Annotated in this window: 55 protein-coding genes (2 of these 55 cut by a window edge); 25 read left to right on the top strand and 30 right to left on the bottom strand. The window is 35.3% G+C overall.

Annotated features, from left to right (window positions below):
• From H7U22_RS14480 to H7U22_RS14470, 3 genes are all read right to left on the bottom strand, one after another.
• Positions 1-111 carry the start of an MFS transporter gene (locus H7U22_RS14480; RefSeq protein ID WP_248284760.1) on the bottom strand. Its footprint begins 1,071 nt before the window's first position, so only the first 111 of its 1,182 coding nucleotides appear in the window; it begins with the start codon at positions 109-111; the stop codon falls past the left edge of the window.
• A gap of 108 nt (positions 112-219) precedes the next feature.
• Complete coding sequence (locus H7U22_RS14475) at positions 220-1,761, bottom strand: acyl-CoA carboxylase subunit beta (protein ID WP_187072065.1); 1,542 nt, start codon at positions 1,759-1,761, stop codon at positions 220-222.
• A gap of 31 nt (positions 1,762-1,792) precedes the next feature.
• Positions 1,793-3,028 (bottom strand): porin, encoded by a 1,236-nt coding sequence (locus H7U22_RS14470; protein ID WP_187072064.1) that lies wholly within the window; start codon positions 3,026-3,028, stop codon positions 1,793-1,795.
• Between the two features lie 145 nt (positions 3,029-3,173).
• Here H7U22_RS14470 and H7U22_RS14465 point away from each other — a divergent pair, with 145 nt between their 5' ends.
• The 3 genes from H7U22_RS14465 to H7U22_RS14455 all read left to right on the top strand — a co-directional run bounded on the left by H7U22_RS14465 (position 3,174) and on the right by H7U22_RS14455 (position 5,943).
• Complete coding sequence (locus H7U22_RS14465) at positions 3,174-3,518, top strand: hypothetical protein (RefSeq protein ID WP_109929284.1); 345 nt, start codon at positions 3,174-3,176, stop codon at positions 3,516-3,518.
• A 156-nt stretch (positions 3,519-3,674) separates the two neighbouring features.
• Complete coding sequence (locus tag H7U22_RS14460) at positions 3,675-5,279, top strand: SulP family inorganic anion transporter (RefSeq protein ID WP_187072063.1); 1,605 nt, start codon at positions 3,675-3,677, stop codon at positions 5,277-5,279.
• Between the two features lie 4 nt (positions 5,280-5,283).
• The gene (locus H7U22_RS14455) at positions 5,284-5,943 is read left to right on the top strand and encodes a carbonic anhydrase (protein WP_187072062.1); all 660 of its coding nucleotides are present in this window, start codon (positions 5,284-5,286) and stop codon (positions 5,941-5,943) included.
• A 60-nt stretch (positions 5,944-6,003) separates the two neighbouring features.
• Here the strand turns inward: H7U22_RS14455 and H7U22_RS14450 are convergent, their stop codons facing one another.
• The 9 genes from H7U22_RS14450 to H7U22_RS14410 form a co-directional block, all read right to left on the bottom strand.
• Positions 6,004-6,267, bottom strand: a complete 264-nt coding sequence (locus H7U22_RS14450; RefSeq protein ID WP_187072061.1) for a hypothetical protein — start codon at positions 6,265-6,267, stop codon at positions 6,004-6,006.
• Positions 6,268-6,846: 579 nt separating this feature from the next.
• Positions 6,847-8,481 (bottom strand): L-glutamate gamma-semialdehyde dehydrogenase, encoded by a 1,635-nt coding sequence (gene pruA / locus H7U22_RS14445; protein ID WP_187072060.1) that lies wholly within the window; start codon positions 8,479-8,481, stop codon positions 6,847-6,849.
• A 123-nt stretch (positions 8,482-8,604) separates the two neighbouring features.
• On the bottom strand, positions 8,605-9,150 hold the full coding sequence (locus tag H7U22_RS14440) for a 4'-phosphopantetheinyl transferase family protein (protein WP_187072059.1): 546 nt from the start codon (positions 9,148-9,150) through the stop codon (positions 8,605-8,607).
• Positions 9,140-9,394, bottom strand: a complete 255-nt coding sequence (locus H7U22_RS14435; RefSeq protein ID WP_187072058.1) for an acyl carrier protein — start codon at positions 9,392-9,394, stop codon at positions 9,140-9,142. Before H7U22_RS14435 ends, H7U22_RS14440 begins: the two co-directional genes overlap by 11 nt.
• Entirely contained in the window at positions 9,387-10,667 is a 1,281-nt protein-coding gene (locus H7U22_RS14430) for a beta-ketoacyl-[acyl-carrier-protein] synthase family protein (protein WP_187072057.1), read from the bottom strand. Before H7U22_RS14430 ends, H7U22_RS14435 begins: the two co-directional genes overlap by 8 nt.
• Positions 10,660-11,112, bottom strand: a complete 453-nt coding sequence (locus tag H7U22_RS14425; RefSeq protein WP_187072056.1) for a 3-hydroxyacyl-ACP dehydratase FabZ family protein — start codon at positions 11,110-11,112, stop codon at positions 10,660-10,662. Before H7U22_RS14425 ends, H7U22_RS14430 begins: the two co-directional genes overlap by 8 nt.
• Positions 11,106-12,158, bottom strand: a complete 1,053-nt coding sequence (locus H7U22_RS14420; RefSeq protein WP_187072055.1) for a type III polyketide synthase — start codon at positions 12,156-12,158, stop codon at positions 11,106-11,108. The genes H7U22_RS14425 and H7U22_RS14420 overlap by 7 nt, the downstream gene beginning before the upstream one ends.
• Complete coding sequence (locus H7U22_RS14415; protein WP_187072054.1) at positions 12,155-12,868, bottom strand: methyltransferase domain-containing protein; 714 nt, start codon at positions 12,866-12,868, stop codon at positions 12,155-12,157. The genes H7U22_RS14420 and H7U22_RS14415 overlap by 4 nt, the downstream gene beginning before the upstream one ends.
• Entirely contained in the window at positions 12,865-14,004 is a 1,140-nt protein-coding gene (locus H7U22_RS14410) for an NAD(P)/FAD-dependent oxidoreductase (RefSeq protein WP_187072053.1), read from the bottom strand. The genes H7U22_RS14415 and H7U22_RS14410 overlap by 4 nt, the downstream gene beginning before the upstream one ends.
• Positions 14,005-14,298: 294 nt before the next feature.
• Here H7U22_RS14410 and H7U22_RS14405 point away from each other — a divergent pair, with 294 nt between their 5' ends.
• Positions 14,299-15,459, top strand: a complete 1,161-nt coding sequence (locus H7U22_RS14405) for a carboxypeptidase-like regulatory domain-containing protein (protein ID WP_187072052.1) — start codon at positions 14,299-14,301, stop codon at positions 15,457-15,459.
• A gap of 1 nt (position 15,460) precedes the next feature.
• On the opposite strand, the gene H7U22_RS14400 is transcribed toward H7U22_RS14405, so the two are convergent.
• Positions 15,461-16,600 (bottom strand): sterol desaturase family protein, encoded by a 1,140-nt coding sequence (locus H7U22_RS14400; protein WP_187072051.1) that lies wholly within the window; start codon positions 16,598-16,600, stop codon positions 15,461-15,463.
• Between the two features lie 276 nt (positions 16,601-16,876).
• Here H7U22_RS14400 and lpxK point away from each other — a divergent pair, with 276 nt between their 5' ends.
• The 3 genes from lpxK to H7U22_RS14385 are packed head-to-tail and all read left to right on the top strand — an operon-like array spanning position 16,877 to position 20,718.
• Complete coding sequence (gene lpxK / locus H7U22_RS14395) at positions 16,877-17,938, top strand: tetraacyldisaccharide 4'-kinase (RefSeq protein WP_187072050.1); 1,062 nt, start codon at positions 16,877-16,879, stop codon at positions 17,936-17,938.
• Positions 17,910-18,725, top strand: a complete 816-nt coding sequence (locus H7U22_RS14390; RefSeq protein WP_187072049.1) for a purine-nucleoside phosphorylase — start codon at positions 17,910-17,912, stop codon at positions 18,723-18,725. Before lpxK ends, H7U22_RS14390 begins: the two co-directional genes overlap by 29 nt.
• A gap of 1 nt (position 18,726) precedes the next feature.
• A complete protein-coding gene (locus tag H7U22_RS14385; protein ID WP_187072048.1) occupies positions 18,727-20,718 on the top strand; it encodes a putative porin in 1,992 nt (663 codons plus the stop codon).
• A 62-nt stretch (positions 20,719-20,780) separates the two neighbouring features.
• Here the strand turns inward: H7U22_RS14385 and H7U22_RS14380 are convergent, their stop codons facing one another.
• Positions 20,781-21,521: an outer membrane beta-barrel protein gene (locus H7U22_RS14380; protein ID WP_187072047.1), complete on the bottom strand. Its 741-nt coding sequence runs from the start codon at positions 21,519-21,521 to the stop codon at positions 20,781-20,783.
• A gap of 683 nt (positions 21,522-22,204) precedes the next feature.
• Here H7U22_RS14380 and H7U22_RS14375 point away from each other — a divergent pair.
• From H7U22_RS14375 to H7U22_RS14345, 7 genes are all read left to right on the top strand, one after another.
• Positions 22,205-22,714: a hypothetical protein gene (locus H7U22_RS14375; protein WP_187072046.1), complete on the top strand. Its 510-nt coding sequence runs from the start codon at positions 22,205-22,207 to the stop codon at positions 22,712-22,714.
• Positions 22,715-23,054: 340 nt separating this feature from the next.
• The gene (locus H7U22_RS14370) at positions 23,055-24,386 is read left to right on the top strand and encodes a hypothetical protein (RefSeq protein ID WP_187072045.1); all 1,332 of its coding nucleotides are present in this window, start codon (positions 23,055-23,057) and stop codon (positions 24,384-24,386) included.
• A gap of 726 nt (positions 24,387-25,112) precedes the next feature.
• Positions 25,113-25,571, top strand: a complete 459-nt coding sequence (locus H7U22_RS14365; protein WP_187072044.1) for a hypothetical protein — start codon at positions 25,113-25,115, stop codon at positions 25,569-25,571.
• The gene (locus H7U22_RS14360; RefSeq protein WP_187072043.1) at positions 25,568-26,086 is read left to right on the top strand and encodes a hypothetical protein; all 519 of its coding nucleotides are present in this window, start codon (positions 25,568-25,570) and stop codon (positions 26,084-26,086) included. Before H7U22_RS14365 ends, H7U22_RS14360 begins: the two co-directional genes overlap by 4 nt.
• Before the next feature lie 22 nt (positions 26,087-26,108).
• On the top strand, positions 26,109-26,420 hold the full coding sequence (locus tag H7U22_RS14355; RefSeq protein WP_187072042.1) for a hypothetical protein: 312 nt from the start codon (positions 26,109-26,111) through the stop codon (positions 26,418-26,420).
• A 4-nt stretch (positions 26,421-26,424) separates the two neighbouring features.
• A complete protein-coding gene (locus tag H7U22_RS14350) occupies positions 26,425-28,047 on the top strand; it encodes a hypothetical protein (protein ID WP_187072041.1) in 1,623 nt (540 codons plus the stop codon).
• Between the two features lie 140 nt (positions 28,048-28,187).
• Positions 28,188-29,750, top strand: coding sequence for an O-antigen ligase family protein (locus tag H7U22_RS14345; protein WP_187072040.1), 1,563 nt, complete (start codon positions 28,188-28,190; stop codon positions 29,748-29,750).
• Here H7U22_RS14345 and H7U22_RS14340 read toward each other — a convergent pair whose 3' ends face one another.
• Positions 29,751-30,932 carry an asparagine synthetase B gene (locus tag H7U22_RS14340; RefSeq protein ID WP_187072039.1) on the bottom strand — a complete coding sequence of 394 codons (1,182 nt, stop codon included), beginning with the start codon at positions 30,930-30,932 and terminating at the stop codon, positions 29,751-29,753.
• A gap of 235 nt (positions 30,933-31,167) precedes the next feature.
• Between H7U22_RS14340 and H7U22_RS14335 the strand changes: the two genes are divergently transcribed.
• Together H7U22_RS14335 and H7U22_RS14330 are read left to right on the top strand one after the other, a co-directional pair.
• Positions 31,168-31,629, top strand: a complete 462-nt coding sequence (locus H7U22_RS14335) for a peptidylprolyl isomerase (RefSeq protein WP_187072038.1) — start codon at positions 31,168-31,170, stop codon at positions 31,627-31,629.
• Positions 31,630-31,707: 78 nt separating this feature from the next.
• A complete protein-coding gene (locus H7U22_RS14330; protein WP_187072037.1) occupies positions 31,708-32,250 on the top strand; it encodes a DUF5606 family protein in 543 nt (180 codons plus the stop codon).
• 59 nt (positions 32,251-32,309) lie between these two features.
• On the opposite strand, the gene H7U22_RS23300 is transcribed toward H7U22_RS14330, so the two are convergent.
• Both H7U22_RS23300 and rlmH read right to left on the bottom strand, forming a co-directional pair.
• Entirely contained in the window at positions 32,310-32,438 is a 129-nt protein-coding gene (locus tag H7U22_RS23300; protein ID WP_262890365.1) for a hypothetical protein, read from the bottom strand.
• A 53-nt stretch (positions 32,439-32,491) separates the two neighbouring features.
• Positions 32,492-32,965, bottom strand: coding sequence for a 23S rRNA (pseudouridine(1915)-N(3))-methyltransferase RlmH (rlmH, locus tag H7U22_RS14325; RefSeq protein WP_187072036.1), 474 nt, complete (start codon positions 32,963-32,965; stop codon positions 32,492-32,494).
• 42 nt (positions 32,966-33,007) lie between these two features.
• Here rlmH and H7U22_RS14320 point away from each other — a divergent pair, with 42 nt between their 5' ends.
• Positions 33,008-34,822: a MutS-related protein gene (locus H7U22_RS14320; protein ID WP_187072035.1), complete on the top strand. Its 1,815-nt coding sequence runs from the start codon at positions 33,008-33,010 to the stop codon at positions 34,820-34,822.
• Position 34,823: 1 nt separating this feature from the next.
• Here the strand turns inward: H7U22_RS14320 and H7U22_RS14315 are convergent, their stop codons facing one another.
• Positions 34,824-37,364, bottom strand: a complete 2,541-nt coding sequence (locus H7U22_RS14315; protein ID WP_187072034.1) for a PKD domain-containing protein — start codon at positions 37,362-37,364, stop codon at positions 34,824-34,826.
• Positions 37,365-37,457: 93 nt separating this feature from the next.
• On the opposite strand from H7U22_RS14315, the gene H7U22_RS14310 reads away from it, so the two are divergent.
• The 3 genes from H7U22_RS14310 to H7U22_RS22865 are packed head-to-tail and all read left to right on the top strand — an operon-like array spanning position 37,458 to position 39,468.
• Complete coding sequence (locus H7U22_RS14310) at positions 37,458-38,795, top strand: GH1 family beta-glucosidase (RefSeq protein WP_187072033.1); 1,338 nt, start codon at positions 37,458-37,460, stop codon at positions 38,793-38,795.
• A gap of 36 nt (positions 38,796-38,831) precedes the next feature.
• Complete coding sequence (locus tag H7U22_RS14305; RefSeq protein WP_187072032.1) at positions 38,832-39,260, top strand: putative signal transducing protein; 429 nt, start codon at positions 38,832-38,834, stop codon at positions 39,258-39,260.
• Positions 39,261-39,279: 19 nt separating this feature from the next.
• Complete coding sequence (locus H7U22_RS22865; protein ID WP_222621871.1) at positions 39,280-39,468, top strand: hypothetical protein; 189 nt, start codon at positions 39,280-39,282, stop codon at positions 39,466-39,468.
• Between the two features lie 159 nt (positions 39,469-39,627).
• On the opposite strand, the gene H7U22_RS14300 is transcribed toward H7U22_RS22865, so the two are convergent.
• On the bottom strand, positions 39,628-41,907 hold the full coding sequence (locus tag H7U22_RS14300; RefSeq protein WP_187072031.1) for an aconitate hydratase: 2,280 nt from the start codon (positions 41,905-41,907) through the stop codon (positions 39,628-39,630).
• 962 nt (positions 41,908-42,869) lie between these two features.
• Positions 42,870-43,487, bottom strand: coding sequence for a polysaccharide deacetylase family protein (locus H7U22_RS14295; protein WP_187072142.1), 618 nt, complete (start codon positions 43,485-43,487; stop codon positions 42,870-42,872).
• Between the two features lie 79 nt (positions 43,488-43,566).
• On the opposite strand from H7U22_RS14295, the gene H7U22_RS14290 reads away from it, so the two are divergent.
• The 4 genes from H7U22_RS14290 to H7U22_RS14275 all read left to right on the top strand — a co-directional run bounded on the left by H7U22_RS14290 (position 43,567) and on the right by H7U22_RS14275 (position 47,941).
• On the top strand, positions 43,567-44,919 hold the full coding sequence (locus H7U22_RS14290; RefSeq protein ID WP_248284759.1) for a TolC family protein: 1,353 nt from the start codon (positions 43,567-43,569) through the stop codon (positions 44,917-44,919).
• Positions 44,920-45,041: 122 nt separating this feature from the next.
• Complete coding sequence (locus tag H7U22_RS14285; RefSeq protein WP_187072030.1) at positions 45,042-46,385, top strand: efflux RND transporter periplasmic adaptor subunit; 1,344 nt, start codon at positions 45,042-45,044, stop codon at positions 46,383-46,385.
• Between the two features lie 121 nt (positions 46,386-46,506).
• The gene (locus H7U22_RS14280; RefSeq protein WP_248284758.1) at positions 46,507-47,505 is read left to right on the top strand and encodes an NAD(P)H-dependent glycerol-3-phosphate dehydrogenase; all 999 of its coding nucleotides are present in this window, start codon (positions 46,507-46,509) and stop codon (positions 47,503-47,505) included.
• Between the two features lie 91 nt (positions 47,506-47,596).
• The gene (locus H7U22_RS14275) at positions 47,597-47,941 is read left to right on the top strand and encodes a hypothetical protein (RefSeq protein WP_109926278.1); all 345 of its coding nucleotides are present in this window, start codon (positions 47,597-47,599) and stop codon (positions 47,939-47,941) included.
• 79 nt (positions 47,942-48,020) lie between these two features.
• Here the strand turns inward: H7U22_RS14275 and H7U22_RS14270 are convergent, their stop codons facing one another.
• From H7U22_RS14270 to rpmB, 8 genes are all read right to left on the bottom strand, one after another.
• Positions 48,021-49,088, bottom strand: coding sequence for an acyltransferase family protein (locus H7U22_RS14270; RefSeq protein ID WP_187072029.1), 1,068 nt, complete (start codon positions 49,086-49,088; stop codon positions 48,021-48,023).
• 156 nt (positions 49,089-49,244) lie between these two features.
• Positions 49,245-50,582, bottom strand: coding sequence for a 30S ribosomal protein S12 methylthiotransferase RimO (gene rimO / locus H7U22_RS14265; RefSeq protein ID WP_187072028.1), 1,338 nt, complete (start codon positions 50,580-50,582; stop codon positions 49,245-49,247).
• Between the two features lie 135 nt (positions 50,583-50,717).
• Positions 50,718-51,680 carry a signal recognition particle-docking protein FtsY gene (gene ftsY / locus H7U22_RS14260; RefSeq protein WP_187072027.1) on the bottom strand — a complete coding sequence of 321 codons (963 nt, stop codon included), beginning with the start codon at positions 51,678-51,680 and terminating at the stop codon, positions 50,718-50,720.
• 2 nt (positions 51,681-51,682) lie between these two features.
• Positions 51,683-52,093, bottom strand: a complete 411-nt coding sequence (locus H7U22_RS14255) for a type II toxin-antitoxin system VapC family toxin (protein ID WP_187072026.1) — start codon at positions 52,091-52,093, stop codon at positions 51,683-51,685.
• On the bottom strand, positions 52,090-52,320 hold the full coding sequence (locus H7U22_RS14250) for a hypothetical protein (RefSeq protein ID WP_187072025.1): 231 nt from the start codon (positions 52,318-52,320) through the stop codon (positions 52,090-52,092). The genes H7U22_RS14255 and H7U22_RS14250 overlap by 4 nt, the downstream gene beginning before the upstream one ends.
• Positions 52,321-52,444: 124 nt before the next feature.
• Positions 52,445-52,600 carry a DUF4295 domain-containing protein gene (locus H7U22_RS14245; RefSeq protein WP_010599808.1) on the bottom strand — a complete coding sequence of 52 codons (156 nt, stop codon included), beginning with the start codon at positions 52,598-52,600 and terminating at the stop codon, positions 52,445-52,447.
• 86 nt (positions 52,601-52,686) lie between these two features.
• The gene (rpmG, locus tag H7U22_RS14240) at positions 52,687-52,869 is read right to left on the bottom strand and encodes a 50S ribosomal protein L33 (RefSeq protein ID WP_010599807.1); all 183 of its coding nucleotides are present in this window, start codon (positions 52,867-52,869) and stop codon (positions 52,687-52,689) included.
• 44 nt (positions 52,870-52,913) lie between these two features.
• Positions 52,914-53,147, bottom strand: a complete 234-nt coding sequence (gene rpmB, locus H7U22_RS14235) for a 50S ribosomal protein L28 (protein ID WP_187072024.1) — start codon at positions 53,145-53,147, stop codon at positions 52,914-52,916.
• 204 nt (positions 53,148-53,351) lie between these two features.
• On the opposite strand from rpmB, the gene acs reads away from it, so the two are divergent.
• Positions 53,352-55,259, top strand: coding sequence for an acetate--CoA ligase (gene acs, locus H7U22_RS14230; protein WP_317172985.1), 1,908 nt, complete (start codon positions 53,352-53,354; stop codon positions 55,257-55,259).
• 84 nt (positions 55,260-55,343) lie between these two features.
• Here the strand turns inward: acs and H7U22_RS14225 are convergent, their stop codons facing one another.
• Both H7U22_RS14225 and H7U22_RS14220 read right to left on the bottom strand, forming a co-directional pair.
• A complete protein-coding gene (locus tag H7U22_RS14225) occupies positions 55,344-56,711 on the bottom strand; it encodes a RagB/SusD family nutrient uptake outer membrane protein (RefSeq protein WP_222621870.1) in 1,368 nt (455 codons plus the stop codon).
• 18 nt (positions 56,712-56,729) lie between these two features.
• A protein-coding gene (locus tag H7U22_RS14220) for a SusC/RagA family TonB-linked outer membrane protein (RefSeq protein ID WP_187072022.1) crosses the window boundary here: on the bottom strand, positions 56,730-57,671 show its final stretch. It continues 2,151 nt past the right edge of the window; the window shows 942 of its 3,093 coding nt (coding positions 2,152-3,093); its start codon lies beyond the right edge, outside the window; the stop codon is at positions 56,730-56,732.

Raw genomic sequence — 57,671 nt, 5'->3', positions numbered from 1 at the left:
GGCTACCAAAATAACTAGAGGCTGGCAATAGTAAATATTTGCAACGATTAAGCCTGTGCAAAAGGCCATAAGTAGAATATCGGTACGGGATAATTGTGAAGGTGACTGCATAAATTGATTTACTGGATAATATTAGGTAAAATGTATGGATGTAAAATGTATAACGGGATTACATTGGCCATTATCCGTTTTACATCTTAAATCACACATCTTCCGTTTCTACAAAGGTATGTTTCCATGTTTCTTCCGTGGATTATTCACAACTTTATTTTCCAACATCTTAAATGCTTTTATCAACTTAACCCGCGTTTGCGAAGGTTCTATTACTTCATCTACAAAACCACGTTCGGCAGCTCGGTATGGATTTGCGAAAATATCTGAATACAGTTTTTCTTTCTCTAACCATTTATCCTGAGGGTTTTCTGCGGAACTAATTTCTCTTTTAAATATAATTTCTGCTGCACCTTTTGCGCCCATAACTGCAATTTCAGCACTGGGCCAAGCGTAATTCATGTCGGCCCCAATGTGTTTACTGTTCATTACATCATAAGCACCGCCATAAGCTTTTCTGGTAATCACGGTAATTCGCGGAACAGTTGCCTCGCTAAATGCATATAGTAATTTTGCACCATTGGTGATGATTCCATTCCACTCTTGATCTGTCCCGGGCAAGAAGCCTGGAACATCTTCAAAAACAAGTAGGGGAATATTAAAGCAATCGCAGAAACGAACAAAGCGAGCGGCCTTTGTTGATGAATTACTATCTAAAACCCCAGCCAAATAAGCGGGTTGGTTGGCTACAATTCCTATACTTCTGCCCGCTAAATGAGCAAAACCTACCACAATGTTTTCGGCAAAATCTTTATGAACTTCCAGAAAACTATCTGCATCAGCAACAGCTGAAATAATTTCACGGATATCATAAGGCTGAGAAGAATTTTGAGGCATGAAGGTGTTTAATGCAGGTCGGCTTTCGTCGCTTTGCTCATAAGGTAAAACTTCAGCCAGTTCCTCGCAGTTTTGAGGCATATAGCTCAGCAACTTTTTAACGTGATTAATGGCTTCAATTTCATTGGCGCAGGCAAAATGCGTTACGCCAGATTTTGTTGCGTGTGTTGTTGCACCACCCAATTCTTCTGAAGTTACTTCTTCATGCGTAACGGTTTTAACTACATTTGGGCCGGTAACAAACATATAAGATGTGTTTTCTACCATTAAAACGAAATCTGTTATGGCTGGAGAATAAACTGCTCCACCAGCACACGGGCCCATAATTGCAGAAAGTTGAGGAATAACCCCCGATGCTTGAACATTGCGGTAAAATATATCAGCATAACCACCTAAAGAAACCACACCTTCTTGAATTCTGGCGCCACCGCTATCGTTTAAACCAATTAATGGAGCGCCATTTTTCATCGCCATTTCCATTAACTTACAGATTTTTTCTGCGTGAGTTTCTGATAATGATCCTCCAAAAACAGTAAAATCCTGAGAAAAAACATAGGTCAGTCTTCCGTTAATGGTTCCATAACCTGTAATAACGCCATCGCCTAAATACTTTTCGTTTTCCATGCCAAAATCGGTGCTGCGGTGTGTTACCATCATCCCAATTTCTTCGAAACTTCCTTCATCCATTAAAAAGTGAATTCGTTCGCGGGCGGTTAGTTTACCTTTTTTGTGCTGACTATCAATTCTTGCTTGTCCACCACCAAGGTTTGCTTGGTTTATTTTATCTTGAAGTAAAGCTATTTTCTTATCCATGCCGATGTCTATCAGAATTTAAATTTAAAAATTACCAGCGGTATTGCAAGCGCGTTGTAAGCACATCATCCTTTATATCGTTAGGGATATCGCTAAGGCTGGTGCTTTCATTGGTAACATGCTCATTATAAAGTGTAAGTTTTAAACGGTTGCTCAGTTGATAGGTTAAACCATAACCCAAGGTATTGTATTTAACATCGCCAGAAGTTGTAAAAGTGTTTGGCTTGCCAATTTCTTCTCCTTTAATATCGGTATTTGGATCATAAACATCGTAGCCAACTATTGCTGCTAATTTGGTTTTGCCAACCTGTTGCGTTAACCAGATGTAATAGCCATTAAAATTACGAGCATACAAATTTGTGGCAGGTTGCAATGCAAAACTCTGACTTGCGTAAGGGCCTTTTAAATCTGCAGAACTCGCAACTCCAGGTTGTTTCCCTGCAATGTATTCTGTTTTTATTGCGGTTTTGCCAAAGCTGTTATCGTATTGAAGTTGAATGTTGGCGCCATAATAATTCCGATCTAAATATTTGCTCACAACATCATCGCCTGTATTCGCCTTAAATCCTCCGTTTGTAGGATTATAAAAAGTTTTAGTGCCACTTCGAACGTAGCCCCTGTAAATAGAACCTCCAAAACCAACATGGAATTTTTTGTTCGCGAGGCTATCAAACTTAAAGGCGATGTTGCCAATAATGTCTTTCTTCGAATCGTAATCTCTTGCCGTTAAACCGCTTCCGTTTACTACAGCAAACTCTAAAGTTAAAAACTTAAGGATAGTGTGTGGGCGATACCCAACCAAAGCGCCAATATCTCGCTCTCTCGGCATAAGAAGTTGGAATACTCGAGGGCGTTCTGGGAAATCTCGATAGCCTGATGAATAAACAATGCTATAACCAAAAGGCCTATTGAATAAACCGGCTGTAAAACTAAATTCTTTTAGCTTGGGTTCTCTCAATTGTATAAAGGCATCCATTAACTGCACGCCATTTTGGGTGGCATCTAATTGGAAAACAATACTTGTGTATTTATCTACCCGATCTATTTTCAATCGCCCGCGTCTGATAATAAAGCGGTTATCCGAATTGGTAGAGAAGTCTCCTCCAGAAAAGGAAGTAATCCCTGCAGACTCTGCTTTTTGAAATTGAGTTTGAAGATAGCCGGTTATTGCAATCTCATGCGGATCATAAGTTGAGGGTGCATTGTTGTTTTGTGCAAAAATTATTAACGGGCTAGACAACAAAGCCAAAAGCAAAAATTTCTTCATATTACGCGAAATTAAAACATTAAATTCAAATAATATCTGTGGCTGTACTACTTAAATTACAAATATTTTACAGCTTTATGTATTGAAAAACCAATTATGCTCTTATTTTTGTGGTTATAGAATTAAAATAAGATTAGAAGAATCGATGTTTTTAAGAAAATACAAGTATTTAATCGTAACCGCCTTTATGTTCATCTTCATGGCGAAGATGGGTATTTCTGGTGCACCGGTTTTTTGTACGAGTATTGATAAGGATATTATGAACGCCGTAATCATGCAAATTGAGTTAGAGCATGATGGCGGAAAGGATACCGCCAAAGACACGGCAAAATTTACCGATTTTAAATTAGTAGAACTTAATCATCCTATTTTTTCTTACGAGTTCTCTTCAAGTCATTTCGTTCTTAAAAGCAGTTTTGTAGAACATTTTAAAAGATATGTAGATCCATATCATCCTACAGTACCAACCCCTCCGCCTAACGTTATCTAGTTTTTTGGTGCTTTAAGCATTCATCATCACCATTTATTATTATGAATACTGGTTTCCGTGTTGAATAACATCAATGCTGTTCATGATTATGTAATGTATTGATCTGCTTAAACATCACGATTTATTCGTTAAAATTTACTAGATAATTATATCGTTATGCAAAAGTTTAAGCCGGCCTTTTCAGGTTCGGATGTAAGGAAATATATTCTTAAAAAGAATCTAAAGAAAGATTTACCTTCAAGTATTGTTGTTTTTTTGGTGGCTTTGCCGCTCTGTTTAGGTATTGCCCTTGCTTCGGGTGCGCCATTATTCGCTGGTTTAATTACAGGAATAATTGGTGGTATTGTTGTAGCCTCTTTTAGTGGTTCACAACTAAGCGTTAGTGGCCCTGCTGCTGGTTTAACCGTAATAGTATTGGGTGCAATTACCTCATTAGGGAACTATCAAACCTTTTTGCTTGCAGTGGTTTTGGCAGGCGTTTTCCAATTGATTTTAGGCATGGTAAAAGCCGGCACCATTGGAAATTATTTCCCATCTAGCGTAATAGAGGGAATGTTGGCTGCCATCGGGTTAATCTTAATTTTAAAACAACTGCCACATGCTTTGGGGGTTGATACCGATTTTACTGGCGATGAGGGCTTCTTTCAACAAGATCATGAGAATACTTTTTCTGCCATCACTGCTGCACTAAGTCATTTTAGTTTAGGGGCGGTTGTAATCAGTTTGCTTTCGATTGCCATTTTAATTATCTGGCCGAAATTTCCAAAATTGGCTGTTGTACCTGCACCGTTGTTAGTAGTAACATTGGGTGTTTTGGGTACCATCTTATTTGCAGGTACAGATCATCCGCTTCGTGCAGATCAAATGGTGAAAATTCCTGTAGTGAGTGGTTTTGGAGAATTTATGGGGCTTTTTACCATGCCCGATTTTTCTCAGCTGGGTAATAAAAACGTATATATTGTTGCTTTAACAATTGCAGTTGTAGCCAGTTTAGAAACACTTTTAAGTCTTGAGGCTGTAGATAAAATAGATCCGATTAAGCGTGTTTCTCCAACAAACAGAGAATTAATTGCACAGGGTATTGGTAATATAACGAGTGGTATGATAGGCGGTTTGCCTATGACATCGGTTATTGTTCGAAGCTCTGCAAATGTGAATGCTGGTGGAAGAACAAAAATGTCGGCCATTTTTCATGGTGTTTGGTTATTGCTTTCACTGCTTTTCATTCCGCAGGTTATCAATATGATTCCGCTTTCCTGTTTGGCAGCAATTCTTTTGGTTACTGGTTATAAATTAACCCGTATTGCATTGTTTAAACACATGTACCATAAAGGTTGGGATCAGTTTGTACCGTTTGTAGTAACTGTTTTAGCCGTTTTATTTACAGACTTGCTAAAAGGTGTAGCGGTTGGTATGCTCGTTTCCATTTTCTATTTATTACGGACCAATATGCGTAATCCTTTCTTTTATAGGATTACAAATGAGGGCGATAAAAAGAACATTAGAATTAAACTTGCAGAAGAAGTATCCTTTTTAAATAAGGCCGCAATCCAAGTAGTTTTAACGAATATCCCGAAAGAAACTAACGTAATTATTGATGGCTCAAATTCGAGGTATATCGATCCAGATGTGCTAGAAACCATTTTTAATTACAAACACAATGCTTACACTAAAGGAATTATTGTGAGCTTGGAAAACATAAAAAATCATTATGTGGTTCCAAAATTAACAAACAAAGTTGTAGAAGAAATTAATAAGTAAAATTATGTGCGCAGCAAAAAAAATAGCAACAAAAGATATATCATGCGAAACCCTTTTACAGGGAAATAAGGATTGGGTTGAGGAAATGATTCAGACAGATCCTGAATATTTTAATATTCTATCTGCTGGCCAAACGCCACCAGTATTGTGGATTGGCTGTTCTGACAGTCGTGTTCCAGCAAACCAAATTACCAATACAATGCCTGGTGATGTTTTTGTACATCGCAATATTGCAAACGTGGTGGTTCATACAGATATGAATTTACTCTCTGTTTTGGATTATTCAGTTAACGTATTAAAAGTTAAACACGTTATTGTTTGTGGCCATTATGGTTGTGGTGGCGTAAAAGCTGCCTTGGGCAATAAACAAGTTGGGATAATAGATAATTGGTTAAGAAATATTAGAGATGTTTATCGTATGCACGATAAAGAAATGAATACCATTCAAGATCCCGAGCAAAAATTTGATCGCTTGGTAGAACTTAATGCCATTGAAGGTGCAGCGAATGTAATGAACACCTCAATCATACAAAACGCTTGGTCAAACGGACAAGAATTATCCGTTCATGCCTGGGTGTATAGCTTAAAAACAGGTTTAATAAAAGATTTGAATGTTACAAGCTCAAGTCTTGATGATGTTACACCTACATTTAAGGTAAGTTAAACCATACCGATTAGGTGTTGTTTTAGTTGTTAGGCGAAGCCTCGGTATTACACCGGGGCTTTATTCTTTCTCTTCGGTATTCGGCATATTGCCAGCGTGGCCTTTATTTCCCTTTTCCGAATCTTCTCTTGCTTCTTCAGAACCGAAATCTCCTCTTCCAAAATTTCTACCCAAATTGCCAGCGTCTGATTTTACCTTGTTTTTATCGTTGTTTTCATCACTATGGTGGCGAGGAACGAGTCCGTCTGGCATGTTTGTTTTATCTGCGGCATTGTCTGCATTTTTATCGTGCAGGTTTTCATTTTGCTCTTCTTGATTTTCCATAATAAAAATTGAAATGTTATTATAGAACAGTACAGCTTTGGTTTAGTTTGAAAGATCTGCGCTATTTTAAAGTTCTGACAATTCTAAATGGCGCATTAGAAAGAGAGTTGTCAAAGCTATGTATGTATTTCTTAATTTCTAAAGATATAACGAACACCCCGGTCTGCGACCACCCCTCTAGAAGAGGGGAATTCCCCTCGATTTTTATACATGCATATTGCAATTTCCCTTTTTTAGAGAGATATAAAACCTATATCAGCAAAACCCGACGGGGGGTAAGCTAAATTTAGTTTAGTTGCTTCACTAGTTATTTTTCCGCCATGCTATCTTAAATAGTAGCACTTACAGCTCCACTTAAACGGGATTGAAGCGGCGTCTTTTTAGCTGTCGTTCTGAGCGTAGTCAAGAACAGCTAAAAAATATAGCGTAAAGCCCGAATAACGATAATATTTCTTCTGCCATTGCTTTCCAAAGCCCTTTAAAAAGAAAAACCCTTGATTGCTCAAGGGTTTCGGGAATTTATAGCTTTGACAACTTTCTAGCGATGTTACCTGAAAGTTGTCAAAACTGAATTTTTAATTAATCTTCAGCTAAGAATGGGTAGCGATAATCTGTTGGCGATTCGAAAACTTCTTTTATCGTACGTGGAGAAACCCAACGCAGCAAGTTGATCATCGAACCAGCTTTATCGTTTGTACCCGAACCTCTGGCACCACCAAACGGCTGCTGACCAACAACGGCTCCAGTACATTTATCATTGATGTAAAAGTTACCAGCAGCGTTGCGTAAAGCGTGAGATGCTTTCTCAATCGCGTATCTATCTTGAGCGATAAAAGCGCCAGTTAAGGCATATGGAGAAGTGGTATCAATTACTTCTAAAATTTGATCAAAATCTTTATCCGCATAAACATAAACTGTTAAAACCGGGCCAAACAATTCTTCGCACATGGTTGTGTATTTCGGGTCATCAACAACCAAAACGGTTGGTTCGATAAAGTAACCTTTGCTTTTATCGTAGTTGCCACCAGCAATAATTTCTACGCCTTTATCTTTTTTAGCTTGATCGATATATTTAGCTAATTTATCAAACGAACGTTCATCAATAACGGCGTTAATAAAGTTGCTAAAATCTTCAGTTCCGCCCATTTTAAACGAGGCTAAATCGCGGAGCATTTGCTTTTTAATTTCTGGCCAAAGGCTTTCTGCAATGTAAACACGACTAGCAGCCGAACATTTTTGTCCTTGATATTCAAAAGCGCCACGAACAATTGCAGTACTTGCAATATCAGTTTGTGCAGATGGGTGAACCAGAATAAAATCTTTACCGCCAGTTTCGCCAACGATACGAGGATATGATTTATATTTATGAATATTGGTGCCGATGGTTCTCCAAATTTCTTGGAACACTTTGGTAGAACCCGTAAAATGAATCCCAGCGAAATCTGGGTGATTGAAAATAACATCACCAGTTTCAGGTCCATCTGCATAAACCAAGTTAATTACACCAGCAGGTAAGCCAGCTTCGATAAAAATTTCCATCAAAAGGTTAGCTGCATAAACTTGAGTATCTGCAGGTTTCCAAACCACTACGTTGCCCATCATTGCTGCAGAAGCAGGAAGATTGGCTGCAATAGCTGTAAAGTTGAAAGGTGTAAGTGCAAAAACAAAACCCTCTAATGGGCGTTGTTCCACTCTATTCCAGCTTCCACGAGGAGAAACAGGAGGTTGTTGTTTATAAATATCGGCCATGTAACTCACGTTAAAACGTAAGAAATCAATGAGCTCGCAAGCGGCATCAATTTCTGCTTGATAGGCATTTTTGCTCTGGCCAAGCATAGTTGCCGCATTCAATTTGTAACGATATTTGCCAGCGATTAAATCGGCAGCTTTTAAGAAAATAGCAGCACGGTGTTCCCATGCCAAGTTTTCCCAATCTTGTTTCGCTGCAAGCGCTGCATCGATTGCCTGAGTGATATGTGCTTTTTCGCCAATGCTAAATTGAGCTAAAATATGTTGATGATCGTGAGGAGGTGTTACTTTACCTTTCTTTTCGGTATGAACAGCTGTACCACCGATATACATGGGTATATCTTGTTTTTCTGAGCGAGCTTCAGCAAGTGCTTCTTTTAAAAGTGAACGTTCTTTACTGCCTGGTGCGTAGTTTAAAATAGGCTCGTTTACCGGAATTGGTACGTTAAAAAATCCTTTAAGCATGATGTTATTTTTTATGATTTGTGCAAAGATAAGGCTTTTATAGGTAGGCAATTCTATTATTCTGTAAAGAAAATAAAGCAAACGTTTGATTGATTTTCAAATTCGAAAATTGCGATTTTGCACTCAAATAAAAGCAATGGCCAAATGTTTTCCATGATGGCTAATCGATGTAAGGTGTTTTGTATTGCTCCTTAAATTTAAAAGTTCTGGTAAGCCTTGGTTATTCTTTTGGAGATGATAAACTTGCTGCGCTTCGTTAAACTCTTGCACATAATTTGATTTATTTTGATAAAAATTAATGGTAATTTTTTCGAGAAAAACCTGAGGTGAAACAGCTGTGCTATGAATAAAATCGTTTCGAATTTCGGATCTGATCAAAAATTTTTCTTCGTCATACAGTACAGATCCAGTTAATGAATCGTCAGTAAAGTTTATGTTTTTGCAGCTAAATGCTTTAGGGTTATAAAGACGCTTTCCCGTTAAACGATTCACAATTTTATAAGCCGATTCTTTCATACTCCAAAGCAACCAAACCATCAGGTCAGGATTATTTGACGTTAAAATATTCATCCGTTCATCCGCTGTAAAAATCTTATCCAGATAATTTTTACGCCTCCAATTGCTCTCTATCTTGGCGAAATTTAAGTCAATTATATCATTACCCAGCATTCAATTTGGTTTCTATAATTTCTACCGTTGCCTTTACCGTAAGCATTTTAGCCATGGAATCGTTATCTATCGCAATGTTAAATTTCTCTTCTATATCTAAAACAATATCCACTAGATTTGCCGAGTTTATTTTTAAATCGGTGATAAAATCTGTGTCTTCGCCAATATTTTCCAATGCAGATTTTTCTTCCGTATATGGGGTTACAATTTTGGCCAGTTCTTTTATAATTTGTGTTTTATCCATGGTTGAATTTTTTTAAAATAAGGCATGCGTTTACATCTCCAAAGCCGAAGCTTGCTTTAGCCAAGATATTAAATGATTTTTTGATTAATGTTTGAGGAATGCTCTTTTCATTAATTAGTGATGTAATTTCTGGATTCAAATCTTTACAATTAATGTTTGGGAAAATAAAACCTTCGGCAAGTTCTAATACCGATGCTACACATTCAACACTTCCAGCAGCGCTGATGCAATGTCCAATCATTCCTTTCAAAGAATTAATGTATGGAAAATTTTCTGCAGTTGAATTTAATGCGATTTTCCAGTTTTCTATCTCCAATGCATCTTTGCTAGTTGCTGTTAAATGCCCATTAATCACTTCGATTTCATTAGCTTTTATACCAGCATTTTTAATAGCATTGGTTATGCAGCGTTGTACCGCAATTGGATTCGGCGCCGTCATAGTACCTAAACCGCGTTGGCCTCCCGAGTTTACATGACCGCCTAAAACCTCCGCATAAATTTTTGCTTTGCGGGCAAGTGCACTTTCTAACGATTCTAAAACGAAAGCACCAGCGCCACTTCCGGGTACAAATCCGCTGGCTGTTAAACTCATCGGGCGACTTCCTTTTTCGGGCTCATGGTTGTGTTTGTATGTGCAAACCTTCATGGCATCGAAACCGCCCCAAATGTATGGCCCACTATCACTTGTGCTCCCAGCCAACATTTTAGTCGCTTGTCCTGATTTAATTCGCTCGAAAGCCAGTAATATACTTTCTGCACCCGTTGCGCAGGCGGATGAATTTGTGCTCACCTGATTGCCCAAACCTAGTTTGCCACTAATGAAAGCATTAACGCCGCTGGCCATCGTTTGCACAACAACCGAGCTCCCAAGTTTCCTGATTTCAAGATCATCTATCTTATTAATTGCCCATCTAAATTTATCAATTCCAGAAGTTCCCGTCCCAAAAATGCTTCCACTATCCCAATCAGGATCTTCATTATTCTGAATTTCCAAACCAGCATCTTTCCAAGCATCTAAACCCGCAATAACCCCATATATAATGCCGGTGCTATTTAAGTTTCTCAACTCAAGTGGCGTAAAATACTGGCTAATTCTCGCTTCACTTAATGTTGGTTTTCCTGCAATTTGGCAAGAAAATCCAAGGGCTTCCAAATCGGGTTGATGTGTAATTCCTGAGGTTCCATTTTTAATGGCTTCGGTAAACTCCTTAATCGTTGTTCCATTAGGGGCGCAAACCCCAAGACCAGTAATTACAACTCTGATGTTATTCATGAGCTTTTGAAATTAACATTCCAGAAATATTTCCCTTGCACACAATTTCACCGAGTGCATTTTCCATTTTAACTTTACAGCTTAGTTTATTAAATCTGAAGTACACTTTTTCACTCGTTACCCAAACTTTTTCGCCGGGATAAACAGGTTTTAAAAAATCAATAGCGTTAGAAGTCATCGCTAATGAAATGTTCTGATCCGTTTTAGTATTTTCTATCAGGAAGAATCCAAGGCAAACCAAACCAATTTGCGCCATTGTTTCTATTAAAATAACTGCAGGTGTTATGGGTGCGTTTTTAAAATGAGCTTCGTAAAATGGTAAATCTTCATGATAGGTGTAGGTTCCTTTTGCACCGTTTTCATCTAAATGAAGCAACTCATCTACAAACAAAAATGATTTGCCGTAAGGGAGTTGATCTAATATTTTTTTTGATGTTGTTACCATTGTAAAAGTATCCGTTGGGCAGAAAAGCCAGGGCCAAAACTTAACATCAGCCCCTTTTCATTCGGAGTAGGTTTCTGTTCCATAATGCGTTCCAAAACATATAAAACCGTTGCACTACTCATGTTTCCATAAAGGCGTAAAACCTCTTTTGTATCGTTTATATTTTTGCCAAGCTCGCCGAAGAGTGATTCTACCACCTGTATAATTTTCTTTCCACCGGGATGAAAGATCAAATGATCTATATCTTTAATTTCTAAATTGTTTTTTGCTAAAAATGGATGGATAATTTGAGGGAAATGCGATGCAATGGTTTCCGGTACTTCCACATCCAACACCATTTGTAAACCTGTGTTGGTAAGTTTAAAGCCCATCATTTCTTCAGCATCGTAAAAGTGATACATTTCCTCTGCTAAAATTTCTGGCCCCTCATCTTCCTCGTTCGAGCTTAAAAGCACACAAGCTGCACCATCGCCAAAAATGGCTGCGCTAACTACATTTGCCATAGAAAAATCGTTTAGCTGAAAGGTTGCCGTTGGGGATTCTACTGCAACAACTGCAGCTCTTTTACCGGGATTTGCCTTTAAAAAATTCTTTGCATAAATCATTCCCGAAACTCCGGCAGCGCAACCCATTTCTGTAACCGGTAAGCGAACAATATCCTGTTTCAGTTTGAGTAAATTAATCAAATAAGCATCCAAAGATGGGATCATAATTCCGGTGCAGCTTACCGTAATAATGTAGTCTAAATCTTGCGGTTTCCATTGGGCTTTTTCTAGTGCAGATTCTAAACATTTTACACCGAGTTTTATACCTTCTCTAATGTAAATGTTATTTCTTTCTTCAAAGCTCAAATCACTAAAAACTTCCTCTGGCGACATAAACGAGTAACGCTTATCTACAGATGCACCCTCAAAAATTTTCTTTACTTTTCTTACAAAACGCTCGTCTTGATCTTTAAGCCAAACATCTAAAAATGGTATGATATCTTCTGTGGCTCTCCAAAATTCTGGCAAGGCTTTGCCAACTGCTTTAACTCTTACGCTCATGTTGTTTTAATTATCCATTGGTAACGGAAAGCCCATTTCCACTTTATGAAGCTGTGTTTTAAGTTTAATGCTTTCGAGTATTCAATTAAATCTTCCCTTTTAAATCCACGTAAAATAGATACTAATCCATCTTCGCGAGACATTGAGTTTAAACCAAATACAAAGCATAAAGCCTGAAATAATCGATATGCCAATGCACTTCTTTGTAAATCGTTAACCACAATACCCAGTTTAGCAGATTTTTTAAAGTTTTTTAATAAGTAAATGATCTCCTCGTTTTTAAAATGGTGCAATGTTAAGGTACAGATCATAATATCGCATTCCTCAGGTTTATTTGAATCATCAAAAATATCCTTGCATTCATAACTTATATTCGGGTAATTTAAAGATAAACTTTGAGCATGATTGATTGTAAATTGATTCGCATCGATACCTTTTAAAAGAAAATTTAAACCATTCTTTTGTCCAAAGTTAGCCAATGCTCTTAGCATATCGCCGTTTCCACAACCAATATCAATAATACGTATAATTTGATCTTTCGGTTTGCTCTTGATCAGCGTTTTAATTCCATCAAGTGTTACTTTGTTTCCGCCGAGTAATTGGTTAATGCTTGCAATTTTATCCAAAGCATCTCTTAAAATTTCACCTTCCATCTCGAAATCATCCATCAACTCTGGCGCTTCGCTTCTAAATTTAGTGTCTATTTTCATTTTAAGGATGGAATGGAAATGGGTTTGCCATGTGTTTTTGTTATAATTTTATTTAATAAAAAGGGCATAAAAGTAAGTGCTTTCATGAGTATAGCGGTAAGCTTTTCTTTTTGAAGAACAAAAGATAATAAACTTCCCATTTTTAAGCGAGAATTAAACTCGGCATTCCATACTGAAGTATATTTTGCCTCAAGTTTAGCCCTCGAATTTATTTTTCCTTGAGAAAAATCTATTAATAATTCTGATGCTTTTTTAGCGCTGTGGATTGCCATTGCCATCCCATTTCCACAAAGTGGATGAATGAGCCCGGCGGTATCTCCAATCATTAATATGTGTTGATGAACTGCCGTTTTTGTGCCGAAATAAAGTTGACTAATGGAAATGGGTTGATCAAATATTATTTTGGATTGCTCAAAAATTCCGCTCAAATCTTTGTTTTCATACAATACAGCTTTTTGATAATCCTCAATATTCTTGTGCTTTTTAAAAGTTTCATAATCTGCCAAATAGCAGATGTTTATTTTTCCATCCTCTACTTTTGATACCCCACAATAACCACCTTTAAAATTATATAAAGCAACTAAATCATTCGGAAAATGCCCTAAGTAATGCGCTTTTACAGCCAAGAAAGGAGATTTTTGACTCATAAATTTCCGATTCAGTTTTTGATCTAAAGTAGATCTTTTGCCATGAGCGCCTAAAACATGTTTTGCTTTGTAAATGTCTCCTTGAGTTGTTCGAACGGAAAAAAAATCGTTGGTAAAACCAACCTCTGTAACGTTATCTTGGATTACAGCTATTTTTTTTTCTAGTAGAAGACGATAAAGGAAATGATCCAATGTATATCGACTAATGCCAAATCCACCCAATGGAAGCTTTCCTGTAATCGTTTTTCCGGATCTTGTAGTAAGCGTTAAATTTTGAATTTTGGCTGGCCTTAGTTCCTCAACATTTACGCCGAGCCAATTTAAATACGGAATAACTTCATTCGAAATGTACTCGCCACAAACTTTGTGATGAGGATATTCATTTTTCTCAATTAAGATTACATTTAAACCGGCTTTTTCGAGATGTAGCGCAGCCGTTAAGCCAGCCAAACCTCCACCAATAATTAAAGTATCTGTTTCAAAATGCATATAGTGAGATGGAAGAAACAATATAACACTTAATATTCAGCTTTGTTCCGGTTCAAGAAATTATAAGTGATGTTAGATTCTGGATTTTACAGAGAACTTGTTTTTCTCCTACTAAATTATAGTGGGGGTCTTTTTGAATTGTAATTATTATGATATTAGATAAAAATAAAACTGAATACATTATAGATTCAATCCCAATATCGATAAATTGAGCTTAGTTAAGGATTCTATCTTGATCAGTTGATGCCAGTAAATTAACCAAATGTAAATCTAAATAATCTCTCAAATTTATCCATGCGCAATTCCAAGCTTTTTTTACTTACAGTAATCTGCTCTCTTTTCTTGCTGAGTAATGCTTTGGCTCAAAAAATTATTACTGGCCAAATTACAAACGAATCGAAGAAGGGGATCGAATCAGTGTCTATTTACAACAAGAAAATTTTAATCGCCCTGAGTGATCATGAAGGAAATTTTCGCGTCAAGGTAGATTCTTTAAAAAGCGGACAAACACTTTCCTTCAGTTCGGTTGGTTATGAAAATCGCTCCATCGTTATTGATGAAAGCAATACCGATGCAAGCATTATAGTTAAACTAAAAGATAGATACGTCAATTTAAAAGATGTTCAAATTTATGCGCCTAATTTCGTTTTTACGCTAATTAAAAACGGACTGAAAAAACTTGCCGATACAGGCGTGGTAAATAAAAAATTACTCTGCAGGCAATATGTGGTTAGAGAAGGGAAGTATAAAACTTTTGCCGAAGGAATTTTCAACTTGCGTACCGACGAATATAAAAACGACATCCTTCTGCAGTTAAATAGTATAAGAAGGCTCGATCAATTAAGCAGTGTAACACCAAGCGGAGTACAGATAAATTATGCGATTGATTTGAGAATGGAACTTAAATCTTATTTCGTAAACAATTTAAATGATAACCTTTTAAGCGAAGATAATGATTATGATATTGAAGGGAAAGTAGAGTATGAGGGCGAAAAATGCTATAAAATTTATTTTAGCCGAGTTAGAAATGTGTTGTATAAAAGTAGAAATGGCTGGATTTACATTACTGTTGATAAACATTTAATAAAAGGCATAGAAAGCAATATTGCAACGCTAGCTAAAAATATGATTTGGATAAATAAGCAAAATTACATCATTAAAAACGGTTTGTCTCATCTTGCCAATACCTACTTAAAGTGTAATGTTGTAGCCGGTTTGTTTTCAGAGGGAGAACCCTCGGCAGAAATGGAACTTCTTTTTCTGGAAGATCTTGATCCAACAGAAAAAAATAACAACAACTATTCTACCTCAAAACTTAGGCAAGATCTTTACAAATACCCGAAGAAATACAGCGCTGAACTTTGGAAAGATCTTTACCAAAAACATAACTTAATTTTTCCGCAAATTATTGTAGAAACCTATAAATTTAAAGGCAGTGTAGAAGCTGAATTTTAGGTTATCTATCGCTTCTTTCATCCATATTTAAATCGGTATCGAAAGGGCTTTTCGTAAATGGATAAATAGATTGTTTAATAAATCCCTTAGGATATGAACCTTCGTGAACGCCTGTGCCAGCAGGCCAAGTATTGCCTGGTAAATAGTAGGTGCCGAAAATCATATCGATAAAAGGAAAGATTGAAGCAAAATTGTGCCCGTAATATTTTGGATCTTCGCAATGGTGCCAATGATGATACTGTGGTGTAGTAAAAATGTATTTTAATGGACCAAAGTTTACTCTTGTATTCGCATGAATCAGCACCGCATGGATGGCGATGAAAATGATGTAAACATTAAAAACTGTCGATGAAAAACCTAGAATGTATAAGGGAATAAATGTCATTGCCCTTGTAAAAAAGATATCGATAAAATGTGTGCGACTACCCGCAAGCCAATCCATATTTTGGGTAGAATGATGAACAGAGTGGAAACGCCACAATGCAACCCTTGTATGGAAAAAACGATGCGCCCAATATTGAAATAAATCGGTGCTGAAAAAAGCAATAAATAACGCTACAGCAAAAGGTAAACTCTGAATCCACAGATGAACCTTGTCTAAACCAATCCAGCCAAAAAATAAAATTGCAGGCTTTTGGGTTACGATTCCGAAAAACTGAATAAACAAATGACTGATTACAAAGTAGGTTAAATCCGTTCGCCATTCTTCGTGAAATTTAGTCTGCTCGTTGTTTTTAGGGAAAAATAATTCAAGCGGAATGAAGATAACCGTCATTAATAATAAATCCAAAATCATCCAATCTAAGCCAAAGTGCCAGCTACTTTTCGCTACATCTCTTCCTTCTACACTGAGTGCACCCAAAATAACAGCCAAAGCCCCAAGTAAAAATCCTGGCCAAGCCCACTTAATTTTTTTACTTAAAATTACGCTTAAAAGCGCAAAGAAAAATGAGGTAATCACTCCAATTAGCATCAAAGCTTCCATGCTGTTTTTGGTGTAAATTTCCCGAAATTCTGGAGTGGTTAATTTCTCTGGGAAATGGAAGCAGAGAATGCCAAACAAGGCCAAAATGGCTAAAAATATAGATATGTACCCACTAATTTGACCTTGGCCAACTTGTAAACGCTTTTTTTCTGACATTAAATATGTTGTTTTCCGATAACAATTATAACTAAAATATTAGGTTTCTGTTGATATAGAACTCAAGTTTAAACCTTAATCTTTTAAAAGATGAATTTGCTGAAAATTTATTTTAAAAAATAGCCTTTAAATCAAGGTGATTGAGTACCATGATTTTGGTGGGGTGTTAATTCAATTTCAAAAAACATTTCAAGCCTCTAATCGGTTGCTTTATAGGGCGTCGCCAATAAGCGATGCTTTTCTTTTTTAAATAATCTGTATTTTTGAAAACACGGTATGCTAGTTAAATATCTTCGCCTTTTACTTTTACCTTTCTCATTCGTTTATGGAATGGCAATTGTGCTTCGTAAAAAACTCTACGATTGGGGCATTATGCCTTCAGTTAAATTCGATTTACCCATCATCTGTGTTGGTAATCTTGCCGTTGGTGGCTCAGGGAAAACCCCAACAACCGAGTATTTGGTGCGTTTATTGGCCGATTATAAAATTGCAATTCTAAGTCGTGGTTATGGCCGAAAAACCAAAGGATTTGTTTTTGCAGATGGAAATGCAACGGCAGAATCCATCGGAGATGAACCGCTTCAATACCATAAAAAGTTTAAAAATGTAACGGTTGCCGTATGCGAAGATCGGGTTAAAGGTGTAGAGCAATTGCAAGAAAACCACGATTTAATTATTCTTGATGATGCCTTTCAACACCGTCATATCAAAGCTGGATTTAACATTTTGCTTTTTGAATTTAGAAAACTCGGAATACTCCAGTTTTTGCTTCCGGCAGGCAATTTGAGAGATGTATTTTCTTCGAGAAAGCGAGCAGATGTTTTAATGGTTACAAAATCTCCTGTACCCTTATTGCATGTAGCGCAACAAGCATCTATTAATGAATTACAACCTAATAAAAATCAGCCTGTACTTCATTCTTACTTAAAATACGGAAATTTAAAGCATCTTTATAATGGCGAAAGTCTTTCATTGGAGTCGATTAAGGATTTTGAGATCTTTCTGCTAACCGGAATTGTAAACCCCGAACCATTGATTGAGGAGCTACAAAAGTGGAGTAAAAACATCCATCATGAAGAATTTCCAGATCATTATGCCTTTAAAATTGAGGATTTAAAAAAGTTCAAATCAGCTTTTGAGAATGGAAATGGCAAAGAAAAAATCATCATCACAACAGAAAAGGATAGTCAACGTTTAAGAGCTATCGGATTTGAAGATTTACTGGTAAATTTGCCTGTATATTATTTACCCATTGAGGTTGAATTATTTGAAGAAGATAAGATTACCTTTGATGAACTTATTTTAAACTATGTTAAGAGCAATAGAAGAAACCGTTGAATACATTAAACGTAAAACTGAAAATTTTAAGCCAGAAGTAGGCATAATCTTGGGAACAGGATTGGGCGGATTGGTTAAAGATATTGAGGTTGAATTTCATTTGATGTACTCTAATATTCCAAATTTTCCGATCTCTACCTTAGAGTTTCACAGCGGAAAATTAATTTTTGGAACATTAAACGGGAAAAAAATAGTTGCCATGCAAGGCCGATTGCATTATTACGAAGGTTACAGCATGCAACAAATTACCTTCCCGGTTCGGGTAATGAAAGGTTTGGGCATCGAAAACTTAATCGTTTCAAACGCTGCGGGTTCTTTAAATCCTGACTTTAAAAAGGGCGATTTAATGATCATTTCTGATCACATTAATCTTCAACCAGATAATCCATTGCGTGGTTTGATAGAAAGTGAGTTAGGCCCACGTTTTCCAGATATGAGCGAGCCTTACAAGCGCTCGATAATTGCCAAAGCCTTAGATATTGCAAAAGATGTTGATGTAAAATGCCATAAAGGAGTTTATGTTGCAGTATCTGGCCCAAATTTGGAAACCAAAGCAGAATATAAATACTTGCGTTTAATCGGTGCCGATGCTGTTGGAATGAGTACCGTTCCAGAAGTTATTGTTGCCAACCATGCAGGGATTCCTGTTTTTGCCATTTCAGTTTTAACTGATGAAGGATTTCCGGAAGAATTAAAACCTTTTAATTTAGATGAAATTTTAGAGGCAGCAGCAAAGGCAGAACCTAAAATGACCGAAATTTTAACCCGCTTAATCGCTGAATTATAAGATGCAGAAAATTTTTCAAATCTGCTTTTTGATCTTGCTTTTCACAGGCATTGGCTCTGCTTTCGGTCAGGAGTTGCAAACACATATTAACGATAATAAAGAAGCAGATTCGATTCGTAAAAAATTGGATGGCGCTAAAGATTCTGTAGTATTTACGGCAAAATATATCCGTTTTACAAAATTGGGATTGAGTAAAGACAGTATCGTATTGTTGCCTTTGGATACTTCAACCGTAAATATCCAAAATTATAGTCCATTATTGCAACCTAAGCACCCAACAATAAGTTTGGGTAATATGGGTTTGGCAGCAAGGCCTTTACTTTATGAACCATCAAAAAGGATTGGCTTTGATGAAGGTTTTCACTCTTTAGATTATTATGCCTTAACGCCAGAAGATATTATTTACTATCAAGCTCGGGCGCCATTTACCAGTTTGTATTTTGTTAGTGCTGGCCAAAAGGAACAATTGTTTAGAGCCATTCACAGTCAGAATATTAAGAAAAATTGGAATGTCGGCGTAAACTTTAACCGGGCAGATTCTAAAGGATTTTATGCTAGGCAAAGAGGAGATAATTTAAATGTAGCTGTTTTCTCTTGGTATCAATCGCCCAGCAAACGTTACAATATGTGGGCTTCGGCTATTTTTAATACCATGCGTGCCTATGAAAATGGATCCAATGCCGATTCGACTATTTTTGATCCGGGATATGATAAAATCAGTAGAGATGCTGAAGAGATTAAATTGACTACAGCTAGGAACCTGTACCGCAAAAATACTTTGTTTTTAAAACAGACCTATTATGTAGGCAGAATTGACACTTCTACAAATGCAAACAATTCGGTTTTACCTACAAATAAAATTACTTATACCATAGAGTACAATAATAACAGCTACGATTTTTATAAAAACGAAACGGATACTTATGGCGTTATGCCAGCGGGAATTGGGAATTCAGTTTACACCAACGACTCTACCCACGTTCAGCATGTAAGAAATGAATTTATTTACAGTTTCTTTTTGCGACCGAAAAATTCTACCGTTATTAAAAATGAATTGAAAATTGATGCTGGTATTCGTCATGATTATTACAATCATAAATATCTAAATTTCCTGCCAACTGGAGCCACATTTGAAAACAGTCAAATTGCTTTTCAGAATATTACAGTATTAGGTTCTGCCGGATATCGTTTTACAAGCAACATCGATTTGAATTTAGATGTTCAGCAGGTTTTACAGGGCACTAACGCTGGCGATTTTTTGTATGAAGCAAAAAGTAGAATTTTACTTAGCAAATCTGTTGGTAGGATAGAACTTGGGGCATATCTTCAGAATCAATCTCCCGCAGAAATCTTTAATTACTACCGTGGTAATCATTACAAATGGTCTTATACAAGTTTAAAAAATACCAAAATCGCAAATGCTTCCTTTAACTACATCAACGATAAGTTTGGATTCGAAGCCGGAGCAAAATATTTTCTAACTAGCAACTATTTATATTTTGCTGCCAATGGAACCAATTCGATTTTGCCAGCTCAAGAATCTGCCGATATCAGTTTAATCCGAATCGATGCATCGAAGAAATGGAGGTTCGGAAAGTTTGTGATGGAAAACTATTTGGCCTACCAAAAAACCGATAAAAAAGACATTTTAAGAACCCCAGAATTTTACACCTACAACAGTATTTATCTTGATCAAACCTTTTTTAAAGTGCTAAAAGCGAATATTGGTTTCGATGTAAGATACAATTCAGGATATGCAAATTATTCTTATTCGCCAGCAACATCTCAATTTTATGTTGGCGAAGCAACGGTTTATAAATCGACACCAATTATTGATGTTTTCGTTAAAGCAAACTTAAAAAGAGCAAACATATTTTTGAAATACGATTATGTTAATCAAGGTTGGCTATCTCAAGGATACTATACGGTTAATCGATACCCGATGCAAGATGCCTTATTGAAGTTTGGTGTAAGCTGGAATTTTTACGATTAATAAAACATAAAAAAAACCGTTCAGATATTAGATCTGAACGGTTTTTTTAGGTAAATAATTTCTTAGAAAGAATAACCTACTGAGAAACCCAATACACGATTAGATAATTTCGCATCGCCTGATCTAGCATCTTTAGGAATTAGATTTGAAAATCCTAAACCATAATTGGCACCAACCAAGAAACCGGAATTTGTACGATAAGCTAAACCGAAGTTAGCACCAAACTCTGTTGAACTGTAGTTTTTATCTGTTGCTGAACCAAAAGATAAATCATCATCGCTTGATGATGTTGCAGTGGTTGAAGTATTCGCTGTGTTGTTACGCGTTGTAGTGGTTGATTCCAACTTGTTTTTACCAGAAATGTTAAAGCCTACGTACGGCCCAGCAGAAAGTTGAATTGCACCAGCATCGCCAGTAGGAATTCTAAATACTGCATTAATTGGAACTTCAATCGTCATTAAGCTTGTTTTGTTTGTAGAAACTGTAGTCGCTGTAGTGTTACCCAATGTAACCGCATTTGTCGATTCGAATTTTGCGCCTTTATTTTGCAATGAAACGCCTGGTTGGATGAAGAAATTATTTCCTACACCGAAATCCGCAAAGGCAGTAACGTTAAAGCCTACATTATCTTTTACATTGTTGTTGAAATCTGAACTTCCATTAGTGCCACTTGCATGAAATCTTGCAAGGTTTACACCCGCTTTCAATCCAAACCTTGCATCACTACCGCTCATTGTTGTTGTTTGTGCAAAAGCACCTGTAGATAATAATAGTGCAGTTGCACCGATTAGTAACTTTTTCATAATAATATTTTTCTTTAGGTAAAGAATCTTGTTTAAAAATGCCGAGCCAACTCGGCGTTAATTGCAAGCATGTTTCCAAAAGCTGTGCCAAAGTATTATTTGTGTTACAACTATTATGGTTAAGCGACTGATTAACAGGGTTATTTTAAGTGATTTTCAGTATTTAAACCAAAGATCTGTCATCTACCAAATTGTGGTTCAAACTGTACAGATAATAGGAAAAATAAAAATATTTATCCAACTAAATATTCAAACATTAAGTTTTCTGCGGTTTCTTTTTCGCTGCGGGGAACAATACGTTATTTAAAATTAACCTATAACCCGGCGAATTTGGATGAAGATTTAAGTCTTCAAGCCTAGTAAATTAATTTTTCATCTATTCCGTAAAAATTATTCTCCTCATTATCAGATAAATACAATTATTTTAAAAATCACACCTACTGAAATGTCTGTTTCAAATGGCTTATATATATACAAACTAATATAAACCTTTAAAACTAGTCAGATTAATGAGTTCTATTTTATCAAACTTAAATTTTATGGGTGCTTAAATTGTTCAGATGAAAATTATTCACCTCATTATCAGTTCAATACAATTATTTTATAAATCCAAGTCACCCAAACCTCTGTTTCGATTGGCTATATATATGAACAAACTAATATTAACCTTTAAAACTAAATTAATGAACTCCATTTTTTATCGCATAGCAATATTATTGTTGGTTACAATTGTTTATCCATCCTGTAAAACAGAAAAATTTGTAGAACCGACTGATTCACATCAACTAAGCTATCCATTAGTCAAAAAGACAATTGACTGGTTTAACGAGAATAGTGCGCTACCAATCTCTACCAATAAGAGAGATATTGATGTGAAAGAATATACACCAGATTGGCAACATTTTAAAATACACATTAATCAAAATGGTGTCGAAGAAATTACAGTGCCCTTAATTAAAACTAATAATAATAAGGTTCTTGCCTTTTATACCGAAATCGGTTTGGTTCTAGACAAGGATGGCAAGCCCTTAGGGATGATTAAGGAATACGTTGGCAACCCATATATTGGTGAAACCACATTGAATATGTACACTGGAAGTGGGCGCATGTTTGATCGAGGTATATATAATGCCATTTCACGCACCTTTACCTCAGCCGTTAAAAGACGTAGCAATACGCCAAACAGCCAATAAAGAGATCTACTACTCGTTTTTTCCAATTCAAATATCTAATAAAAAATTATTTACCTCATTATCAGCTTAATACAATTATTTTATAAATCCAAGTCACCCAAACCGCTGTTTCGATTGGCTATATATATAAACAAACTAATATTAACATTTAAAACCAGTCAGATTAATGAGTTCTATTTTATCAAACTTAAATTGTAGGGGTGCTTAAATCGTTCAGATAAAAATTATTTACCTCATTATCAGTTATATACAATTATTTTCAAAAGCCCACTCACGGAAACCCCTTTTTCGATTGGCTATATATATAAACAAACTAATATTAACCATTAAACCTAAATTAATGAAATCTATTTTTTATCGCATATCAATTGTATTGATCTTGCTGAGTACGGTTGTTTACTTTTCTTGCCGAAAAGAGAACCTGCCATCTACCGATCAGGAAAAACTTTCAGACCCTCTTGCTCAAAAGGCGCTTGAGTGGTTTAAAGAGAATAGTGCACTGCCAGTATCCACCTATAAACTGGATATTAATGTTAGAGAATATGAGCCTGATTGGAAGCATTTTAGAATAGATACAGGTTCTAATGGAGTTGCGGGAATTACTATACCTTTAATCAAAAAAGCTAGTAACAAAGTCAATGCTTTTTATACTGAAATTGGCTTAATATTAGGAAAGGATGGGACATCAATCGGTATGATTAAGGAATATATAGGTAACCCTTACGTTGGTGAAACTCAGTTGAATTTATATACGGGTAGTGGGCGTTTGTTTGATCGAGGATTATATAATGCCATATCCCGTACCTTTACCTCGGCGTTAAAAAAACAAAATGTTCAAGAAGGAACAAGTGGCAATAGAGGTTTGCCCGGAGAGCGCCTAATGAGCGTACCAAATAGTTATATGGTTGGTGGTGGAGAAGGTGGAGGCGGTTCTAGCTCAGGTGGCACTAATCTTGGTTCTGTTGAAATTCATGGAACCTCTCCAATTACAGGAGGTGGAGGAAGCCCTCCGGTAACACCTGGAGGAACAGGTGGATGGGTTGTGAGTGGTGGGGGTACGAGTGGTTCTGGTTCATCTTCTACAATCAAAAATAATGTGAAAGATCCTTGCTTAAAAGCAATGGTTCAAGCCGCAATTGATAAGGGAATTGAATTCACAACTGAAAATACACTAAATAGTATTTTTGATATCGGAAGCAAAGTAAATTTAAATTTCATTCAAGCTGCCTTCAGTGATGATTTGACAGATGGAGGCGCAACAAAACCAAAAGTAACTTATAATTCAGATGGCTCTATAAATACTTTCGATATGACCATAAAATTAAATGAAAAAACAATGCCTAATGCATCAAAGGAATACATTTCAGCTACGATTCTTCATGAGGCATTACACGCTTATTTTACATATCTTGATAATGGGGTGGATTTTAATCCAGCTAGCCAACATGTTGCAATGGCAACCGATAAATATATTTTATGGTTTGAAAAAGGACTTAAAAGTATATATCCAGAAATAAGTGATTTAGATTTAAAAGCTTTAGCTTGGGGTGGCTTAGAAGGAACTGAGGCTTACGATTCTCTTAAAGAAAAAAATCCTTATGAGGTTGGCCAAATGTGGCTAACGAATTCGCAACATCATGATGGAACTAAAGGGACTAAATGTGGCAAATAAACTAAAAATCATAGATAAGTTTTTTTTATATTGTTTCAATACTGTGCTGTCGCATCTTAAATACTAAAGTAAGGGCACAAAATAAAGATATTGCTCAAATGGATTTGGTGCATAATTTAATATTAAAAAATCATGAAAAATTGGATTCAGTTTTTAAATATTGCGAGTTGCATTATACCATTATAAAAATGAAGGTTGATAGGAACAATATAATTATTTCTCAGACATCATTAAATGCTATTTCTGAAAATTTTTTAAGACTTTTTAAACCTTTGGAAAAAATGAATTTCCCAAGAGAGGAGTAGGAAAACAATTTTATTTGTTTGTTGTATATCCAAATTGTCAATGTAAAAGGCCTGTGGATACTATTGATAAAACGACTATAAATACTTTCTTGCCTGAATTAATTTCTTTAATAGCGAAGCAGGATAAAATCAAATCCAAAAACAATTTATTATGAGCCAATTATATGCAGTTTCAGAGGAGAAATACTAGAAAGCCAAACAAAACAAAATAAGAGTAATTAGAAGGGGGATTGGTTAAATATAATAAAGTGCATGAATAGATTAGAGAATTCTCTAATACAAGCGTCTGTGTAAATTGTTTGCAACTTCTTTTCTCATTCGATAGACGTAAATAAATGTGATAAATAAACAAAAAATTATGAATAAGTTTTTTTTATGTATTGTTTCAATAATGTGCTGTTGCATCTTAAATATGAAAGTAATGGCACAAAACCAAGATATTGCTCAAATGGACTCTTTACGTAGACTCATAATAAAAAACTACAAAAGGTTGGATACTATTTTTCAAGATTGCGAATTACATTATACTATGATAAAAATGGAGATTGATAAAAACAATAAAGTAACATCAATAACATCATTAAATGCTATTTCGGATGACTTTTTGAATTTTTTTAAACCTTTAGAAAAAATAAAATTTCAAAAAGAAAAAATGGCTAAAAAAACTGTATTATTTACGTATGTGTATTATCCCAAAAGAGCTTGTGCAGAAGATTCAGGTGAGCTTTATGATGAAGATAATTATCACTATTTTTTATCAACATTTTCATCTTTATTGGTGAAACAAATTAAACTGAATCCAAAAACAGTTTATTATGAATATATTTCATCAAACCTGCCCCAATACTTTGAAAGAAGAAATCTCAGGAAAAAAAAATGAAAAAACCAACAACATTCGCAACAATTTTATTTTTGCTATGCAGTTTTCGTACTCTAGCCCAAATAAAAATAAAAACAGACATGGTTGAAATAAATCTTCCAAAAAGTGTAACTAAAACAAATATATCTCAAATTCCAATTGTTGATAATGATGGAACCATAACTTCTATACCCAAGCCAGCATATGATTATGAAGGACTAGGTCTTAATTTGAGCTATGGCAGGCTAATGGGCGACACCCGTTTTTTAGCGGAGAGTAAAGAAGCATTAGATAATAGACATAACAGATATGGACACAATAATGAATATTATTTTACGGAAATAAAAAGTAACGAGAAATACATAATACTTATTTCTAGAGATCGAGGTTGGGATAATAATTGTTATTTATTTTACTTGGTAAACAAAAACTTTACTTATCAAGTTAGTGGAACTCTAGATTTTTTACCTGCCGAAGAGGTAAAAGCCAAAAAGCAACTGGATGAAATTTTAAATAGTATTAATATTACGAATTAAAGATTCCAAATGTTTTTAAGATATGGCAGCATCCGTTATGAATGGAAAGGGGAAAGTAAGCGCAATACATATTGTGTGCGCCTATTCCGCTTCTTTAATCGATTCTTTAAAAAATAGATATGGAGATCCTATTGGGTTAACTGGTTTGACAGCTAATTATGATCCCGAAGAAAAGCATTACACTTCATATGTTTGGGGAAAAGGAAAGGTTTTAGCATCTATTTTAAGAAACGGACTATTTTATAATGAGCTTTCTACAAAGGAAGATGTTATAATTATCTCTTTTCGGAGCAGTAATCCAGACGATTTTATGTTAAAGGTTATTGATAATTGACACTATGCCTAAGTACTTAATATTATTGTTGTTTTGGAGTTTAATGATTTTTGTTTCTTGTCAAAACCATTTAGCCAATTTTGAAGAGGATAAAGCTAAACTTAAGGATTCTCTATTCAGAATGTACAGCAACAAAGCCGATTCTGTAAAACGTGAGGCCGTACTGTTTTTAATTGATAATATGGATGAAACCCAAACGGTAACCTATCCATACTTTTTCAATAAAAAAACGAAGAAACATGTAAATTTTAACCTGCTCGAAATCGCTGGCGAAAAGGATTTTAGAGAAGAATTAAAGAGGCAAAATATTGGCTATAAAGATACAACAGTAAATGATGCTCAAATATTAACCGCTAAATATTTGGCAAGCTGTATTGATAAAGCTTATGCCGATTGGAAGAATTATCCATGGAATAGGCATGTAACAAAAGAAATATTTTTCAATTATCTACTGCCTTACAAGGTATATAATGATAAACCCAGCCAATGGCGAGATTTATTGGCAGAACAATTTCATCTAGGAATGATGTCGCTTGCTAGACAATATAAAGATATCAAAACTGAAGAAGTAATTGAGAAATACCCCTATTTCCATATTGTACTGAAAGTGCCTGATGACAATAACATAAAAATATCTAAGAGCAAAAGCTTTGATGAATTAATGGCCTTTCATTTAGGCGATTGCTTAAATGTAAACTTAATGAACGTTTATGAGCTAAGGGCTTTGGGTATTCCTGCTACTGTAGATATGGTATATGTATGGGGCAGAAAAAATGGCAGTCACTCTGCATCCGTATATCAAGCCTCAAATGGAAAGATGACTGTTTTGGATATTAATTCTCCAAGTTTAGGCGATGGGGCAAAAGTAATTAGATATAGCTATGCGAACAAAAAAATATGGAGTGATACAATTAGCAAATTAATGGTGAATCCAAAGGAATTTGCTGTCAAATATTTAATGAGTAATCATTGGATTGATGTCACCTCTCATTATGGCCCAGTTGGAGATATAACTTATAAACTAACTCAAAAATATCCAGATAGTTTAGCTTATATCTGTGCTTTTTACTATGGTAATTGGGTTCCGATATTTTGGGGTAAAAAAAATGATCAAAGAATAATTTTTAAAAATATGCGCACTGATATTTTCTATCGCATAGCTGTCCCTTTAGCAGATCAAATGAAATTTGTTAGCGAACCTTTTCTTTACACAAAAGATAAGCAGATAAAGTATTTTAATTCTTTCAAACAATTTTATAGCGATGTAAATTTTTATAAAACAAATACTGGTTATGAATCATATGTGCAATTAGGATCGACTTATACTTTATCATATTTGGATAGAACAGGTAAGTGGATGGTTTTGGGTAGAAAAGAGGCGACAGGCGTAAAGATAAATTACAATAATTTTGAGGTTAAGGAGAAAATTAATCAATATAAACTTAATGGATTATCTGTTTCTGTAATTCATAGGTTAATAGATAATGATGTTGATTTAAAAAGCGGTATCACATTTAACAATGTTCCGAAAAACGCATTGTTAAAACTCCAAAAAAGTGATGATGTAAAAGGTTTGGCTCGGATATTTTTAATTGATAGTTTAACGCACAAACAAATATGGTATTAACCAAGGTTATAAGGCAACTCCCTGCTAGTTTGGTTTTAATATTAATTTGTGTCAGTAGTTTTTGCTGGTGGTATTATAACCTAGAGAATAGTAGCTTATACCCACTTTTTTTTAACGCTACTATTTTAGTGCTTAGTAGTATGGTTTTAGTTTTTGCAATTGTAAAAAATATCCCATTTCAATATCACAAAATAGATGTTTTAGTACTCGTTTATCTCCTTTACAGCATTATTTCGACGTGTATTAATAGTGCCTACAATGTTCAATATAATCAGTATGATGTTTATAATTACATCTGCTACTTATTTATATATTTCATTGTCCGAGTTTTAATTCCAAACTTCTTATCCATTAACCATGCTTTGTGCTTACTCTTGGCAATAGCTTTGGTAATTTGTGCGCAATTCATCACCCATAAAAATATCTTAATCATAAATTCAGGATTATTGGCGGGCTATTTATGCGCTTTAATTCCAATGTCTATTATATTGTTTGAACGTAAAAAACACAGACAAAATTTTATCATTTCTTTAGGGCTAATTTTATTGTTAGTTGCAATTCTAATTACAGATTCTAGAACGGCAATTATCACCCTTATTGGCACCGCTTTTATTTATTTTGGAAGTAAGGTTAAATCGAGAAATCGCATCTGGTTCGCTGGTTTAGTGTTAATTTTAGTAGCTGGATTATCGGTATTTCTTTACTTCAAACGTCCAGAATCTTTTAATGGAAGGATACTCATTTGGAAAATTGCATTTTCTATTCCTAAAGGCAGTAACTTTCTGTTCGGTAAAGGGATAGGCTATGTAGATAGACAGTTTAATAAACACCAAGAAAACTATTTTGCTACTGGTAATCGCAATTTAAGCGAACAACAATTAGCAGACGATACACATGCCGTTTTTAACGAGCCACTTAGAATCCTTATAGAAACAGGATTAATTGGTTTAGTAATTTTAACATATTTATTGTTTTATGTTTATAGAACAGGCCTGATATACGATGATCAGGCTCAGGTCTTTTTGAAATTATCGATAACCTCAATACTCATTTTTGGTTTATGCTCCTACCCATTTCAATCTTACACCATCAGCAGTTTGTTCTATATTTTAATTGCCATTTTTGCGGGTTTAAATAAAAAAGATCAGAAGGTTTTGCCTTTTAGAGTTGGGATATATGTTTCGCTCTTTATTTGTGGGGGCTACTTTTTATTTGTCGTAAGTAAAACTATTTACGCAACTAAGCAATGGGTTAATGCTAAACAATTAAATTGGCAATATAGTGAAGCCAAAGCTTGGAATATTTATAATAATCAGAATAATGTGTTGCGGTATAATGGTAATTTTTTGGCAGATTACGGACAAAAACTGAATGTATCTGGATACCATAAAGAAGCCAAAACTGTATTGAATAGTGCATTAGTACAACATTATTCAGTTGCTAATCTCTTAAATGCGGGCTATAATGAAGAACTAATGTTGAATTTTAAACAAGCAGAGCAATTCTATTTAAATGCGTGTTATACAATGCCAAAAATGATTTCCCCTAGATATTATCTATTTAATCTCTACGTTAAAAATGGCCTTAAGAAAAAGGCAATTGAACAAGCTTTAATCATTTTAAATGCACCAATTAAAGTGCCCTCAAAAGAGGTGGATGAAATGCGCAATGCCGTAGCCAAATACTTAATTGATAACGGCTGATTAAGTTTTCTGTGGTTTCTTTTTTGCTGCCGGGAACAATACATTATTTAAAATTAACCTATAACCCGGCGAATTTGGATGGAGATTTAAATCTGTAGGAGGATCGCCAACCGCATGCTGATAATCTTCAGGATCATGGCCACCGTAAAAGGTAAACTGTCCTTTGCCAATCTCTCCGTGTAAATATCGTACTTCTCCTGCACCTTTATTTTCTCCCAAAACGGTAACGCTAGTTTTGACCAAACTCTTTTTAAAAGCAGTAGTTTGTCCCATAAAACCTTTAATTACCTTATCATGATTTTGGGTAAGCATTGTAGGAACAAGATCCCACTTCGCAGAAAAATCGAACAGTGTAAAGTAATCATTGGTTTGATTTAGAGTTCTGTAAGAAGTAACATCGATATCTGAAAATTCATAATTCATCGGATTATTATCTAACTTGAAGTTTTGAAAAGCCAATGTTTTATTATAATCTAATTTGGATTGTGCATTTGGATCTGCGCCATCACCATCAAACATACTGGCACAAATATCTACTCCATCTGCAGCCAAAGCAATATCAAAACTGTCCGTTCCAGAACACATGGCAAAAAGAAAACCTCCACCCGCACAATATTCTTTAATGTGCTTAGCAACGGCAAGTTTCATCTCAGAAACTTTTTTGTAACCCATCTTTTTGGCTAGTGCTTCCTGGTTTTTAACATCTTCTTGATACCAGGTTGCATATCTAAAAGAAGACCAAAAGCGTCCATACTGACCCGTAAAATCTTCATGATGTAAGTGCAACCAATCGTATTTGCTTAATTTGTCCTGTAAAATATCATCGTCATAAATTACTTCGTAAGGAATCTCGGCATAAGTTAAAACGAGTGTAACGGCGTCATCCCAAGGTAATTTGCTTTTCGGAGAGTAAACTGCAATTTTTGGAGTTTTTTCTAGCTTCACCATTTCCATATTTACAGATGGGTCGCTGATTTCATTAAGCAAGTTTGTTACTTTTCCATCGGCCAAAACCTCGTAAGAAACCCCACGAATTTTGCATTCGTCTTCGACGGTTTTATTATATTTTATTAAAAAACTTCCTCCACGATAGTTTAAAAGCCAATCTACTTCAACTTGTTTGCTAATTGTCCAATAGGCTATTCCATAAGCTTTTAGATGATTTTTTTGATCTTCATCCATATAAATTAGAAGGGAAGATGCTCTAAGACCTAAGCTACAAAAGAGGCAAATTAGTAAGATGTAATATTTCTTTGTCAAAACCTGAATGCTTAAAACACTAAAATACCGCATTTAAACTGGTTAGAAAAATTTTATGGTGTTATAAGTTACACAATTTTGTTATTTTTGCCCTCTACTTAAAAAACGCTTAGTTTTTTAAGCTTAATAAAAACAATAATTAGCACCAAAAATTGATATGAGTAAAGCAATAATAAAAACCGAAAAAGGCGAAATGACCGTTGAATTTTATGACAACGATGCGCCAAAAGCAGTTGCAAACTTTAAAAAATTAGCTTCAGAAGGCTTTTACGATGGTGTAACTTTTCACCGTGTAATTCCTAATTTTATGGTTCAAGGCGGATGCCCGAATTCAAAAGATCCAGCTAAAGCACATTTAGCAGGTACTGGTGGTCCTGGTTACAAAATTGATTGTGAATTAGATGGCGAAAACCAGTTTCATGATCGTGGTGTGTTATCAATGGCTCATGCTGGTCGTAACACAGGTGGATCACAATTTTTCATTTGCCACAGCAGAACCAATACTGCACATTTAGATCGCAACCATACTTGTTTTGGTAAAGTAATCGAAAATGTAGATTTAGTTGACGATATTCGTCAAGGCGATAAAATTGTTGGGATCGAAGTTTTAGAAGATTAAAAAAAATGCGTTGAGCGTTTGGCAATAAGCGATTAAATTTGCTATACCCCAACCGCTAACCGCTTAACAAATTATTATATGAATTTAAGAGGAATTGTTGCCGTTTCTGGCAGACCTGGTTTATTTAAACTAGTAGGACAAAATAAAGTTGGTTATATCTTGGAAAGTCTTGATGCTCAAAAGCTTAAGGTTGTTGCAAATATTACCAATACAAAGCTTGCATCGCTTGAAGATATTACAGTTTATGGCGAAGATGAAGAAATTAAATTGGTTGATATTTTTACCAAAATTTCTGCAAAAGGGAGCACACCAGATTTAAAGGATGATTTGCGTCCTTATTTTCTTGAAGTAGCTCCTGGCCACGATCAAGAAAAAGTTTATGCCTCTGATATGAAAAAGATTATCACTTGGTATAATATCCTTAAAGATTTGCCTTTGTTTACAGAAGAAACCCCTGAAACTCCAGGTACTGCAGCAGAAGTGAAATTATCAGAAGAGAAAGCTGCTTCAGATAAAAAACAAAAAGCTACTGCATCTAAAGGATCTGCTAGTGCAAAAGCATCTACTAAAACATCAGCACCTGCCAAAAAAGCAAGTATGACAAGTAAGAAAGGCGTTTAAGCCGATCTATAAATTAATTTAAGGCACCATGCAATTTGTATGGTGCTTTTTTTGTGGTGTTAATCTAAGAAATACCAAAGTAAGGCAACAATTACAAGTGAAGCAATAATGCTAATCCACATATATTTATTGTTCCCGCTTTGGTTGCTTTTGTACCGATATTCTCTTTTATATTTATCTAACAGCATAATTTTATTTTATTGTATGATGATTTTAATCCTGATTTTCCATATCAAAATTGTCAAGCATGATGATAAGGTTCGCCTTTTAAAATACTAAAACCCCGATATAATTGCTCCACAAAAAATAACCTAATCATTTGATGTGAAAACGTCATGTCGGATAAAGATATCAAACCATTTGCCCTTTTGTAAATCGTTTCATCAAAACCATAAGGTCCACCGATTATAAAAATTAAATGTTGCACACTGCCAACCATTTGTTTATTTAAGTACGAGGAAAATTCAACTGAGGAATACTTTTTCCCTTTCTCATCCAATAAAATAACAACATCGCCATTATTAATTTGTTTGTGCAACAATTCGGCCTCCTTGGCTTTTTGCTGTGCTTCACTCAAATTTTTCACATTCTTAACGTCGGGTATTGCTAAAAAGCTGAAGTTAATATAGTGCTTAAGGCGATTAATGTATTTTTCAATGCCTTCGATTAAATATTTGTCTTCCGTTTTCCCAATGGCGATCAAAGTAATCTTCATTTAATATTTCCCTATCTTTATAATTTTAGAGATTCAAATATAATGTTAAAAACACAAGCGCAAATACGATTAGATTATAACCAGAAAATTAATGCAGTTACCGAGCAGATTTCCGATACAAAAAAGCTAATTGATCAACTTTCGTTTTTGAGAATAGGATTCTTCTTGACAGAAATTTTATTTTTTGTACTATTGGTTAGATCAGAAAATGATGGTTGGCGCACATTGATTCAAGTTCTATTGATTCTTCCAATATTGCTTTTTGTGTTAATTGTGCGCAAGCAAAGTAAATTGGATCGAGAAGTTGAATATCAAAAACAACTGCTTTGGGTTTATCAAAACGAATCGAATGTTTTAAATGGATTGGAAAATGGTTACGATAATGGTCAAGCTTTCGAATCCGAACTTCATCCATATACTTCTGATTTAGATATTTTTGGTCGATCTTCTCTATTTGCACTTTTGAATCGTACAAGTACAAAAAATGGAAACGATTTATTATCAGGAAGATTATCTACGAAAACATCAAGAGATCAAATTTTATCACGACAGGAAGCTGTGAAGGAAATGCAATCCAAAATGGAAGAAACATTTAAGTTTAGAGCGCATTTGCAGGGTGGAGACATCGTTAAAATCGAATTAATAAAACAACAATTAAAAAGCTTGCTGGGCGAACAGTTGGAGTTTACCCGTCAAAAATTTTTTAGGTTTTACGTTGCAGTTGTCCCTTTTCTATCTCTTGCTTTAATTCTTGGGTCAATATTTAGCGGTGGTATTTTTATCAAGCTTTTGGTTTTAATGGCGGTTGTTCATAACGGGTGGAATGTGATCCTGAATCCGAAAGTGAATAAAGTTTTTTATTGTTTTAGTGGAGGCTCAAGTTTATTAAATAATTATTCCTCTGCTATACTTTGGACAGAAAAACAAACTTGGAAGAGTCCATATATTACCGCTTTATTAGATTCTAAAATTCCAGTTAGTAAAGAGATTAAAAGCCTGTCGAAAATCATTCAAAATTTTGATGCTCGTTTAAATTTACTCGTTGGTGGGTTTTTAAACGGCCTATTGCTTTGGGATTTTAGATGCTGCATCAGTTTAGATCGTTGGTATCAATCCTCTTCTAAAGATGTAATTTCAGCATTGAACCATTTGGGCGATTTTGAAGAATTAATTTCACTTGCAACTACAGCTTATAATCAACCCAGCTGGGTTTTTCCTGAAGTGGTATCTACATTTACCTTGAAAACAAAAAGTATTGGCCACCCACTTATTGCAAATGAAGTTAGGGTTAATAATGATTTTTCTACCGAAGTCAATTCAACTGTAGATATTGTTACGGGATCAAACATGGCAGGCAAAAGTACTTTTCTAAGAACGTTGGGGATCAATATGATTTTGGCTTACGCTGGTGCTCCAGTTTGTGCTGAGCAAATGTCGCTATCGGTTTTTTCGATTAATACCTATATGAGAATTAAGGATTCGCTAAATGAAAGTACCTCGACTTTTAAGGCTGAATTGAACAGATTGAAAATGATTTTAGATAACGTGGTAAAGGATAAGGATACTTTTGTTCTCATTGACGAAATGTTGCGAGGTACAAATAGTAGAGATAAATATTTGGGATCGAAGGTTTTTATAGAGAAACTAATTGTCGAAAAAACACCTGCACTTTTTGCAACACATGATTTACAACTAGCAGATTTAAAGGAATATCATGCTGAAACTGTTCGGAACTTTCATTTTGATATTCAAATAACCGAGGGAGAAATGCGTTTCGATTACAAACTGAAGCATGGCCCTTGTACCACTTTTAACGCTTCGATTTTGCTTAAAGAAATTGGTTTAAGTTTGGATTAATTTACCGAAGTAAGGTAACAGATCCCGAATACCGAACGCTATCATTTTTTAAATTAGTGCCTAAAATTACATAATAGTAAACACCAGTTGGTAAATCGCCATTTTTAAAAGTTCCTTTCCAATTGTCGAAAATGCTGGTTGCAAAGAAAACCTGATCGCCATATCGGTTATAAATCTGGATTCTGTATTTTTTTAGATTGGTTATTCCAATTACAAATTCATCGTTTACACCATCGCCATTTGGCGAAAATGCATTAGGCGCAAACACAGATACACTTTGTTTAATTACTAAATCGCCTTTGGTAACCGAAGTAGAGCATCCGTTTTTAGAAAATGCAGTCAAGGTAATTTTAAAAGTTCCTTCGCTTTCATAATTATGCATTGCGTTTGCATTACTCGAGGTAAAACCATCACCAAAATCCCATTGGTAGTAATCCGCATACAATGAAGTGTTGGTGAAAATCATAGGTACTGGAGCCGAAAATTTTATGTCGAAAGTGGGTTCAGTATAAAAACCTGCAACAGGAATTTTCGCTATTTGTGGAATAACAAGCGTAGTCGGTTCGCTTTCGCACGTGCCAGCTTTTAAGGTTATTGTGTAAATGCCGCCTTTGTTTAAATTATTTACAGGAATTTCCACGGCACTTGTAGTCGCTGTAAAACCATCAGGACCAGTCCATAAATAGGTAACATTATCTTGCTCTGCAACAGAAAGTTTTATTATATCATTAATGCAAAATGCAGGTTGATTTACACTGATTTCTGGTTTGTCAGGCTTAAGTTCTACCAATAAATCTTGACTAACCGTAGATGAACAGCCGTTATTCGTTTCTACCGTTAAAGTAATTGTTTTTAATCCGGGCGAGTTAAATGTCAATTCTCGACTGTCGTTGGCTAGATTAGTTGTTGTTTTAAGGTCGGGGCCAAAATTCCAAGTGAGTTTGGTATAATTCGTGGATGTATTGATGAAAGAAAAACTCTGATTGCTTTCACACTTATTGTTGGTTTGGATTGAAAATATGGCCTCTGGTTTTGCCACAACAGAAATTACATCAATAGAATTTTCTGGGCTGATACAATCTCCAACTTGTACAAAAAGTTTATAGGTTCCAATATTTTCTGGTCCGGTAATCGGGATAACAGGATTTTGCTGTGTCGAAGTAAAGCCGTTTGGTCCAGACCAATGATAAGTTGCGAGATTAATAAAATCTGTAGAAAGTGTTAAAACATCATCAATACAAAGGTTAATTTTCGAAGCTACAATAGCTGGTTTGTCTGGTGTTTTGGCTACAATAAAAGTTTGTGTGGTTACTACATTACATCCATTAGTTGCTTTCGCTTCTAGAACCACTACTTTTTCGCCTGGAGTACTATAAGTGATGGTAAAAGGACCTTCGGTTGTGGCAGATGTGATACTTGCACCTTCTCCGAAAGACCATTTTAGGGAGGCATAATTGGTCGAATTACTTTCAAATACGTAAGCCTGATTGTCTGTACATGGATTTAGCTTATCCACTTTAATACTTGCTGATGGGCCAGCTAAATCGGCCGTGCCACCAAATTCTAATGTAAAGCCATTATTCCCGCTAGAAAAATTATCAATTAATAAGGCATAAGTATGTCCAGCAATCAGATCTACATATTTTACAAATCCATTTTGGCCAGGAACGCATCCACTTGCTTCACTTAAATCAGTTTCAGTTAAACTCAATCCCGTTTTATAATAAGTTGGCGTACAGGTAACACCACTTCCACTGGCACATCGTATTGCATTAGAACTATTTACATTACTACAATTTCCGCCGACACCTAAATCGTAAAAAACCCAATCGATATCATTTGTGGTTACAGTAGGTGTAATTACGAAAGTAAAATCACCACTTTTAGAAGCCGTGAACATGTACCAAGCAGAGTTGGTTTCGGTACCCAAACAAGTGCCTGCAGTTTCGTTTCTGTTTGAGCCCGGCCCAGTAACATTAAGCTGAGTAAAGGTTTCTTTGGTACACAATAGCGAAATTGTTCCGCAATCTTGCCCCGGCTGGATGGTCGGAAAATAATTATCCAAACATAATTTAAAAGTGCCCATGTTATCGTTTGATGCACTTACGCGGATATAATAAATTTCCCCAAGCGTTAATCCACCTTTATAATAAGAAGTTACATTATTTGATGAGGATGAAGAGCCAATCATTTCTCCAACATTTTTTGAGATGGGATCATAAGAATATATGGCAACCAATGGAGCTATTAAACTGTTAGAACTACTCGCATTAACTTTACCACTTACCGAAATATTTACATCGTACTTGGATGCTGTAAACTTAAACCACACATCTTTACCAACTGCTGGCCAGCCCAATGAAGCTGAATAAGGACTAGATGTTGCCTCCAAATTGTTATAAGCTGCATCTTCGCTACAAAATGCACTCGTGTTAGAAATGTTTATCGCATTTAAAAGCTCATCATTTATGGGCGGGGCAAAACCAGCCCTGGAAATAATGCAAGTAAGTAGTAAAACGAAAAGTATAGTTGAGAAACGCATTTAGTAAAACTATTAAAAATAGTTTTGATTTTTAGCAGTTTAATTTGTTAATGATTAGTTAATATTAAACTTGCAACTTGGCGAAACAATTATATGATCAAATCTATTGACTTTGGACCTGATTTTTTATGGGGTGTAGCAACTGCCGCCACTCAGATTGAAGGTGCGTCTAATCAGTATGGAAAAGGTCAATCCATATGGGATAATTTTTCTGCAAGATCAGGGAAAATTAAGAAGGGAAATAAACTTGATGTTGCTTGTGATTTTTATCATAAGTATAAGGAAGACATTGCCTTAATCAAATTACTGGGCTTTAAGGTATTTAGGTTTTCTATAGCTTGGTCGAGAGTTTTACCTAATGGGACAGGAGAAATTAATGCGGAAGGAATTCGATTTTATCACAATGTAATTGATGAATGTTTAGAGAATGGCATCATTCCTTATATAACCCTCTACCATTGGGATTTACCTCAAGCTTTGGAAAATGAAGGCGGATGGACAAGTTTTAGTATTAATTTCGCTTTCAATTCCTTTGTTAGAATTTGTGCAAATGAATATGGGGATAAAGTAAAAAACTGGATTGTTTTAAACGAACCCTTTGGTTTTACTTCGCTCGGGTATATGCTGGGGATTCATGCGCCAGGAAAAACGGGATTAAGTAATTTTTTTTCTGCAGTGTTGCATACCGCATTGGCGCAGGCCGATGGTGCGAAAATTTTAAGAGCAGAAGTAAGTCAGGCAAACATTGGAACTACCTATTCCTGTTCAGAAATTATTCCTTTTACACAAAGTGATAATGATATTTTAGCTGCCAAAAGAGTCGATTGCCTAATGAACAGACTTTTTATTGAGCCAGCTCAAGGATTAGGCTTCCCAACGGCAGATTGGGATGTGCTTGAGAAATTCCAAATCGAATATGGCACTTGGAGGCACAAGGAACGCCTAAAATTCGATTTCGATTTTATTGGTCTCCAGAATTATTTCCCGCTAACCATAAAGTATAATGCCTTTATTCCTGTAATTCAGGCTTGGGAAGTTAAAGCCAAAAGCCGAAAGAAACCACATACGGCGATGGGTTGGGAAATAAATGCCAACAGTTTTAATAATATCATAAAACAGTTTGCAAGTTATCCAAACGTTAAAAATATCATCATTACAGAGAATGGCGCTGCTTATCACGATAAAGTTGTTAACGGAAGGGTAGAAGATCAAGAACGTATTGAATATTTTAAACTTTATTTAGATGCTCTGCTTCAAGCCAAAAAAGAAGGTATAAATATTACTGGTTACATGGCGTGGACACTTATGGATAATTTTGAATGGGCTGAAGGTTTCACTACACGTTTCGGTTTGGTTTATAATGATTTTAAAACGCAACAACGAACCATAAAAGATTCTGGATATTGGTGGCAAGAATTTTTGAAACATTAATTTTGGGTCTCACTGATAGAATTCATAAGTTTGAGTATGAACGACAGAACCATTATTTACAGCACATATTATAATCCAATTGAGGCTAACATTATTAAAGCCAGGTTAGAAGATAGTGGATTCTCCTGTTTCTTGGCCGATGAAAATGTTTCTACAATTCAGCCCCTATACAATCAGGCAATTGGTGGTGTTAAATTAATTGTTTTTGAACGCGATGTAGATCAAATTAATCAGCTTCTGGCTGAAGATAATAGCGATTTGGTTGATGATGGTGAGGAAACAGAAAATCATGGCGGAGAAAAAATACGCTGTGAAGTATGTGGATCTGATAATGTTGGATATGGAATTGCAGCTCAGCCAAAATATAGTTTGTGGTCTACAATACTTGCCTTTATAACTTTTAGTTCCCCAATTCATGCTGGTAAATGCCATCATTGCTATAATTGCGGTCACGAATTTGAATAAGGTTTATTGATTAAAAATTATGAGCGATAGAATAATTGAAGGAAATCATGTGAAAAAGCTAGCCTGCCCAAAATGTGGTTCAGATAAATTATTTAAAGAACATTCGAAGCACAATCAGTTTAATTTTTTTGGACTATTAAATTTTCGATTACCACCAAAAGATACTTTTAAATGTATTGATTGTAATTATGAATTTAAAGCTTTGTAAGTCTCAAAAATTATGATTTTTTAAGGAAATCAGTATTCTAAATAACAAACCTCGTAGGTTTTTAAAACCTACGAGGTTTAAAAATTCATTCGAAATTTACAAAAAAAATCCCGTTCTGAATTAACAGAACGGGATTTTATAAGCTTAATACTTAATTTTTTAGCCTTGTGCTTTAAGAGCAGCTTCTCTTCTGATAATATTTAAAGCGCCACCAGCAACAAACCACTCAATTTGTTGAGCATTGTAACTGTGGTTAACCAAAAACGACTCTTCAGTGCCATCTGCATGGTGTAAAACCAATGTTAATGGTACATTTGGAGCAAATGTGGTTAAGCCTAAAATATCGATTTTATCGTCTTCTAAAATTTTATCGTAATCATCTTTATCGGCAAAAGTTAAGCCCAACATACCTTGTTTTTTAAGGTTGGTTTCGTGGATACGAGCAAAAGATTTTACCAATACAGCACGAACGCCCAAATGACGAGGTTCCATAGCTGCATGCTCACGAGATGAACCTTCACCATAGTTTTCGTCACCAACAACGATAGAACCAATCCCCGCGGCTTTGTAATCGCGTTGGGTTGCCGGAACTGGACCATATTCTCCAGTTAATTCATTTTTAACATTATCCGTTTTATCATTGAAGTAATTTACTGCGCCGATAAGCATGTTGTTAGAAATGTTATCTAAGTGACCACGGAATTTTAACCATGGACCGGCCATAGAGATATGATCTGTAGTACACTTTCCTTTAGCCTTAATTAAAAGGTTTAAGCCTTTTAAGTCTGTGCCCTCCCAAGGTGAAAATGGATCTAATAATTGTAAGCGGTGAGAAGTAGGAGAAACCAAAACCTCAACCGATGAACCATCAGCTGCTGGTGCTTGGAAACCTGCATCTTCAACAGCATAACCGTTTACAGGTAATTCATCTCCAACTGGTGGATCTAGTTTTACTTGTTCGCCCTTATCGTTTGTTAATGTATCTGTTAGGGGATTGAAGCCTAAATTACCGGCAATTGCAATTGCCGCAACCATTTCTGGTGAAGCTACGAATGCGAAAGTATTTGGATTTCCATCAGCACGTTTTGCAAAGTTTCTGTTGAAAGAGTGAACGATTGTATTTTTCTCTGCTTTTTCTGCACCTGTTCTGTCCCACATACCAATACATGGTCCGCAGGCATTGGTAAAAATTGTTGCGTCTAAATCTTCGAAAGTTTTCAAGAAACCATCGCGATTTGCTGTATAACGAACTTGTTCAGAACCTGGATTAATACCAAATGCCGACTTAGTAACTAAACCTTTGGCAATAGCTTGGTTTGCAATTGAAGCTGCTCTTGATAAATCTTCGTAAGAAGAGTTGGTACAAGATCCAATTAATCCCCATTCCACTTTTAAAGGCCAACCATTTTTCTCTGCTTCCACTTTCATTTGAGAAACTGGAGTAGCTAAATCTGGAGTAAAAGGACCATTTAAATAAGGCTCTAATTCATCAAGATTAATTTCAATTACTTGGTCAAAGTAGCTTTCTGGATCAGCATAAACAGCATCATCACCAGTTAAGTAAGCAGCAATTTTATTGGCTTCGTCTGCAACTTCGTCTCTACCGGTAGCACGTAAATAACGTTCCATGCTTTCATCGTAGCCGAAAGTTGAAGTAGTTGCACCAATTTCGGCACCCATATTACAAATGGTACCCTTACCAGTACAGCTTAAATTAATAGCGCCATCGCCAAAATATTCTACAATTGCACCAGTACCACCTTTTACGGTTAAAATACCAGCAACTTTTAAAATTACATCCTTAGCAGAAGTCCAGCCACTTAATTTACCTGTTAATTTAACACCAATTAGCTTAGGGAATTTAAGCTCCCAAGGTAAACCAGCCATCACATCACAAGCATCGGCACCACCAACACCAATAGCAACCATACCCAAACCACCGGCGTTAACCGTGTGAGAGTCAGTTCCAATCATCATTCCACCAGGGAATGCATAATTTTCTAAAACAACTTGGTGAATAATACCAGCTCCTGGTTTCCAGAAACCGATACCGTATTTATTTGATACAGAAGATAAGAAATCAAAAACTTCAGCGCTTTCTGTTTTTGCATGAGGAAGATCTATTGCAGCACCTTCTTTAGCAGTAATTAAGTGATCACAGTGAACGGTTGAAGGTACTGCAACTTGCGGGCGACCAGCTTGCATAAATTGCAAAAGAGCCATTTGAGCAGTTGCATCTTGCATTGCTACACGATCTGGTGCGAAATCTACGTAATCTGTTCCGCGAGAAAATGCTTTTTTTGGATCTCCGTCCCAAAGGTGAGCATACAATATTTTTTCTGATAATGTTAAAGGTCTGCCAACAATCTTACGAGCGGCTTCTACACGGCTCCCGAAGTTTGCATAAACCTTTTTAATCATGTCTATATCAAAAGCCATCGATTTTTTTGGTTAAAAGGTAATACTTCTATTCTAATAGCTGCGAATTTACAAAAAAAAAGCACCTCTAAACGTCATACTTAGATCATTGTATTATTTGGAAGTATTCTAAATAAATGTTTTGAATACGTTTAAATGGATTATTCTTTTTTTGAAGCGCAATTGCAGTATTTCAATTAAAGTTTGTTCCCGCTTTAGCTCCTGCCGATGAAAAATCGGCATCCGTTCAATCGGGGCTAGATAATAATAGAGTGGCTTCAAACTCTGTTAGGAATTAATAAGCAAGTATGAATGATAATAAAAGCTTGATAATTGAAGTGGTTGCTAACTTTTGATGGGGTGTTCATTCTTTTCCAATCGCAATATTTACCACCCCTTGCCCCTGCTAAAATAGGAGGGGAGCCGTAAGTACTTAGGGAAATTATTTGCATTTATTGTTGGCTTTCTGGTTGAACCCACACAGCAATGTCCAACACCCCTCCTTACTTTCAAGGAGGGGTGTGGGGGTGGTTTTTTCTGGAGTACGGATTCCTTTACTAGAGTATTTATTTGTGCTTATAACTAGAAATTCTTTCCTATCGCAATATTTACCACCCCTTGCCCCTCCTAAAATAGAAGGGGAGCCGTAAGTACTTAGGGAAATTATTTGCATTTATTGTTGGCTTTCTGGTTGAACCCACACACTAAAATATTGCGATAACATTTTCAATAAGCAATGTCCAACTCCCCTCCTTACTTTCAAGGAGGGGTATGGGGGTGGTTTTTCATTGAGAAAGGATTCTTGTTTGTTTATTATTTGTGCCTATCCTTAGAATAAATTACAGATATGGAGCATACTTTAACTGTTCATTAACGGACATTAATGTTCAATTACGAACGCTTTAACTTCTCTAGGATGTAAAAATGTTAACTCATGGCAGAATTAAACAATAATAAATCCTTGGCACAACAATAGCTTATCGCTACAACGTTGAAAAAATGAAACCTTTATCAGTAAAATATTTTAAAACTCGTGGTAACGCATATTCCAAACGATCAAAGGCTTTTAAGCTATCGTGAAATACGATTATTGATCCATTTCGGGTATTTTTTATCACATTGTTATAACATTTTTCGGGGGCTAAATTAATATCGAAATCGCCACTTAAAACATCCCACATCACAATTTCAAGATTTGAGATTTGAGATTGGAGTTTTAAGATCTGGGATTTTTTTATTCTTCCATAAGGTGGTCGAAAAAGATTGGAGTTGGTAAATTGTTGACACTTTATTGTATTTTGCAAATAAGTTTCATCCTCAGTTATCCATCCCTTTAAATGGTTAAAAGTATGGTTGCCGATTGCATGGCCATCGTTTTTTACACGCTCAAAAACATCAGGATGTTTTTGAATATTATCGCCAATGCAAAAAAAAGTGGCTTTCGCATTAAAGGCTTTCAAAGTTTTTAATACAAAGTCTGTAACATTGGGTATAGGTCCATCGTCAAAGGTCAAATAAATAACTTTTTCGGTTCGGGATTTATTCCAGAGTAACGATGGATAATACCATTTAAGCAGAAGCGGTGATTTGACCAAGTACATTACTGCCAAAGTTAGTAATTGCTTGTACAGATTGAAATTATTTAAAGTTGTTTATATAGATTTGAAACAAATTATGAAAATGTTTACCAAGAATAAGTTTTTAACCGGTTTTGCTTTAATTGTAGGTTTCTGCGTTTCTCAAAATGTTCGTGCTCAAGAAGTAATCACCATCCAACAAGCTGTTGATAATACACTAAAAAACAACTTGCAAATTAAGCAGGCACAGTTTAGTGCAGCACTAAGCGAGGAGAATCTCAGTCAATCTAAATATGCACTTTATCCAACAGTAAATGGAAGCATTAACCCCAATTTAACTTTTGGTCGTGGTTTGGATCAAACTACTTTTCAGGTAACCAATCAAACTTCGTTATATACAAGTGGTAATTTAAGCACCAATATTGATGTTTTTCAAGGTTTTGCAAAAATTAATCAGATTAGGCAAAACAAAACTTTGTTAGAAGCTGATAAGAGTAACATAGATAAAGTTAAAAACGATTTGATTTTGCAAGTTGTAACCGCTTATCTACAAGTATTATACAATACAGATTTAGCTAGAGCATCGCAAGATCAATTAGATATTTCGAATAAAACATTAATTAGAGAAAATGCTTTATTGGATGCAGGAAATAAAACTTTGGCCGATATTTCTCAGGCTAAATCTCAAGTGGCAACGGCAGAATTAAACTTAACCAATGCACAAAACCAACTATCGGTTTCTTACCTAACTTTAGGTCAATTAATGGAGTTGGCGCCAAGTCAGAAATTTGTAGTGCAAGCACCAATTATCGATAACATTCAAGTAACACCAACAACGAACGATCCAGATGAAATTTTCGATAACGCCATGAAAATTTTCCCGGATATTAAATTGGCAAACTTACGTTCTTTAGCGGCGAAACAGGCTATAGATGTTGCCAAAGGAGCTTATTCTCCAAGATTGAGTTTAGGCGCTGGATTATCTTCTTCTTATTCTTACCAGTTTAATTACGCTGGTCAGTTTGCTCAGCAATCTTTTACAGATCAAATTAATCAACGTTTCGGACAAAGCATTGGTATGAGTATTCAAATTCCTATTTTTAATGGTTTTACTGCTCGTTCTGGTGTTAGGAGAGCAAAAATTAATTACAATAGTACTTTGACGCAGGAGCAATTGGCTAAAAATAATTTAAACAAAGTTATTTTTCAGGCAACCACAGATTTAAAAGCTGCTCAAAGTCGTTTCGTTTCAACACAAAACGCTTTCAATGCGCAAAAGGATGCTTTTTATGTGGTAGAGCAACGTTATAATGTTGGCTTAGTTAATTCTTTAGATTATAGCACTGCACAAACAAACAGAAATAAAGCAGAAATCGATTTTATCCAAGCAAAATATGATCTTTTATTTAGAGCAAAAGTGATTGATTATTACTTGGGAAAACAGATTAACTTTTAATACAGAAAGCTGAAAGAGCAAAGCAAAAATAAATACATATAATATATTGGTGTAATTATCCCAAAAACAGTACGACATTTCAAACTTTACAACATTAATACAAACAAACGCAATACAATATTATGAAACTGAAGCACATATTGATTACCGTCGGAGTTATTCTGGTTATCCTTATCGGATTAAAACTAGCTGGAGTTATCGGTGGCGATAAAACAGAAAAAGTAACTACAGAAAAGGCATCAGATAAAACTGTTGTAGAAACAGTAACTGCAAGTGGTAAAATACAACCAGAAACTGAAGTAAAATTAAGTTCGGAAGTATCTGGTGAGGTTGTAGAATTAAAAGTTAAGGAAGGTGATATTGTTAAAGCCGGACAGTTATTGTGTAAAGTAAGACCAGATGTTTTACAATCGGGTTATGAAAGAACGGTAGCTAGTTTTAATGCTCAAAAAGCAAGTGTGGCTGGAGCGCAACAACAATTAATTCAAAACCAGGCAAACTTTGTAAATGCAGAAGCTACATACAAACGTAATGTAGAACTTTTTGCTAAAAAGGTAATCTCTGCTTCAGAATTCGATGCGGCCAAGGCAGCTTATTTAACTGCAAAAGCAACATTGGCAAGTGCAAAGGAAAATGTAACAGGTGCTAAATTTACATTAGAACAAACAGGTGCAAATGTTAAAGAAGCAGGTGCTAACTTAGCTAAAACTACAATTTATGCACCGGTTGACGGCGTGGTTTCAAAACTATCAATTGAGTTAGGCGATCGTATTTTAGGTACTTCGCAAATGGCTGGAACAGAGATTATGCGGATTTCGAATTTATCATCAATGGAAGTAAATGTTGATGTAAATGAAAACGATATTACCCGTGTTAAAGTTGGCGATAAATCATCGATCGAAGTAGATGCATTTTCTGATAAGAAATTTAGAGGTGTAGTAACTGAAATTGCAAGTTCATCTACAGCGGTTGGTACATCAACTTCTACATCGGTAGATCAGGTAACCAATTTCTCCGTAAAAATTAGAATCACTGAAGAATTGGCTGGAAAGCAACAATCTATTTTCCGTCCGGGGATGTCTGCAACTGTAGACATCGAAAGTGAATCAATAACCGGTTTAGCAATTCCAATCCAAGCTGTATTTACTGATAACGGGGCGAAAACTGAAGACGATGCCAAAAATCAAGGTAACCAAGAAAATACCGATAAGCAAAAATCAAAACTTAACGATAAAACCATCAAACAGTACGTTTACGTTTATGATGCTTCAACCAAAAAAGTTAAGAAAGCTGAAGTAACAACTGGTATTCAGAATGATCAATTTATCATTGTAAAAACAGGTATAAAAGCTGGGCAGGAAATTGTAACTGGACCATATTCTGCTATTCAAAATAAGCTAAAAGATGGTCTTGTTGTAGAGAAAACCTCTAAAGACCAATTGTTTAACAAAGACGCTAAAAAGTAGTATATAATTAATCGCAAGAAATAGTAACTTGCAATTGTTTGAGGTGTAAGGTTTAGGGTTTAATGGCAATTTGTCTAAACCTTATACCTTGCACCTTTTACCTTAAATCGTTTTTTTAAACATGGTACCTAAAATAGCAATGATAGGGGGTGGGAGCTGGGCGACTGCCATTGTAAAAATGTTATCGGATAATCTTTCTGAAAAGGAAATTTACTGGTGGATGCGTAACGAGGAAGCAATTGAACACATTAAAAAGTTTAAGCACAACCCGCATTACATCAGTTCGGTAGAAATAAAGTTGAATGAAAATAACATTTGTTCGGATATTACACATATCGTTAAAACCGCAGATTACATTATTTTAAATGTGCCTGCTGCATTTTTAAAAGGAACTTTGGCAAACATTACCGCCGAAGAATTAAAAGGTAAAAAAATCATCTCGGCAATAAAAGGAATTGTTCCTGAAGATAATTTGATTATTGGCGAGTTTCTTCATGAAAATTATGCCATTCCATACCACGACATTTTAGTGGTGAGCGGACCTTGCCACGCAGAGGAGGTTGCTTTAGAAAAACTTTCTTACTTAACTATTGCTTGTACCGATGTAGAAAAGGCGTCAACTTTTGCATCATTTTTAAATACGCGCTACATAAAAACGAATGTGTCTGATGATATTTTCGGAACGGAGTATGCGGCAGTTTTAAAAAATATTTATGCCATTGCAAGTGGAATTTGCCATGGAATTGGCTATGGAGATAATTTTCAGGCCGTTTTAATTAGCAATGCAATCCGAGAAATTAAACGATTTGTAGATGCTGTTCACCCAATAAATCGTGATATTAAAGAATCTGCTTATTTGGGCGATCTTTTGGTTACGGCTTATTCTCAGTTTAGTCGCAACCGTACTTTTGGTAACATGGTGGGTAAAGGCTATACTGTAAAATCAGCCCAATTAGAAATGAACATGATTGCTGAAGGATATTATGCAGCAAAGTGTATGCATATAAAAAATCAGGCATATAATGTTAACATGCCAATCTGTAAAGCCGTTCACAGTATTTTATATGAAGGGCGATCGCCATACATTGAAATGAAATTGCTTGCTGAGAAACTGAATTAACTGTCGATAGAACTAGGTTTATTTTAAAGATATCGAATCAAACAAAAACACAGGACCAACTGTTATTGTAATAAATAAAAGTATAACTATTATGAAAAAGAAATTTGTAATTGGCTTGTTAACATTGGCATTGTTCGGTGGTTTAACTTTAAGCGTTAACGCGCAAGAAAAAAAGAAAACAGAAGTTGGTAAAGCATTAGATCATACAGGTAAAGCAATCGGTAAAGGTGCTAAATCTGTTGGTAATAAAACTGCAGAAGTTGCAGTTAAAGGTGGTTCTAAAGTAGCAGATAAAACTTGGAAAGGTAAAATGGCACCAGATGGTTCTGATGTTTACATTAATGCTAAAAATGAGAAATATTACGTTAACTCGAAAGGTGCTAAAATTTGGTTAAAACCTAGTCAAATTAAAACTAGAGTAGAAACAAAAAACTAGTTAAGAAAGGATTAGTAAAAAACAATGGAGAAGCCCGATTTGATGATGTCAAATCGGGCTTCTCCATTGTTCAATATTCTTAATTCAGTTTTGCGAATAGGTTTGTTAGTAATATTTTAAATTTTCCTCTGAATTTTTCTTCTACAAAATAATAAACCAAAAAGGATAGAATTATTGATAGCAAGGTTGCCAAAAATAATAAGAGATATTTATTTGTATTATGTCCCCAAATTAAAAAAAGACCTATTCCAAAGCCATGCATTAAATACAATGGGTAAGTTAATACACCCAGCTTAGCAGGATATTTGAGCCATTTAAAATTTAGTTTGTTTAAAGCAGATAGAAGAAAGAAGATATAAAATGAAGCAACAAAAATGATTGCCACGTATTTATTATATACACTAAAATCGTGATAATAACCATTCATATCATTAACGATTAGGATATTGTTTTTCAAATTAGCTAAAAAGCACAAGATCAAAAGTAAATAGATTTTCCAGTTAGGCGCATATTTAATTCTTAAAAGATAAAAGAGCATCCCAGCGATAAAATATGAACTGTATTTTGGGATTAGAAAGAATGAAAATGCATTGCTAGGTGCGCTGTAATTGATTACTAAAGTATAAAAAATCCATAGGGTTAAAATCAGTAATAAGTTTTTCCAAAGCTTTAAAGCTGAAATTAATAGAATAATAAAATAAAATCCAAGTTCGTAAGTAAGTGTCCAAAAAGCACCATACATATTAGCCTTGCCAAAAAACTCTTGAAACATAGTTAGATTGTATGCAAGTAATTTAAAAGTAACTGGTGGTGTATCTGGTGGAGTAATTTTAGTAATGTAAATAATTGCAAAAGTTATGATGCAACAAACCCAATAAGCGGGGTACAACCTAACGACTCTGGATATTACAAAATACTTTGGTGATTTATTCATTGCCGACATTAGCACTACATATCCGCTGATCATAAAAAAGACATCAACCCCCAAATAGCCATAACGGAAAAGTATGTCTACTCCAAAAGTAGGAGTTCCGAGCAACCTTGATGAACCAAAAGTGAAATGATAAAACATAACTGCTAATGCGGCTAAGAAGCGCATAATATCCAGTTCGTAGAAACGAAAATGATTTTTTTGAGAAGGAAGCATCAAGTTTTTAAGGGATAATTACAACTGAAAGTCAAGCTTTTACCTCTTACGAAGATATAAATTATTTAGGCCATTCTTGGTTAAGATTAATCTAAAAAAAATCCCAATAGGCTTTTTTTCTATTTGGGATCTTTTTTAGATAATGGGCTTGTAAATTTAGGATTTTACAATTTGACCATATAAATCAAAATCTTCAGCTCTATCAATTTTAACATTTACGAAACTACCATTGGCAGCATAGCCAGTAGCAGCATCAATTAAAACTTCGTTATCAACTTCCGGAGAATCAAATTCTGTACGACCAACAAAGAAGTCGCCTTCTTTTTTATCAATCAGCACTTTGAAAGTTTTACCAACTTTCTCTTGGTTAATATCAAAAGAAATTCCTTGTTGAATTTCCATTATGTCATCTACACGTTGTTGCTTAACTTCATCTGGCACATCATCAATTAAAGAATGTGCATGTGTTTTTTCTTCATGAGAATAAGTAAAGCAACCTAAACGATCAAATTTAGTTTCAGCAACCCATTCTTTCATCTCTTCAAAATCGTATTCTGTTTCGCCCGGGTAACCGCAAATTAAAGTGGTACGCATAGCGATATTTGGAACTTTATCTCTGATTTGATTGACTAAATCAATTGTTTTTTGTTTCGTGGTACCACGACGCATCGATTTAAGCATATTATCCGTAATATGCTGTAGTGGCATATCCAGATATTTACAAATGTTATCGCGTTCGTTCATGGCATCTAAAATTTCCATTGGGAAACCAGAAGGGTAGGCATATTGCAAACGAATCCATTCAATTCCTGGAACGTCAGATAAGCGGCGCATTAATTCGTCTAATTTACGTACACCGTAAAGATCCAATCCGTAATAGGTGAGATCCTGAGCGATTAATATTAATTCTTTAGTACCATTTTTGGCAAGAATTTTCGCTTCATTAACCAATTCTTCCATCGGTTTACTCAAGTGTTTTCCACGCATTAGTGGAATGGCGCAAAACGAGCAAGGGCGGTTACAACCTTCGGCAATTTTAAAATAAGCAAAATGAGAAGGCGTAGTTAATAAACGCTCACCAATAAGCTCATGCTTATAATTAGCACCCAATTCGTGTAAAATATTGTGGAGATCGTTGGTTCCAAAAAAAGCATCAACGTTAGTGATTTCTGATTCTAATTCTGGCTTGTATCTTTCAGATAAACAGCCTGTAACCACAACCTTACCAATCTTTCCTGCTTGTTTAAGCTCGCTAAATTGTAATATGGTGTCAATAGATTCTTGCTTAGCATTATCAATAAATCCGCAGGTGTTGATTACAACGATATCATCCTTTCCCATCTTATCAGACTCGTGAACAACATTTAAATTGTTTCCACGTAATTGGCCCATCAAAACTTCCGAATCGTATATATTTTTTGAACAACCTAATGTAATCACATTGATTTTAGGTTGTTTAATTGCAGACTTGCTCTTTACTATTTTGGTATTCATATTTAATGTTTATTACGCTTTGCCTGCGGTTTGATTCCACAGACTGAGTAAATAATGCATTTTGCCGTCATTGCGAGGCACGAAGCAATCCCATCGAGAGATTGCTTCGTGCCTCGCAATGACGAATTTTTATATTTATTTAAACAAACTATTTACAAACTCTTTCTTATCAAACAATTGTAAATCACCAATTTTTTCTCCAACTCCAATGTATTTTACAGGGATTTTGAACTGATCGGAAATTCCAATAACGACTCCGCCCTTAGCTGTGCCATCTAGTTTTGTTATGGCCAAAGCGTTAACATCAGTTGCTTCGGTAAATTGCTTGCATTGTTCAAAAGCATTCTGACCTGTAGAAGCATCTAAAACCAGTAAAATTTCATGAGGTGCATTTGGTACAACTTTTTGCATTACCTGCTTAATTTTACCAAGCTCGTTCATTAATCCCACCTTATTATGTAAACGTCCGGCGGTATCAATAATTACTACATCTTCTCCATTGGCTACTGCAGATTGTAGCGTGTCAAAAGCAACAGATGCTGGATCGGAACCCATTGGTTGTGCCACAACACGAACACCCACGCGTTCGCCCCAAAGTTTAAGTTGATCAACCGCTGCAGCTCTAAAAGTATCAGCAGCGCCAAGAACAACTTTTAAATTCGCTTCTTTTAATTTGTGAGCCAGCTTTCCAATGGTAGTTGTTTTGCCAACCCCATTAACGCCCACTACCATAATTACATAGGGTTTGTGTTCGCCATATTCAAACTGGCGGAAATCGTTGCTGTTATTTTCAGATAACAATAACTGAATTTCATCGCGAAGTAATACGTTTAACTCTGAAGTAGAAAGATATTTATCACGTGCAACACGTTCCTCAATCCTTTTAATAATTTTTAGAGTGGTGCTTACACCTACATCGGAAGTTACGAGAACCTCTTCTAAATTATCAAGAACTTCATCATCAACAGAAGATTTCCCTGCAACGGCTTTGGTTATTTTATTAAAGAAACCATCTTTGGTTTTCTCCAAACCCTTGTCCAATGCTTCCTGAGCTTCAGGTGCAGTTTCTTTCTTTTTGAAAAAATCGAATAAACCCATTATTAATTATGTTTTTCTAGGAATTCAGTAGGTGTTAATGTTGTTGTTTTACTATTTGTAAAATCTTTGGTATTCCTCGAAACTATTAAATCAATATGATTCAATTCCGCGGAAGCACTTTGAACAGCGTCTTCAAAATCAGAAAAATTAGAGTGTAATGCTAACACAATAGTATCTCTATTTACATTTAGGATATTAATTGAATCAGTAAGCTTTTTAATAATTTCGATCGTATTATTATGGCCTAATTGTTTTTTACAGATGTAGTATATATCGGTAAACGTAGACGCTAAAATATATCCTTCGTAAATGAATCCATCAGATTTATTGAGGGCGTTTCGAGAATCATTATAAAATGGCTCTCTTTCTAAAATCGTATCAATAATTATATTGGTATCAAATAGAATTTTCATAGACCATGTTTTTCTTTAAAATACTCTTCTTTAGCTTTATCAGGGTCCATCCCTTTTAAAATTCCGGAGTATTTATCAAGAAAAGATTTCATACTTTTTCTTTGTTCAGATTGCTTTATCTCATCTAAAATAATTACCTCTACCTCTTTGTTTTTAACATCAAAGCCTTCTGGAACTACGATTGTTCCATCTGCAGAAACTTTAGTTTTAAATTTATATGCCTCCATGGTAATATCCTTTAATCAAAGGTAATCAATTTAAGGTTGGATAATTTTAATATAACAAAAAAAGCCCTTCCGGTTAATACGGAACGGCCTTTAATATTTTTATCAATATTAAAAAATATTAACCTTATTTAGATGCGATAGCATCTTTTACGTGGTCGTTATGTACGATAAGTTCTTTGAATGAGTAAGCACCAGTTTTAGGTGATTTTACCATTGTAATAACTTTCGAATATTCTTTACCTGTACCTGTTTTAAGGGTTGCAACTACTTTCTTTGCCATGTTCTTATAATTTTAAATGATCGAATTAGAGAATGTTGGAATGAGAGAATTTTAAACTCAATCATTCAATCAATCTAATTATTCAATTATTTTATTTCTTTGTGTACGGTTACTTTTCTCAATACCGGATTGAATTTTTTCAATTCTAAACGCTCAGTAGTGTTTTTACGGTTTTTAGTAGAAATATATCTAGACATACCGGGCATGCCACTTTCTTTATGCTCAGTACATTCTAAAATAACCTGAACTCTGTTACCTTTTTTTGCCATTTTAATATAAATTGTAAACTGTTAATCTCAACAGTTAATGTTTTTTACAAAAATCCTTTTTTTACGAAACGGTTAATTGCTTCGCTAATACCCACTTTGTTGATGGTCTTAATCGCTGAAGTCGAAACTTTCAACGTAATCCAACGGCCTTCTTCAGGGATATAAAATTTCTGAAGTTTCAAATTAGGATAAAATTTGCGTTTGGTTTTAACGTTCGAGTGAGAAACGTTATTACCTACCATTGCCTTTTTTCCTGTTAAATCACAAACTCTTGACATGACTTGTAAATATAGTTGTTAAAATATCGTCGCTTAATTTTTTTAAGAGTGTGCAAATATCTGAATAATAATTGTAAACAGCAAGAGCGTTGCCAATTATTTTCACTTATTTTAAAAAAGTAATCCGAGTATTCATTTTGATACGATTTCAATATTTCTGCTTACCATTATTTATTTAAATTAGCCGCTACTAATCCAAAATATATAAATAGCGCCATGCAAATTACATCTTTTAAGCAGTACGAAGAAGATTATAAAAAAAGTGTAGAAAACCCTGAACAGTTTTGGGGAGAAGTAGCGCAAAATTTTCAATGGAGAAAACCTTGGTTCAAGGTACTATCGTGGAATTTTAATGAGCCTAATATTAAATGGTTCGAGGGTGCTAAATTAAATATAACCGAAAATTGTTTAGATCGGCATTTGGCTACAAGCGGAGATAAACCAGCCATTATTTGGGAACCCAACAATCCTGAAGAAGAGAGTGTTACCCTAACATATAAAATGTTGCATGAGCGGGTTTGTCGTTTTGCGAATGTTTTAAAACGGAATGGCGCAAAAAAAGGCGATCGCATTTGTATTTATATGCCAATGGTTCCAGAACTTGCAATTGCCGTTCTTGCTTGTGCTCGCATCGGGGCTGTTCACTCTGTGGTATTTGGTGGCTTTTCGGCAAAATCTATTGCAGATAGAATTAACGATGCGCAGTGTAAATTGGTTATTACTGCAGATGGAGCTTATCGAGGCAGTAAACAAATTCCTTTGAAGGATGTGATTGATGATGCTTTAATCGGTTGCCCAACAGTAGAAAAATGTATTGTTTTAACTCATGTTCGTACGCCAGTTTCGATGTTAAAAGGTCGCGATGTTTGGTGGGAAGACGAAGTTAAGCATGTTAACGACATTTGTGAAGCTGAGGAAATGGATGCAGAAGATATGTTATTCATTTTATACACATCAGGTTCTACCGGAAAACCAAAGGGTGTTGTGCATACTTGCGGTGGCTATATGGTTTATGCGGGATATACTTTTTCAAATGTATTCAATTATCAGCCCGGCGAAGTTTATTTCTGCACAGCAGATATTGGTTGGATTACTGGTCATTCGTACATTGTTTATGGCCCACTTTCTCAAGGCGCAACTTCGGTTTTGTTTGAGGGAATTCCAACGTATCCTAGTCCTTCGCGTTTTTGGGATATTGTAGAAAAACATAAAGTAAATACATTATACACGGCTCCAACAGCAATCCGCTCGTTAATGAGTTACGGTGAAGAGCCATTAAATGGAAAAGATTTAAGCTCCATTCGGGTTTTAGGATCGGTAGGAGAGCCAATTAATGAGGAAGCTTGGCATTGGTTCGATGAAAAAATTGGTCATGGTAAAGCGCCAATTGTAGATACTTGGTGGCAAACTGAAACTGGTGGAATCATGATTTCTCCAATCGCAACGGTAACCAAAACCAAACCTAGCTTTGCAACTTTGCCCTTACCGGGTATTCAGCCTATTTTGGTTGATGAGAACGGAAAGGAAATAGAAGGGAACGGCGTAATGGGAAATCTTTGTATTAAATTTCCGTGGCCAGGTATGTTGCGTACCACTTACGGCGATCATGAGCGGTGTAAGCAAACTTATTTCTCCACTTATGAAAATCTGTATTTCACTGGCGATGGTTGCTTGCGTGATGAAGATGGTTATTATCGAATTACTGGTCGTGTGGATGATGTTTTAAATGTTTCTGGGCATAGAATCGGAACAGCCGAAGTAGAGAATGCAATTAATATGCATGCAGGTGTTGTTGAAAGTGCAGTTGTGGGTTATCCTCACGATGTAAAAGGACAAGGTATTTATGCTTTTGTAATTTATCCAGAAATGCATGGAGACGTAGAATTATCCAAAAAGGATATTTTGCAAACCGTAACTCGGGTTATTGGCGCTATTGCAAAACCAGATAAAATTCTATTTGTGTCGGGTTTACCCAAAACGCGTTCGGGAAAAATTATGCGACGTATTTTGCGTAAAATAGCCGAAGGTGAAACTACAAATTTGGGTGATACTTCTACCTTGTTAGATCCAGCTGTTGTTGAAGAAATTATAGAAGCATCGAAGAAATTGTAATATTAATGATTTAAGAAAACGTCTTATACAAAAAATGCCTTCCGAATTCGGAAGGCATTTTTTGTTGTGTTATAAAAGCATTGATTAATTGTAACCAGGATTTTGAACTAATGCTTTGTTGGCATCCATTTCTCTTTGAGGGATAGGGAAAACTAATGCATTTGAATTCCATGGTAAAGAACCAATGTTAGTTTGTGTTCTTTTTGCATCATGCAAAGCAAAACCTTCAAAAGCTAGTTCTAGCTTTCTTTCGTTTAAAATATTCGCTAGTGTTGCTGTTGTTGTAGTTAAGCCCGCACGAGATCTAACTACTGCTAAATCCTGAAGAGGTGTTTGTCCACCTATTGGCGCAGCTGGTGCTAAGCGTGCATTACATTCTGCTCTAATCAAATACATTTCAGCTAACCGAATAATCGATACGTTTCCATAAGGATTTGCAAATTTCGAAGTGAACATATCGCCGTCGTCATAAAATGCATTAATCCTATCATCTGTTGTACTGTAAGTATTGTCTATCCAATCCTGCGCAATAACAGCATCTCCACGACCACCATAAGTTGATGATCCATAAAATTCGTTGTATCCGTTAAAACCTGTAAGTGTTCTAACTTGAATTGAAAATACATCTTCAGTTGTGTTTGATCCCGGAGATGAGCCCATCACTGGAAATGCATCAATGAAAGCTGGGGTAAGCGTATAATTTCCAGAAGCAATTACTCTGCTTGCAGCATTAGCAGCAGCTGAATAGTTTCCCATTTGTAGATATAATCTGGCTAACATCCCTGCTGCCGAATACTTAGTAGCGAAGAAACCGTTGGTTGCTGGCAATTTAGCTTCTGCATCTGTCAAATCAGCAATTGCTTGTGTGTAAACTGCAGCAATATTAGCTCTACTTACATAGCTTGCATCAGTTACTGCTGTTGTGGGAGTAAGAATGATTGGAACGCCTAAATTTGTGGTTGGACTACCATCATTATACGCTTTACCAAATAACCTGACCAAGTCAAAATAAGCAGACCCTCTTATAAACTTGGCTTCACCTTCAACTTTGTTTTTCTTAGCTGCATCAACTTTGCTAATTGATGCGATTACATTATTTGCATCGTTAATTGCTGTGTATCCATCTGCCCAAACATTATCAACAAAAGAGTTTGTTTTTAAAAGAGATTTATTTATAGTTTGGGTTAGTTCTTCATAAGTTCCGTACCATTCTATAGCATCCGTATTGGCTAAAAAATCTGCCATCAAAAATGGTCTACCTCCATAAAAGTTTCTACTTCCTAAGGCTGAGTAGGAACCAACGAGCGCCACCTCAACATCTTTAGATGTCTGTAATGCTTTACTTTGCTCTATTGTATCAACTGGGTTAATATCTAGAGCTTTTTTGCAGGATGATGCTGAAGCCAACAGCATAGATGCAAAAATTAAATTATATATATATGTCTTTTTCATAATGATTCTTATTTTGGATTATAGGCCAACGTTTATACCAAATGAGATAACTCTTGGTTGTGGAGCAGAATAAAAATCTACACCCTGATTAATGTTAGTTGATTGATAATCGGCATTAACCTCAGGATCCCATCCTTTATAGCCAGTAATTGTTGCTAAGTTTTGTGCAGTTGCAAATAATCTTAACTTACTGAGTTTTATCTTAGTTAAAATTGAGGTTGGGAAGTTATAGCCAAGTGTTAATGTTTTTAAACGAATGTAAGAACCATCAGAAAGGTATCTTGTTGAATTACCAACTCCGTTTGCATAAAACAAACGTGGTTCAGGAGTTACAGTTACATCACCTGGTTTATTCCAATAATCCATTTGATCTACGGTTTGATTGTCATAGCCATTAGATGCACTAGCGCTCATATATTGTCCGCCTGCATTAAAAATCTTATTACCTTGTACACCTTGTAAGAAGATGGTTAGATCAAAGTTTTTGTAGGAAAAACTGTTATTAAGACCAAAGGTATATTTAGGATTAGGATTGCCTGCGAAAATTCTTTGTGCTTTATTGATATCATTTGTAGTCGATCGATCAATATTGCCAGATGCATCCGTGGTGTTAAGATAATAAATCGCATCTCCATTTGCTGGGTTTACACCTGCATATTCTGGTAGATAAAAAACACCAATTGGCTGATTGGATATCGCTGCATTAATTTCGTTACCATTTAAAATCTGACCACCTAGATTCGTGATCTTGTTATTATTAATGGCAGCCGTAATTGCAGTTGACCATTTAAATGCTCCAACTAAGTTTTCTGAATTAATTCCCAATTCAAAGCCTGTGTTTTTTAATGCACCTAGGTTTTGTGTTTTAGTTGAGAAACCCGTGGTTTGAGGAACAGGAACATCTAATAACAATTCCGTTGTGTTTTTTTGATAGAAATCAAAAACTCCAGTAATTCTATT

The organism is Pedobacter fastidiosus (assembly GCF_014306625.1).
Classification (GTDB): Bacteria; Bacteroidota; Bacteroidia; order Sphingobacteriales; family Sphingobacteriaceae; genus Pedobacter; species Pedobacter fastidiosus.
Note: the sequence above shows the minus strand (reverse complement) of the source record. Positions and strands in the feature narration are given on the sequence as shown.

Bases quoted from the DNA above. Each gene is read 5' to 3' on its own strand.
- H7U22_RS14305 (WP_187072032.1), top strand. From the start codon at position 38,832: ATGAACGACAGAACCATTATTTACAGCACATATTATAATCCAATTGAG.
- H7U22_RS14390 (WP_187072049.1), top strand. From the start codon at position 17,910: ATGTTAAGAGCAATAGAAGAAACCGTTGAATACATTAAACGTAAAACT.
- H7U22_RS14335 (WP_187072038.1), top strand. From the start codon at position 31,168: ATGAGTAAAGCAATAATAAAAACCGAAAAAGGCGAAATGACCGTTGAA.
- H7U22_RS14275 (WP_109926278.1), top strand. From the start codon at position 47,597: ATGAAAAAGAAATTTGTAATTGGCTTGTTAACATTGGCATTGTTCGGT.
- H7U22_RS14255 (WP_187072026.1), bottom strand. From the start codon at position 52,093: ATGAAAATTCTATTTGATACCAATATAATTATTGATACGATTTTAGAA.
- H7U22_RS14465 (WP_109929284.1), top strand. From the start codon at position 3,174: ATGTTTTTAAGAAAATACAAGTATTTAATCGTAACCGCCTTTATGTTC.
- H7U22_RS14450 (WP_187072061.1), bottom strand. From the start codon at position 6,267: ATGGAAAATCAAGAAGAGCAAAATGAAAACCTGCACGATAAAAATGCA.
- lpxK (WP_187072050.1), top strand. From the start codon at position 16,877: ATGCTAGTTAAATATCTTCGCCTTTTACTTTTACCTTTCTCATTCGTT.
- H7U22_RS14475 (WP_187072065.1), bottom strand. From the start codon at position 1,761: ATGGATAAGAAAATAGCTTTACTTCAAGATAAAATAAACCAAGCAAAC.
- H7U22_RS14225 (WP_222621870.1), bottom strand. From the start codon at position 56,711: ATGAAAAAGACATATATATATAATTTAATTTTTGCATCTATGCTGTTG.
- H7U22_RS14400 (WP_187072051.1), bottom strand. From the start codon at position 16,600: ATGTCAGAAAAAAAGCGTTTACAAGTTGGCCAAGGTCAAATTAGTGGG.
- H7U22_RS14385 (WP_187072048.1), top strand. From the start codon at position 18,727: ATGCAGAAAATTTTTCAAATCTGCTTTTTGATCTTGCTTTTCACAGGC.
- ftsY (WP_187072027.1), bottom strand. From the start codon at position 51,680: ATGGGTTTATTCGATTTTTTCAAAAAGAAAGAAACTGCACCTGAAGCT.
- H7U22_RS14405 (WP_187072052.1), top strand. From the start codon at position 14,299: ATGCGCAATTCCAAGCTTTTTTTACTTACAGTAATCTGCTCTCTTTTC.
- H7U22_RS14280 (WP_248284758.1), top strand. From the start codon at position 46,507: ATGGTACCTAAAATAGCAATGATAGGGGGTGGGAGCTGGGCGACTGCC.
- H7U22_RS14415 (WP_187072054.1), bottom strand. From the start codon at position 12,868: ATGAAAATAGACACTAAATTTAGAAGCGAAGCGCCAGAGTTGATGGAT.
- H7U22_RS14435 (WP_187072058.1), bottom strand. From the start codon at position 9,394: ATGGATAAAACACAAATTATAAAAGAACTGGCCAAAATTGTAACCCCA.
- H7U22_RS14370 (WP_187072045.1), top strand. From the start codon at position 23,055: ATGAAATCTATTTTTTATCGCATATCAATTGTATTGATCTTGCTGAGT.
- H7U22_RS14350 (WP_187072041.1), top strand. From the start codon at position 26,425: ATGCCTAAGTACTTAATATTATTGTTGTTTTGGAGTTTAATGATTTTT.
- H7U22_RS14420 (WP_187072055.1), bottom strand. From the start codon at position 12,158: ATGAGCGTAAGAGTTAAAGCAGTTGGCAAAGCCTTGCCAGAATTTTGG.
- rpmG (WP_010599807.1), bottom strand. From the start codon at position 52,869: ATGGCAAAAAAAGGTAACAGAGTTCAGGTTATTTTAGAATGTACTGAG.
- rlmH (WP_187072036.1), bottom strand. From the start codon at position 32,965: ATGAAGATTACTTTGATCGCCATTGGGAAAACGGAAGACAAATATTTA.
- H7U22_RS23300 (WP_262890365.1), bottom strand. From the start codon at position 32,438: ATGCTGTTAGATAAATATAAAAGAGAATATCGGTACAAAAGCAACCAA.
- H7U22_RS14380 (WP_187072047.1), bottom strand. From the start codon at position 21,521: ATGAAAAAGTTACTAATCGGTGCAACTGCACTATTATTATCTACAGGT.
- H7U22_RS14285 (WP_187072030.1), top strand. From the start codon at position 45,042: ATGAAACTGAAGCACATATTGATTACCGTCGGAGTTATTCTGGTTATC.
- H7U22_RS14345 (WP_187072040.1), top strand. From the start codon at position 28,188: ATGGTTTTAGTTTTTGCAATTGTAAAAAATATCCCATTTCAATATCAC.
- H7U22_RS14455 (WP_187072062.1), top strand. From the start codon at position 5,284: ATGTGCGCAGCAAAAAAAATAGCAACAAAAGATATATCATGCGAAACC.
- H7U22_RS14320 (WP_187072035.1), top strand. From the start codon at position 33,008: ATGTTAAAAACACAAGCGCAAATACGATTAGATTATAACCAGAAAATT.
- H7U22_RS14295 (WP_187072142.1), bottom strand. From the start codon at position 43,487: ATGTACTTGGTCAAATCACCGCTTCTGCTTAAATGGTATTATCCATCG.
- H7U22_RS14460 (WP_187072063.1), top strand. From the start codon at position 3,675: ATGCAAAAGTTTAAGCCGGCCTTTTCAGGTTCGGATGTAAGGAAATAT.
- H7U22_RS14300 (WP_187072031.1), bottom strand. From the start codon at position 41,907: ATGGCTTTTGATATAGACATGATTAAAAAGGTTTATGCAAACTTCGGG.
- H7U22_RS14440 (WP_187072059.1), bottom strand. From the start codon at position 9,150: ATGCTGGGTAATGATATAATTGACTTAAATTTCGCCAAGATAGAGAGC.
- H7U22_RS14430 (WP_187072057.1), bottom strand. From the start codon at position 10,667: ATGAATAACATCAGAGTTGTAATTACTGGTCTTGGGGTTTGCGCCCCT.
- H7U22_RS14310 (WP_187072033.1), top strand. From the start codon at position 37,458: ATGATCAAATCTATTGACTTTGGACCTGATTTTTTATGGGGTGTAGCA.
- H7U22_RS14355 (WP_187072042.1), top strand. From the start codon at position 26,109: ATGGCAGCATCCGTTATGAATGGAAAGGGGAAAGTAAGCGCAATACAT.
- H7U22_RS14315 (WP_187072034.1), bottom strand. From the start codon at position 37,364: ATGCGTTTCTCAACTATACTTTTCGTTTTACTACTTACTTGCATTATT.
- H7U22_RS14340 (WP_187072039.1), bottom strand. From the start codon at position 30,932: ATGGATGAAGATCAAAAAAATCATCTAAAAGCTTATGGAATAGCCTAT.
- H7U22_RS14270 (WP_187072029.1), bottom strand. From the start codon at position 49,088: ATGCTTCCTTCTCAAAAAAATCATTTTCGTTTCTACGAACTGGATATT.
- H7U22_RS14425 (WP_187072056.1), bottom strand. From the start codon at position 11,112: ATGGTAACAACATCAAAAAAAATATTAGATCAACTCCCTTACGGCAAA.
- H7U22_RS14470 (WP_187072064.1), bottom strand. From the start codon at position 3,028: ATGAAGAAATTTTTGCTTTTGGCTTTGTTGTCTAGCCCGTTAATAATT.
- H7U22_RS14375 (WP_187072046.1), top strand. From the start codon at position 22,205: ATGAACTCCATTTTTTATCGCATAGCAATATTATTGTTGGTTACAATT.
- H7U22_RS14245 (WP_010599808.1), bottom strand. From the start codon at position 52,600: ATGGCAAAGAAAGTAGTTGCAACCCTTAAAACAGGTACAGGTAAAGAA.
- H7U22_RS14365 (WP_187072044.1), top strand. From the start codon at position 25,113: ATGGCACAAAACCAAGATATTGCTCAAATGGACTCTTTACGTAGACTC.
- rimO (WP_187072028.1), bottom strand. From the start codon at position 50,582: ATGAATACCAAAATAGTAAAGAGCAAGTCTGCAATTAAACAACCTAAA.
- H7U22_RS14410 (WP_187072053.1), bottom strand. From the start codon at position 14,004: ATGCATTTTGAAACAGATACTTTAATTATTGGTGGAGGTTTGGCTGGC.
- rpmB (WP_187072024.1), bottom strand. From the start codon at position 53,147: ATGTCAAGAGTTTGTGATTTAACAGGAAAAAAGGCAATGGTAGGTAAT.
- pruA (WP_187072060.1), bottom strand. From the start codon at position 8,481: ATGCTTAAAGGATTTTTTAACGTACCAATTCCGGTAAACGAGCCTATT.
- H7U22_RS14360 (WP_187072043.1), top strand. From the start codon at position 25,568: ATGAAAAAACCAACAACATTCGCAACAATTTTATTTTTGCTATGCAGT.
- H7U22_RS14330 (WP_187072037.1), top strand. From the start codon at position 31,708: ATGAATTTAAGAGGAATTGTTGCCGTTTCTGGCAGACCTGGTTTATTT.
- H7U22_RS14290 (WP_248284759.1), top strand. From the start codon at position 43,567: ATGTTTACCAAGAATAAGTTTTTAACCGGTTTTGCTTTAATTGTAGGT.
- H7U22_RS14250 (WP_187072025.1), bottom strand. From the start codon at position 52,320: ATGGAGGCATATAAATTTAAAACTAAAGTTTCTGCAGATGGAACAATC.
- H7U22_RS22865 (WP_222621871.1), top strand. From the start codon at position 39,280: ATGAGCGATAGAATAATTGAAGGAAATCATGTGAAAAAGCTAGCCTGC.